The organism is Bacillus mobilis, from assembly GCF_001884045.1.
GTDB classification, from domain to species: Bacteria; Bacillota; Bacilli; order Bacillales; family Bacillaceae_G; genus Bacillus_A; species Bacillus_A mobilis.
This window is the reverse complement of record NZ_MACF01000024.1, coordinates 1-56,156: the sequence shown is the minus strand read 5'-3', so window position 1 is coordinate 56,156 and position 56,156 is coordinate 1. Positions and strand designations below refer to the sequence as shown.

The following is a 56,156-nucleotide window of genomic DNA, read 5'->3' as shown; positions in this document are numbered from 1 at the left end:
TATTAAAAAGAGAGAACTGTGCTGAAAGGAGTTCCAACTTATGAAACGGATGCTGCTCGTTTTGACTTCTTCTTTTCTATTCCTCGCACTTGTAGCATGTGCACAAGGAAAAGAAGCAAAGTCCGAACTTGATTACGATCAAACGAAGAAAATGATTGTTGATATTTTAAAAACCGATCAAGGTAAAAAAGCCATTCAAGATGTGTTAACTGATGAAAAAATGAAACAAGCACTCATACTAGATGAAACAGTAGTAAAGAAAACGATTGAAGATGCGATGGTATCAGACAAAGGGCAACAATTCTGGGAAAAGCTCTTTAAAGACCCTGAGTTCTCATCGAAATTCGCTAAAAGTATGGGGAAAGAACAAACAACCTTAATGAAAACATTACTAAAAGACCCTGAATACCAAGCAGGCGTTATAGAAATTATGAAAAACCCTGAAGTAGAAAAAATGATGTTACAAACGATGAAGAGCAAAGAATACCGTCAATATTTACAACAAGTACTAACCGAAACTGCTGAAAGCCCACTCTTCCAAGCTAAGATGATTGATATTATTAGTAAAGGTGTACAAAAGGCTGAAAAAAGTGGATCTGATAAAAAAGAAGCAGGCGGTGAAGGTGGTTCCCAAGACGGTAAAAAGGAACAGCAGTAAAATGATAACGATAATAATGAGTGGACAATATATGTATCGTCCACTCATTATTATTTTATTTTTGCGCGACAGCTATTTTATCAATTACTGTCTCAGCTATCGTGCGATAAATAAGACCTGTCGTATGTGTATCTTCATATACTGACGGCGCAAAGTCTTCTTTATTCCAATCAGGTTGTTGAAGTGGGATTCGGCCAAGTACTTCTGTTTGAAGTTCTGTAGCTAATTTATCTCCTCCACCTCTTCCGAACACATATTCTTTTTCACCAGTTGTTTTACTTTCAAAATACGCCATATTTTCAACAACACCAAGAATACTATGTTCTGTACGTAAAGCCATGGCTCCAGCACGCGCTGCTACAAATGCCGCTGTTGGATGTGGCGTTGTTACAATAATCTCTTTACAAGCCGGCAACATCGAATGTAAGTCTAGCGCAACATCACCTGTACCCGGTGGTAAATCTAAAACTAAATAGTCTAAATCGCCCCATTCTACTTCTGTGAAGAAGTGATTTAACATTTTCCCAAGCATAGGCCCTCTCCAAATAACCGGTGCATTATCTTCTACAAAGAATCCCATTGAGATTACCTTTACACCTAGACGCTCCACTGGAATAATTTTATCCCCTCTTACAACAGGACGTTTTTCTATCCCCATCATATCCGGTACGCTAAAACCATAAATATCGGCATCAATGATACCAACCTTTTTCCCTAGACGAGCTAGAGCAATAGCAAGGTTAACAGAAACTGTTGATTTCCCTACCCCACCTTTTCCACTCGCAACTGCTAAAAATGTTGTTTTTGAATTTGGTGACAATAAAGATTCAGTTTGCTCTTCTTCTTGTTCTGGTGCAAACTGAGCTAATTCCTCTTCTGTAAATTCTGCAAAGCGAAGCCCTACTGTTGCCGCTCCTAATTCTTTTACTAACTTTACAATTCCAGATTGCAATTGCATTTGTTCCGCTGTACCGGTTTTTACGATTGCAATTTTAACACTTACATGTTCCTTCTCAGGCTTAACTGTTACCTCTTTAATTGCCCCTGTTTCTTTTAACGTTTTATGTAAAAATGGATCTACAACCCCTTCTAACGTTTCCACTACTTGCTCTTTCGTTACCATGATTAGCCCAGCCCCCTGTATGAAAAATAACGTAATGTTAATTAAATTTATCTCTCTTTATTTTTTAAATAAATGCGTTTACATTTCCAGTATAACATATTTTCGGAAAACTTCGTTAACGAGAGAAACTCAAAAAATCCTCCTTATTCTGGAGGATTTCCTTTTTCCGTGAAATAGCGTAATATACCACGATATACTGCAGCCGCTACCTTTTGCTGATATTTCTCCGAATTTAACATATACCTTTCGTTTACATTCGATAAAAAGCCAGCTTCAATTAAAGCACCTGGTGTTTTCGCATACTTTAATAAATACACATGAGAAATTGTTTTAGCAGAACGATTCGTATTCTCTAAACTCGTCCTCAATTCAGCTTGTATAAATTTCGCAGCACGTTCATTTTCAATCGAAGAACGGTAATAGAACGTTTGTGCGCCTTTCGATCCACTACTAGTTAAAGCATTTAAATGAATACTTGCAAAAAAGTCTACATCAGGTTTATTAATAATCTCTACACGCTTTTTTAAATCCTCTGCTTTACGTCTACTATATGATTTTGTATCTTTCTGAGCTAAATCATAATCTCCCTCACGTGTTAAAATAACTAGCGCACCTTGTTCCTGTAAATAATCTTGTACCTTCTTTGTAATCTCAAGCGTAATATCTTTTTCTATAATATCTTTTCCACCAACAGCCCCTCCGTCTGGCCCACCATGCCCAGCATCTAATACAATCACTTTCCCTGATAAGGGTAAATTCCACGCTCGCCACGATTTTGTAATTTGAAATTCTTGTTTGACTAAAAAAAACAAAACAACCGCAGCGAGTGCAAAAGAGATAATTCGAATTCTCTTCATACCTTTCCTCCTCCAGCTAGTCCCTCTAATTACTTATATGGGACAAGAGGAAAGTTTATGCTTGTCTTAATGAAGCTTTAATCGATATCTTCTTTCACCTTTTTCATATCCTTCCTGCCACCATAAGCCAATAAACTGCTGACAAGATTCAAAAAGTAATTCCTCATCTTGTAACTTAATTTCCCTCATAGTCATGCTCGTTAAAAATTGAAATAATGTTTCCGTTAATTGTTGTTCTTCTTCTAAGGCTCTATATTTCACATCAAAGAATGATTCACCATAATAACCAAACTTACTGTATCTCGCTCCTAATAAATACGATTCTATCCCTAATTCAATACAGTAATCTTCATACTGACGATGAAGTTCCTGCATCTGAAAGGCATCTCTAATATTTGAACGTAATGTTTTTAATGATAATTCTCGCAGCATCTTCCGTTCATATTTCAGCTGCTTTTCTTTTTGTTTTTCTTGTAAGCTGACAATGACATTCATAGTACTTATAAACCTCCCTAATACGTATTAGTCTAAACTTCTAAAGAAGAAGCATACGCGAGAGGATAGCACTAAAATATTCCAAACTACAAAAATCCCAAAAGAGGAATGAAACATAAAAAAACCCCAACCAAAATGGTTGGGGTTTGTAGTTCGCAAAAATTAACGTTTTGAGAACTGAGGTGCACGACGTGCGCCTTTAAGACCGTATTTTTTACGCTCTTTCATACGTGCGTCACGAGTTAATAGACCTGCACGTTTTAGTGTTAGACGGTATTCTGGATCAGCTTTTAATAAAGCGCGAGAAATACCGTGACGAATAGCACCAGCTTGACCAGTGTATCCACCACCATTTACGTTTACAAGTACATCGTAGTTACCTAAAGTTTCTGTTGCAACTAGAGGTTGTTTCACTACTTCACGTAATGCAGCAAATGGGATATAGTTTTCAAAATCACGACCGTTAATGATAACGCGTCCTTCGCCTGGAACTAGGCGTACGCGCGCTACTGAACTCTTACGACGTCCAGTGCCATAGTATTGAACCTGTGCCAAAGTAAGCCCTCCTTTAATTAATTATCCGCGAAGTTCGTAAACTTCTGGTTTTTGTGCTTGGTGTGGATGCTCTGCTCCAGCATACACGTTTAGTTTCTTAGAAACTTGACGGCCTAAGCGTCCTTTTGGAAGCATGCCTTTAATTGCAAGCTCTAACATTTGTACAGGGTAGTTTGTACGCATTTCTAGAGCTGTTCTTTGTTTAAGTCCACCTGGGTGGTTAGTGTGACGGTAGTAAATTTTATCGTTTAATTTATTACCTGTTAAATGAATTTTCTCAGCGTTAATAATAATTACATGATCACCCGTGTCAACGTGTGGTGTAAATGTAGGTTTGTTTTTACCGCGTAAAATAGATGCTACTTCTGTAGATAGGCGACCTAAAGTTTGACCTTCAGCATCAACCACATACCATTTACGCTCAACTTCGTTAGCTTTTGCCATAAAAGTCGTACGCATGTGTTTCCCTCCTCGTTATCTTTTCCATAGAAAAAATCTATTGTTTATCTTAAACACGATTTCCTTCCGGGGCTAATCGTGGTTTTAGAAACAATACCATATGTTATGATATACTTTTGAGTTTCTAATGTCAAGCAAATGTTACACCAGGATTAGTTGTTATAGTTTACCTGCCATAAGTAAAGCCCATGACCAGGAGCCATCTTTCCAGCAAACTGACGATTTTGTTTCGCTAGAATCTCTGGAATGCTATCTGGATCAAGCTTTCCTTGCCCTACGTTCAGTAACGTACCAACAATAATTCTGACCATATTATATAAAAATCCATTACCTACAAAACGAAAAATTAATTCATCGTCTTGCTCGATTAGCTCAATTTCATAAATTGTTCTCACTTTATCTTTTTTGTCAGTTTTTGCCGAACAAAAAGAAGTGAAGTCATGCGTTCCAATAAAATAAGGAATCGCTTTTCTTATAGAGTTTATTTCGAGCGGATATGGATATTGATATACGTAATTTCTACGGAATACATCCGCAGTCTTTGATAATAACACACGATAACGATATTCTTTTCTCTCAACACCGTAACGCGCATGAAATTCTTCTGTTTTTTTCTCTACCTGTCTGATAACAATATCATCTGGCAACATTGTGTTTAATGCATTACTCCATTGCCACTCTTCAAGAGACAAAGGTGTATCAAAGTGTATGACTTGTCCTTTGGCGTGAACGGTAGAATCCGTTCTGCCCGATGCCTGAACACGAACAAGTTCTCCTTTATGCAATTTCTGCAAAGCTTTTTCAATCTCTTGTTGAACAGTACGATGCTGCGGCTGAATTTGATAACCACAAAAATGCATGCCATCATATGCAACCGTACATTTTATTCTATCCATTTCTCCATTCTCCATTACGATCGCACCCATGCCAAAATACAAGCTAAGCAAAGTAAGCTTATAATCGTTACTGTATCGCTTGTTTTCCAGCGTAGTTGCCTAAATTTAGTACGTCCTTCGCCACTTTGATATCCACGAGCCTCCATAGCAATTGCTAAGTCCTCAGCACGCTTAAAAGCACTGATAAATAGAGGAACCAGTAGTGAGATAATAGCTTTCATCCTATCTTTTATCGGTCCTCCTGCGAAATCAATACCACGTGACGATTGTGCTTTCATTATTTTACTCGTTTCATCCATTAATGTCGGAATAAAACGAAGAGAAATTGACATCATTAATGCGATTTCATGAACAGGAACTTTTATACGCTTCAACGGCTTTAATAACGTCTCCAAACCATCTGTAATCTCAATAGGTGTCGTCGTTAACGTTAATAATGTCGTCATTAAAATAATAACGAAGAATCGTATAGAAATGTATATTCCTTGCTCTAATCCTTTTTCATGTATTGAAAACCAACCAAGCTGGAATAGTACTTCCCCTTCTTTATTTGTAAAAATATGCAGGAAAAATGTAAAAAGAAAAATCCATAGAATTGGTTTTAAGCCCGAAAGTACATAACGAATCGGCACTTTTGCAAAAAATAAAGCAATGAGTGCATATAAAAATAAAAATCCATATGAAATCGCATTATTTGCTAAGAAAACAACAAATACATATAAAAAGACAATCAGCAGCTTCGTACGTGGATCAAGTTGATGAATAAGAGAATCCCCTGGAATATACCTTCCAATAATCAACTGCTGCATGATTCATGACCACCTTTTCGTAACACCTGCACAACTTCATGAGTAAGATCCTCTAAAGATAAGGTAGCCTTTGGGATTGAAATGCCAAACTTCTCTTCAATTGCACGTTTATACTTTAAAGACATAGGAAGATCCACGCCAATTTTCTCTAGCTCATCAGCATGTGAAAATACTTCCTCTGCACTTCCTTGCAAAAAGACCGTTCCTTTATGCATGACTACAATCTGCTCCGCATACTTAGCAGCATCCTCCATATTATGTGTTACTAGGATAACTGTAAGACCTTTTTCCTTATGTAGCTTATAAAACATCTCCATAAGTTCATTCTGCCCTTTTGGATCTAGTCCTGCTGTAGGTTCATCTAATACAAGCACTTCGGGTTCCATCGCCAATACGCCCGCTATCGCAACACGCCTCATTTGTCCACCACTTAACTCAAACGGTGAACGTGTTAACAGTTCTGGCTCTAACCCTACAAGTTCAATTGCCTCTCTTGCCTTTTGCTTCGCTTCTTCTACAGATACCCCAAAATTAGTAGGGCCGAAACAAATATCTTTCTCCACAGTCTCTTCAAACAACTGATGTTCTGGGAATTGAAAGACAACCCCTACTTTTTTACGTAGTGGCTTTAGCTTTTTTTCTTTCTTTCCTGCCGAAATGAAATGTTCACCAATTTGAACTGTGCCATTTGTCGGCTGCAATAAACCATTTAAATGTTGAATCATCGTCGACTTACCTGAACCAGTATGACCGATAATGGCATAATAGCCCCCACTTGGAAACGACACGTCTACATCATAAAGTGCGCGTCTTTCAAATGGAGTTTTATATTGATAACGATGTTCTACTTTTTGGAATGTAATCTCCAAAGTTCGTTCACCAAGCTTTCCATTGTAAGATGCGTATTTTGCAAGAGAATTTCATTTCTTTTTAATAATTCTGCTATTTTCACTGAAAATGGTACATCTAATCCAATTTCTTGGAGCATATGAGAGGACTTGAAAATTTGCTCTGGAGTCCCTTCCTCTAATATTTCTCCCTTATTTAAAATAATGACACGGTCTGATTGTGCCGCTTCTTCTAAATCGTGCGTAATTGATAACACGGTAATACCTTTTTGATTAACAAGTTGTCTAACCGTTTCTACTACTTCACGTCTTCCTTGAGGATCTAACATTGACGTTGCTTCATCTAATATCAAAATAGATGGCTGAAGTGCTAAAACGCCTGCTATTGCCACTCGCTGCTTTTGCCCACCAGATAACGAATGAGGTTCATCATTAAGAAAATCTTCCATACGGACAAGTTTGAGAGCCTGATCTAATCTTTCTACCATCTCTTCTCTTGGCATTCCGATATTCTCTAAGCCAAATACAACGTCGTCTTGCACTGTCGTTCCAACAAATTGATTATCTGGATTTTGAAATACCATACCAATTTGCTTTCGAACATCCCACACCGTTTCCTCTGATAAAACCATTGTATCATTTACTGTAATAGTCCCTGCTTCCGGCAAAAACAAACCATTCAATAATTTTGCAAGTGTAGACTTCCCTGAACCGTTTTGTCCAATAACAGATACCCATTCTCCCTCATACAAAGAAAATGAAACATCTTTTAATGCATAAGTGGCTGCCCCAGGATATTGAAATGATATATTTTCTGTCCGAAGTTTCTCTTTTTTCAATACAAGGCACCCTTTCCTTCGCCAAGTTAGCCTATTTTTATATTTAAAAAAAAGGGCCATGACCAGTTTCTTGAAAAGAACTGTCCTGCCCTTTTAATTATCATTATACTAACTCGATAATTACCATTGGTGCTGCGTCTCCGCGACGTGGACCAATTTTTGCAATACGAGTGTATCCGCCTTGGCGCTCAGCATAGCGTGGAGCTACATCAGCGAATAATTTTTGAAGTGCATCTTGACCAGTCTCAGCGTTAGCTACTTCATTGCGAATGAAAGCTGCTGCTTGACGACGAGCGTGAAGATCTCCGCGTTTACCTAAAGTGATCATTTTTTCCACTACAGAACGAAGTTCTTTTGCACGAGTTTCTGTCGTTTGGATGCGCTCGTTGATAATTAAATCAGTAGCTAAATCACGTAACATAGCTTTACGTTGCGCACTTGTACGGCCTAATTTTCTGTATGCCATTCGTAGTTCCCTCCTTTGTTGATGGGTTTAAATCCTCAGTCGTCTTTACGTAAACCTAAACCTAATTCCTCAAGTTTATGTTTAACTTCTTCTAAGGATTTACGTCCTAAGTTACGAACTTTCATCATATCTTCTTCTGTTTTGTTCGCAAGCTCTTGTACAGTATTAATTCCTGCACGTTTAAGGCAATTATAAGAACGAACAGAAAGATCTAGTTCCTCGATAGTCATCTCAAGAACTTTCTCTTTTTGATCTTCTTCCTTCTCGACCATAATCTCAGCATTTTGTGCTTCATCAGTTAAACCAACAAAGATATTTAAATGCTCAGTTAAGATTTTGGCACCTAAAGAGATAGCTTCTTTTGGCCCGATGCTTCCATCCGTCCATACATCAAGCGTAAGCTTATCATAATTAGCCACTTGTCCGACACGTGTCTTTTCCACTTGGTAAGTCACACGTGATACTGGAGTATAAATAGAATCAATAGGAATTACTCCTATTGGTTGATCTTCGCTTTTATTTGCATCAGCTGGCGTATACCCACGGCCACGCTTTGCAGTTAAACGCATGCGGAAATGCGCATTTTTTGCTAACGTTGCAATGTGTAAATCTGGATTTAAGATTTCTACATCACTATCGTGAGTAATATCAGCAGCTGTGACAATACCTTCGCCCTGCACATCAATTTCCAACGTCTTCTCTTCTTCAGAGTAGATTTTAAGAGCTAACTTTTTCAAGTTTAAGATGATCGTCGTAACGTCTTCTACTACGCCCTCAACTGTTGAAAATTCATGTAATACGCCATCGATTTGGATAGCAGTAACAGCGGCACCAGGGAGTGAGGATAAAAGAATACGACGTAAGGAGTTACCCAAAGTAGTACCATATCCACGCTCAAGCGGTTCAATTACGAATTTACCATATTTAGCATCTTCGTTAAGTTCAACCGTTTCGATTTTCGGCTTTTCGATTTCAATCATTAACTAAACCCTCCTTCAAAACGTCGAAACCCCGGTTAAACAAAGGGATACCCCCTGTCTAACCGAAAGTCCCCCTTAGGCAGTTCCCGATTGTGCACAACAAGCGATGTTTCTGTACGAAATTTCTCGATAATGCATCATATCCATTATAGACAAAAGGGAAAATTCTATACAGAAAAATTACACACGACGACGTTTTGGTGGACGACATCCATTATGAGGAACTGGAGTAACATCTCTAATTGCTGTTACTTCTAGACCTGCAGCTTGAAGAGCACGAATTGCAGCTTCACGACCAGCACCAGGACCTTTAACAGTAACCTCTAAAGTTTTTAAACCGTGTTCCATTGCAACTTTAGCAGCAGCTTCAGCAGCCATTTGCGCAGCGAATGGAGTAGACTTACGAGATCCACGGAAACCAAGTGCACCAGCACTAGACCAAGAAAGTGCGTTACCATGAGTATCTGTAAGTGTTACGATTGTGTTGTTGAAAGTAGAACGAATATGAGCTATACCAGCTTCAATATTCTTTTTCACACGTTTTTTACGAGTGTTTGTTTTACGTGCCATTGTTAGTTCAACCTCCTTTACTTATTATTTCTTTTTATTTGCTACTGTACGACGTGGACCTTTACGTGTACGAGCATTGTTTTTAGAGTTTTGACCACGAACTGGTAAACCACGACGGTGACGAAGACCACGGTAAGAACCGATCTCCATTAGACGTTTAATGTTAAGAGATACTTCACGACGAAGGTCTCCCTCAACTTTAATACGATCGATGATATCACGGATACGTCCTAGTTCGTCTTCCGTTAAATCACGAACTCGTGTTTCTGAAGAAATACCAGCTTCAGTAAGAATTTTTTCAGCAGTTGTGCGACCAATGCCGAATACGTAAGTTAAAGAAATAACAACGCGTTTGTCTCGAGGAATATCTACACCTGCGATACGTGCCATTCTGAATGCACCTCCTTCTGATTAACCTTGTTTTTGTTTATGTTTAGGGTTTTCACAAATAACCATTACTTTTCCACGTCTACGAATAACTTTACATTTTTCGCAGATTGGTTTAACTGACGGTCTTACTTTCATGTCTCGAACCTCCTTAAAGATTACGGAGTGCTATATTATTTAAAACGGTACGTAATACGACCACGATTTAAATCGTACGGAGATAATTCTACCGTAACTTTGTCTCCTGGTAAAATACGAATGAAATTCATACGGATTTTACCAGAAACGTGAGCCAATACGACATGCCCATTCTCTAATTCTACTTTGAACATAGCATTTGGCAACGTTTCAAGAACGGTACCTTCGACTTCAATTACATCATCTTTAGCCATTCAATAGTTCTCCCTTCTTCAAATCAGTAACATTTTACACTGCTCTGAAATCCCGGAGAGCCAGCTACTTATAAAGTGGTAAGGATTTCGTATCCTGCTTCTGTAAGAGCAATCGTGTGCTCAAAATGGGCACACCATTTACCATCTACCGTTACCACTGTCCAGTCATCAGATAGTGTTTTTACATATCGTCTTCCTTGATTCACCATCGGCTCAACACAGATGACCATTCCCGGCTTTAATCTAGGGCCTCTATTTGGTGGACCATAGTGCGGGATTTGAGGGTCCTCATGTAAGTCTTGCCCGATTCCGTGACCAACATACTCCCTAACGATCGAGAACCCATTCTCTTCAGCATGGGTTTGAACCGCATGTGAGATATTTGATAATCTTTCGCCTGGTTTTACTTGTTCTAGACCAAGATACAACGATTTTTCTGTGACATCAAGTAGCTTTTGAACAGATTCAGAAATGCTTCCAACTGGATACGTCCATGCAGAATCGCCATGGTACCCATTGTATTTCGCACCAATATCGATACTGATGATATCGCCCTCTTTGAGCTTGCGCTTCCCTGGAATTCCGTGTACAAGCTCTTCATTTACAGAAGCACAAATGCTCCCCGGAAATCCGTTGTATCCTTTAAAAGATGGCGTAGCACCATATTTTTGAATCGTCTTTTCCGCTATTTGATCGAGCTCTTTCGTTGTAATTCCTGGAGTAATGTGCTGTTTCAACTCTTGATGAGTTAAAGCAACGATCCTGCCAGCTTCTCGCATGATTTCTATCTCGCGAGGAGTTTTGCAGATTATCATTACGCTAAGCCTCCGATGAGAACATCGATATCAGCAAATACTTTATTGATATCTTGCTCACCATTAATGCTTTGTAGGTAACCAAGCTCCTCGTAGAAATCAAGCAAAGGTTTTGTTTGCTTAATATTTACATCTAAACGATTTGCTACAGTTTCTTCATTGTCATCAGAGCGTTGATATAATTCGCCACCACATTTATCACACACGTCAGCTTTTGCTGGCGCATTGAATTCTAAGTGGTAAGTCGCACCGCACTCTTTACAAATGCGACGGCCTGTAAGGCGTTTTAATAACAACCCTGAATCCACATTAATGTTTAAAACATAGTCGATTTTTTTGCCAAGATCTTTCATAATCTCTTCAAGAGCTGATGCTTGTGCAACAGTTCGTGGGAAACCGTCTAGTAAGAAACCTCTTACGCAGTCTTCTTGACTTAAACGTTCACGAACGATTCCGATTGTAACTTCATCTGGAACAAGTGCACCTTTATCAATAAAAGATTTTGCTTGCAAACCCATTTCAGTTTCAGCCTTCATAGCTGCACGGAACATATCTCCTGTTGAAATGTGAGGGATGTTATACTTGGCAACAATCTGTTCGGCTTGTGTACCTTTACCAGCACCAGGAAGCCCCATTAAAATTAAGTTCATCCTTGTTCCCCCTCAGAGTACATGAGCATGTAGGGAAGACAATTCTTCCCACTTACTCACTGCTTGATAAACCCTTTGTAATGGCGTTTTACCAGTTGGCTTTCTAGCTGCTTCATTGTTTCTAAAGCAACGCCGACAACGATTAACATACTCGTTCCACCAATCTGTGCAGATGGAGGAAGATTTCCCAGTTTCGTAAAGATAACTGGTAAGATTGCAATCGCTGCTAGGAAAATTGATCCTACAAAGGTCAAACGATACAAGATTTTTGTTAGATATTGTTCCGTATTCTTACCCGGACGAATACCTGGAACATATCCACCTTGTTTGTTTAGATTCTCTGACATTTGCTCTGGATTAACCTGAACAAACGCATAGAAATATGTGAAGGCTACAATGAGCGCAACATATATAATCATTCCCACTGGGTGAGAATAGTTAAAGTTTGCAATGATCCACTGCGATACATCATGATTCGGGAAGAACTGTGCAATAGTTGGAGGCGTAATTAAGAATGAAACAGCAAAAATGACTGGAATAACACCCGCACTATTTACCTTAAGCGGTAAATGTGTGTTTTGTGCTCCAGCATGATTCCCATTCCCTCCTGTTACACGCTTCGCATATTGAATTGGGATCTTTCTAACAGCCTGTTGAATGAAAATAACACCAACAATAACCGCTAGCACAGCTAGTAAGATCAATGCAACTTTAACGATACTCATGAACAATTGATCTCCGATATTTTGAAACTGTTGTTGATACACTTGAGATATAACACTTGGGATCGCTGCGGCAATACCTCCAAAGATAAGGATGGAAATACCATTACCTACACCTTTAGATGTAATCTGTTCGCCTAACCACATTAAAAATGCAGTACCAGCAGTCAGTACCGTAGCAATGTATAAATAAGTGCTCCAACCAGGATTCAAAATTAATTGCCCACCTACCATACCGTTAAAACCGATTGACATACCAAACCCCTGAATAAACGCAAGAACAATTGTAAAGTAACGCGTAAATTGCGTTAGTTTACGACGGCCCATTTCACCTTGCTTCGACCATTCCGAAAATTTAGGAACAACATCCATCTGCAATAATTGCACGATGATGGATGCTGTAATATACGGCATGATTCCCATCGCGAAGATGGAGAAGTTTTTCAAGGCGCCACCGCCAAATGTATTTAGAATACCTAAGGCATTTAATTGATCTTGTGCTTTCAGTACGTCTCCATTTGTAAATGGCACTGGGATAAACGTGCCAATCCTGAATACGATTAACATCGCTAAAGTGAATAATATTTTACGTCTTATCTCAGCAACGCGCATAAAGTTGGAGATTGTACGAAACATTAGATCACCTCAACTGATCCGCCAGCTGCTTCAATTGCTTCTTTAGCACTTGAAGAGAACTTGTGCGCTTTAACAGTTAGTTTTTTCTCTACTGCGCCGCTTGCAAGAATTTTAACACCGTCGTTTAACTTGCTGATAACGCCAGTTTCCAGCAATAATTCAGGTGTTACTTCTGTACCATCTTCAAAACGATTTAACGTTGTTAAGTTTACAATAGCAAACTCTTTACGGTTAATGTTTGTGAAGCCGCGTTTTGGTAAACGACGGAATAATGGAGTTTGACCACCTTCGAAGCCAAGACGAACACCGCCACCAGAACGTGCGTTTTGTCCTTTATGACCTTTACCAGCAGTTTTACCGTTACCAGAACCGATACCACGACCGACACGGTTACGTACTTTACGAGAACCTTCTGCAGGTTTTAATTCATGAAGTTTCATTCCCAGGCACCTCCTTATATTAATGAGTTATCCTTAAGCTTCTTTTACAGTTATAAGGTGAGAAACTTTGTTGATCATACCAAGAATAGCAGGAGTTTCTTCCTTAACTACAGTTGAATTCAACTTTTTAAGACCTAAAGCTTCTACCGTCGCACGTTGATCTTGTGGACGACCAATTACACTACGAGTGAGGGTAATTTCTAACTTTTTCGCCATTTGTTTTCCCTCCTTAACCTAGTAGCTCTTCTACAGATTTACCGCGTAATTTTGCAACATCTTCAGCGCGCTTAAGTTCGCTTAATCCGTTCACAGTAGCGCGAATCATGTTGATTGGTGTGTTAGAACCAAGAGATTTCGAAAGAATATCTTGTACACCAGCTAATTCAAGTACCGCACGAACAGGTCCACCAGCAATAACACCAGTACCTTCAGCAGCAGGTTTTAAGAATACTTCACCAGCTCCAAAGTGACCGTTGATTGTGTGTGGAATTGTTGTACCAACTAATGGTACAGCGATTAAGTTTTTCTTAGCGTCTTCGATAGCTTTGCGGATTGCGTCTGGTACCTCTTGTGCTTTACCAGTACCGAATCCAACATGACCGTTTTTATCGCCAACTACAACTAGTGCAGCAAAGCGGAAACGACGACCACCCTTAACAACTTTCGCGACACGATTTATCGTAACTACACGTTCTTCAAGTTCTAATTTACTTGGGTCAATGCGATGCATCAATTTTCCCTCCTTTGACCATTAAAATTGTAATCCAGCCTCACGAGCAGCTTCAGCTAGAGCTTTAACACGGCCATGGTATAAGTAACCACCGCGATCGAATACTACTTCTTTAACGCCTTTCTCTACAGCACGCTTAGCAACTGATTCTCCTACTTTCGTAGCAGCTTCAGTATTGCTAGTACCGTTAAGAGCAAGGTCTTTATCAAGAGTAGATGCACTTACTAACGTTACACCATTCACATCATCAATAACTTGAGCGTAAATATGTTGGTTAGAACGGAACACGTTTAAACGTGGACGCTCTGCAGTACCAGTAAGTTTAGCACGTACACGTGCATGTCTTTTCTTACGAGTCGCATTTTTATCAGCTTTAGTGATCATTTTCTTGTCACTCCTTTCTCTCACCTAACGGGTTTACTTAGCAGTTTTACCTTCTTTACGACGAACAACTTCGCCTTCGTAACGAATACCTTTACCTTTATATGGCTCAGGAGCACGTACAGCACGGATGTTAGCAGCAAATTCGCCAACACGTTGCTTGTCGATACCTTTGATTACGATTTTAGTTGGTGCAGGTACTTCAACTTCAATACCTGCTTCCGGAGTCATTTCTACTGGATGAGAATAACCTACGCTTAATACAAGTTTATCACCTTGTTTTTGAGCACGGTAACCTACACCGACTAATTCAAGTCCGCGTGCGAAACCTGCAGTTACACCTTCAACCATGTTTCCGATTAAAGCACGAGTTGTACCGTGTAATGCACGGTGGTCCTTCTGTTCAGATGGACGCTCAACTGTTAATGTATTCTCTTCAATTTTGATAAGCATATCAGCATTGAAAGTACGAGTTAATTCACCTTTAGGGCCTTTTACTGTTACAGTATTGTCTTCTGCAACTGTGATAGTAACACCTGCAGGGATTTCAAGAATCTTTTTACCAATACGAGACATGTGGTCACACCTCCGTTCGTTTTAAATATATATTACCAAACGTATGCTACTACTTCTCCACCAGTTTGTAATTGACGAGCGTCTTTGTCTGTCATTACTCCCTTAGATGTAGAAACAAGAGCGATACCTAATCCGTTAAGTACACGTGGTACTTCATCAGCTTTAGCGTAAACGCGTAAGCCAGGTTTACTGATACGTTTTAATCCAGTGATTACACGTTCATTGTTTGCACCATATTTCAGGAAAATACGAAGGATACCTTGTTTGTTATCCTCGATGTATTCTACATCACGAATGAAACCTTCACGTTTTAAAAGTTCAGCGATCTCTTTTTTGATTTTAGAAGCAGGAACCTCTAATTTCTCATGACGTACCATGTTCGCATTACGGATGCGAGTAAGCATGTCTGCAATTGGATCTGTCATCACCATGTGTTTTACCTCCTTCCCATTTGTGGGTTTTACCAACTAGCTTTTTTAACACCAGGAATTTGACCTTTATATGCAAGTTCACGGAAACAAATACGGCAAAGTTTAAATTTGCGGTATACAGAATGCGGACGACCGCAGCGTTCGCAACGTGTATACTCTTGTACTTTAAACTTAGGAGTACGCTTTTGTTTCGCTATCATAGATTTTTTAGCCACGTTTTCGCCTCCTCTACTTAGCGTTGGCTTCCATTATTTTTGGAATGGCATACCGAATTGTGTTAAAAGTTCACGAGCTTCTTCATCAGTTTTCGCTGTAGTAACGATTACGATGTCCATACCGCGGACTTTGCTTACTTTATCATAATCGATCTCAGGGAAGATAAGTTGCTCTTTAACACCTAATGTGTAGTTCCCACGACCATCGAATGATTTCTTAGAAACACCACGGAAATCACGTACACGTGGTAAAGAAACTGATACTAATTTGTCGAAGAACTCATACATTTGCTCGCCGCGTAAAGTTACTTTCGCACCGATTGGCATACCTTCACGAAGACGGAAACCAGCGATTGATTTTTTAGCACGAGTTACAACAGGCTTTTGACCTGCGATTTGTGTTAATTCTTCTACTGCATTGTCTAAAGCTTTTGAGTTAGATACCGCGTCACCAACACCAGTGTTGATTACGATCTTTTCGATTTTCGGTACTTCCATCACAGATTTATAGTTAAACTTGCTCACTAGAGCAGGAGTAATTTCCTTTTGGAACTTCTCTTTAAGGCGATTCAATGAAGTGACCTCCTTTCTTAAGAAAATTATTTATCTAATAATTCACCAGATTTTTTTGCAATACGAACTTTTTTACCATCTTCTACTTTGAAGCCTACGCGAGTAGGTTCACCTGTTTTAGGATCTAAAACCATAACGTTAGAAACGTGAATAGGTGCTTCTTTAGTAATAATTCCACCTTGTGGATTTAATTGAGATGGCTTAGAGTGTTTTTTAACGATGTTAACACCCTCAACGATAACACGGTTTTGCTTTGGGAAAGCCACAAGGATAACGCCTTGTTTTCCTTTGTCTTTACCAGTGATTACCTGTACTTTATCACCTTTTTTTACATGCATCTTAATTCTGCACCTCCTTAGCAAGGCAATACCTTAAATTATAGAACTTCTGGAGCTAAAGAAACGATCTTCATGAAGTTGCTATCACGTAATTCACGAGCTACTGGTCCGAAGATACGAGTACCACGTGGGCTCTTATCGTCTTTAATGATAACCGCTGCGTTTTCATCAAATTTGATGTAAGAACCGTCCGGACGACGAGCTCCGCTCTTCGTACGTACTACTACTGCTTTAACAACGTCACCTTTTTTAACAACGCCACCTGGTGTTGCTTGTTTTACCGTAGCAACGATAATATCACCGATGTTAGCATATTTACGACCAGAGCCGCCTAATACTTTAATTGTTAAAAGTTCACGTGCACCAGAGTTGTCAGCAACTTTCAAACGAGATTCTTGTTGGATCATCTTATGAAACCTCCCTTCGGACTAAAAATTCCGATTCATCTATTTAGATAATAACCGCTTCTTCAACGATTTCAACTAAACGGAAACGCTTAGTAGCAGAAAGCGGGCGAGTTTCCATGATTTTAACGATATCGCCAAGTTTCGCTTGGTTTTGCTCATCATGGGCTTTGTACTTCTTAGAATACTTAACACGCTTTCCGTACAAGGAATGAGTTTTGTAAGTTTCAACTAAAACTGTAATCGTTTTGTCCATTTTGTCAGACACAACACGACCAGTATAAACTTTGCGTTGGTTACGTTCGCTCACTATGCAAACCTCCCCTCAATTTATCGATTAATTCCGATCTCTCTTTCACGAACTACAGTTTTCATACGAGCAATTGCTTTACGCACTTCACGAATGCGAGTTGGATTCTCTAATTGTCCTGTAGCAAGTTGGAAGCGAAGATTGAACAATTCTTCCTTTAAAGCTTTAACTTTTGTTTCGATTTCGGCAGTGGTTAATTCACGAATATCATTAGTTTTCATTAGATTCACCACCATTTTCTTCACGTTTTACGAATTTACATTTCACAGGTAACTTGTGAGCTGCAAGACGTAATGCTTCGCGTGCTACCTCTTCAGATACACCCGCGATTTCGAACATAATTTTCCCAGGTTTTACTACTGCTACCCAGCCTTCTGGTGCCCCTTTACCGGAACCCATACGTACTTCTAGAGGTTTTGCAGTGTAAGGTTTAGAAGGGAAAATTTTAATCCATACTTTACCGCCACGTTTCATGTAACGAGTCATTGCACGACGAGCAGCTTCGATTTGACGGTTTGTAATCCATGAAGCAGCTTGTGCTTGTAGACCGAATTCACCGAAAGCAATTTCAGTTCCACCTTTTGCACGACCACGCATTTTACCACGATGCTCTCTACGATATTTTACGCGTTTTGGCATTAACATATTATTTTCCTCCTTCCTCAGAAGCTTTCTTTTTTGTAGGAAGGACTTCTCCACGGTAGATCCATACTTTTACGCCTAATTTACCGTATGTTGTATCAGCTTCAACTGCTGCATAGTCAATATCAGCGCGAAGTGTATGAAGTGGAACAGTTCCTTCACTGTAAGATTCTGCACGAGCGATATCAGCTCCGCCAAGACGACCAGAAACCTGTGTTTTAATACCTTTAGCACCTGCACGCATAGCACGTTGAATAACTTGCTTTTGTGCACGACGGAATGATACACGGTTTTCTAATTGACGAGCAATGTTTTCGCCTACTAATTTAGCGTTAAGATCAGCTCTCTTAACTTCTAAAATGTTGATGTGTACACGCTTGCCTGTTAATTGGTTAAGAGCTTTACGAAGTGCTTCAACTTCAGTACCACCTTTACCAATTACCATACCAGGTTTTGCAGTGTGAATTGTAACATTTACACGATTTGCTGCACGTTCGATTTCTACTTTAGCAACAGCAGAATCTTTTAAGCGTACAGTAATGTACTCACGGATTTTGATGTCTTCATGTAATAATGTAGCATAATCTTTCTCTGCGAACCAACGAGATTCCCAGTCACGGATAACGCCGACACGAAGACCAATTGGATTAACCTTTTGACCCATCGATTATCCCTCCTTCTTTTCTGATACCACAACTGTGATGTGGCTTGTGCGTTTGTTAATTTGGCTTGCACGACCCATTGCACGTGGACGGAAACGTTTCAACGTTGGACCTTCGTCAACGAAAACTTTTTCAACAACTAGGTTGTTAATATCCATCTCATAATTGTGCTCTGCATTTGCGATTGCAGATTTTAAAACTTTCTCTACAACTGGAGAAGCAGTTTTTGGTGTGTGGTTAAGGATAGCAATCGCTTCACCCACTTGCTTACCTCGGATTAAGTCTACTACTAAACGAACTTTACGAGGAGCAATACGAACTGTTCTCGCTACTGCTTTAGCTTGCATTGAAGTGCCTCCTCTCATTATCTTCTAGTTTTCTTATCGTCAGCAAGGTGACCTTTATACGTACGAGTTGGTGCGAATTCACCTAACTTATGGCCAACCATATCCTCAGTGATGTACACAGGTACGTGTTTACGACCATCATATACAGCGATTGTGTGTCCGATGAACTGAGGGAAGATTGTTGAACGGCGAGACCAAGTTTTAACAACTTGTTTTTGCTCAGATGCAACTAATTTTTCCATTTTGCTCATTAAGTGATCATCGACAAATGGTCCTTTTTTTAAGCTACGAGCCATTTTGGTGCCTCCCTTCGTGATTGGCGTACGGTTCTAGAAATGAACCGTACTACAATCCCATTATTTTTTACGACGACGAACGATGAATTTGTCAGACGCTTTGTTTTTCTTACGAGTCTTGAATCCAAGAGTTGGTTTACCCCATGGAGACATTGGAGACTTACGTCCGATTGGAGAACGTCCTTCACCACCACCGTGTGGGTGATCAACTGGGTTCATTACAGAACCACGAACTGTTGGGCGTTTACCTAACCAGCGAGAGCGACCTGCTTTACCGATCTTGATAAGTTCGTGTTGTTCGTTACCTACTTGACCGATTGAAGCGCGACAAGCAGATAATACAAGACGTACTTCACCAGAAGTTAAACGTACAAGTACGTATTTACCTTCTTTACCAAGTACTTGAGCAGATGTACCAGCAGAACGAACTAATTGTCCGCCACGACCAGGCTTAAGCTCGATGTTATGAACAACAGTACCTACTGGAATGTTGATTAATGGTAATGCGTTACCGATTTTGATGTCAGCTTCTGGGCCAGACATAACTTCCATACCTACTTCTAAGTTCTTAGGAGCAAGAATGTAACGTTTTTCACCGTCAACGTAGTTAATTAATGCGATATTCGCAGAGCGGTTTGGATCGTATTCGATCGTAGCAACGCGTCCTGGAATTCCATCTTTGTTACGCTTAAAGTCGATGATACGGTATTGACGCTTATGTCCGCCACCTTGATGACGTACAGTAATTTTACCTTGGTTATTACGACCAGCCTTCTTGCTTAAAGGAGCAAGTAATGACTTTTCTGGTCTGTCAGTCGTGATTTCAGCGAAATCATTCGTAGTCATATTACGACGACCGTTAGTAGTTGGATTATACTTTTTAATTCCCATCTCAATTTCCCTCCTTCTTTAGTAAGAATTAAACGCCTTGGAAGATTTCGATTTCTTTGCTGTCAGCAGTTAGCTTAACGATTGCTTTACGACGACGGCTAGTAAAACCAGCGTGACGACCAACGCGTTTTGCTTTCGGCTTGTAGTTCATGATGTTCACTTTTTCTACTTTAACACCAAAGATCGCTTCAAGAGCATCTTTAACTTCTGTTTTATTAGATTTAACGTCCACATCGAACGTGTATTTTTTTTCAGCCATCATTTCCATAGAACGTTCAGTGATAACTGGGCGCTTAATGATATCACGAGGATCTCTCATTATGCAAGCACCTCCTCTACTTTTTCCACTGCCGCTTTTGTCATGATTAGCTTATCATGATGAAGCACGTCTAAAACGTTTACGCCATCAGCAGTGATTACTGTTACTCCAGGGATATTGCGAGCAGATAACTCTACAGATTCGTTTGCATCAGCAGTTACGATAAGAGCTTTCTTCTCAACAGTTAATCCTTTAAGTACTGCTAGCATGTCTTTTGTTTTTGGTGCATTTAACACTAGGTCTTCAAGAACTACAATGTTGTTCTCAACTACTTTAGTAGCTAATGCAGATTTGATTGCTAAACGACGAACCTTCTTAGGAAGTTTGTACGCATAGCTTCTTGGTGTAGGTCCGAATACCGTACCACCACCACGCCATTGAGGAGAGCGGATAGACCCTTGACGAGCACGTCCAGTTCCTTTTTGACGCCATGGTTTACGACCACCACCACGAACTTCAGAACGAGTTTTTACTTTGTGTGTACCTTGACGTAAAGATGCACGTTGCATCATTACAGCTTCGAAAAGTACAGCTTCATTTGGTTCGATACCGAAAATAGCTTCAGCTAATTCGATTTCACCAACCTGTGAACCAGTTTGGTTATATACAGTAACTTTTGGCATTGGAATTCCTCCTTCCTATGTGAATTATTTGCTAACCTTCACAGCGCCTTGAACAACTACAAGAGATTTCTTAGCACCTGGAACGTTACCTTTTACTAGTAATAAGTTGCGCTCAGTGTCAACTTGAACGATTTCTAAGTTTTGGATAGTAACTTGGTCTCCACCCATACGTCCAGCAAGTTTTTTACCTTTGAATACACGGTTCGGAGCAACTGGGCCCATTGAACCTGGACGACGGTGATAGCGAGAACCATGAGACATAGGTCCGCGAGATTGTCCGTGGCGTTTGATAACACCTTGGAAACCTTTACCTTTAGAAATTCCTGTTACGTCAACGATTTCACCTGCAGCGAAAACTTCAACTTTTACCTCTTGACCAACCTCTAATCCGTCCACGTCTGCATCGCGGATTTCGCGAATGAAGCGCTTAGGAGTTGTAGATGCTTTAGCAGTGTGGCCTTGTTCAGGTTTGTTAGTTAACTTTTCACGTTTATCTTCAAATCCTAACTGGATTGCATTGTAGCCATCAGTTTCAGTTGTTTTCTTTTGAAGAACAACGTTTGGATTAGCAGCGATAACTGTTACTGGGATTAACTCACCGTTCTCAGCAAATACTTGAGTCATACCGATCTTTCTTCCTAAGATTCCTTTGGTCATGAGTTACACCTCCTACATTTTTAAGTTATATGAATTATAGTTTGATTTCGATATCTACACCAGACGGTAAGTCTAAACGCATTAATGAATCTACTGTTTGTGGAGTAGGACTCACGATATCGATTAAACGTTTGTGTGTGCGCATTTCGAATTGCTCACGAGAATCTTTGTACTTATGAACAGCACGAAGAATTGTGTAAATAGTCTTCTCAGTTGGTAATGGGATCGGACCAGAAACTGTTGCCCCAGAACGCTTAGCTGTTTCTACAATTTTCTCAGCTGATTGATCAAGAATACGGTGATCATAAGCTTTTAAACGGATACGAATTTTTTCTTTTGCCATTATTTTCCCTCCTTCGTTCGCCTATTTCTAAAATAGACCTTCTCCATGGAAATTTCCCCACACCATGCCATGGCAAAGCGGCCGGGTGTGTCAGCAACCTTCCACTTCATCGCAGTCAAAGACCAACATTGTCTATTATACAATGTTATTCGTCTAGATGCAAGCATCTTTTTGTTTGCATCTGCTTTTCTCTACTTTTGCTATTATACATGGCACTTTAAAGAATTTCAAGTTTTCATCTAACAGAATTCATTTTACAGTTTCTGGATTTTAGTTTTATTGATTTCATATTACTATAGAAGAAACTCGTCAAAACATAAAAATAAAATTTCATTCATTATATAACTACAAACAAAAAACCCAAGGGAAGATCCCTTGGGTTTTTTTATATCAGTTAAGATTACTCAACGATAGTTGCAACTACACCGTAACCTACTGTACGTCCACCTTCACGAATAGAGAATTTAGTTCCCTCTTCGATAGCGATTGGAGCGATAAGTTCGATAGTCATTTCGATGTTGTCACCAGGCATTACCATTTCAGTACCTTCTGGTAATTGGATGATACCAGTTACGTCAGTTGTACGGAAGTAGAACTGAGGACGGTAGTTAGCGAAGAATGGAGTGTGACGTCCACCTTCTTCTTTAGATAATACGAAAACTTCAGCTTTGAATTTAGCGTGAGCTTTTACAGAGCCAGTTTTAGCAAGAACTTGTCCACGTTGGATGTCTTCACGAGCAACCCCACGAAGTAAAGCACCGATGTTGTCTCCAGCTTGAGCTTGGTCAAGAAGTTTACGGAACATCTCTACACCAGTTACAGTTGTAGAAGCATTTTCTTCAGCAAGACCGATGATTTCTACTACGTCACCAACTTTAACGATTCCGCGCTCTACACGACCAGTTGCAACTGTACCACGACCTGTGATAGAGAATACATCCTCGATAGGCATTAAGAATGGTTTGTCAGTTTCACGTTCTGGAGTTGGGATGTAAGCATCAACTTCAGTCATTAATTCAATGATTTTTGCTTCCCAATCAGCTTCTCCTTGAAGAGCTTTAAGAGCAGAACCTTTGATTACAGGAATGTCGTCGCCTGGGAATCCGTATTCAGATAATAGGTCGCGAACTTCCATTTCTACTAATTCTAATAATTCTTCGTCGTCTACCATGTCGCATTTGTTTAAGAATACAACGATGTAAGGAACACCTACTTGACGAGAAAGAAGGATGTGCTCACGTGTTTGAGGCATTGGGCCATCAGCAGCAGATACTACTAAGATACCGCCGTCCATTTGAGCAGCACCAGTGATCATGTTTTTAACATAGTCAGCGTGACCTGGGCAGTCAACGTGTGCATAGTGACGAGTTTCAGTTTCGTACTCAACGTGTGCAGTTGAGATTGTGATTCCGCGCTCTCTTTCTTCTGGAGCAGCGTCGATTTGATCGTATCCGCGTGCTTCAGCACCACCAGCTTTTGCAAGAACTGTAGTGATCGCAGCAGTTAATGTAGTTTTACCATGGTCAACGTGGCCGATTGTACCGATGTTAACATGGGGTTTAGAACGTTCGAATTTAGCTTTAGCCATTCTAAATTCCTCCTTAGTTTATATAGGTTATTTTATATTTAGGCTAGAAAGTGAAACTTGCGTCCCACTTTCTAAGCTTACATAAGTAGTTATACGTGAAGAATCGATAAAAATCAATTATTCACCTTTATTTTTTTTGATAATTTCTTCAGAAACAGACTTCGGTACTTCTTCATAATGATCAAATGTCATTGAGAATGTTCCGCGTCCTTGAGTGTTAGAACGTAATGCTGTCGCATAACCGAACATTTCAGAAAGTGGAACCATAGCGCGAACAACTTGTGCGTTACCGCGAGCTTCCATACCTTCTACACGTCCACGACGAGACGTTACGTCACCCATGATGTCTCCCATGTATTCTTCAGGAATTACAACTTCAACTTTCATCATTGGCTCAAGAATTACTGGGTTACATTTAGAAACCGCAGCTTTAAGTGCCATAGATGCAGCGATTTTGAACGCCATCTCAGATGAATCGACATCATGGTAAGAACCGTCAACTAATGCTGCTTTAATGTCAACTAGTGGGTAACCAGCTAGTACACCATTTTTAAGTGAGTCTTCAAGACCCGCTCCAACAGCTGGGATGTATTCACGTGGAACTACACCGCCGACGATTTTGTTTTCGAATTCAAATCCTTTACCTTCTTCGTTAGGCGCAAACTCAATCCAAACGTGACCGAATTGTCCACGTCCACCAGATTGACGAGCGAACTTACCTTCAACTTTCGCAGCAGCGCGGAAAGTTTCACGGTATGCTACCTGAGGAGCACCAACGTTTGCTTCGACTTTGAATTCACGACGCATACGGTCAACGATGATATCAAGGTGAAGTTCACCCATACCAGCGATGATAGTTTGGCCAGTTTCTTGGTCAGTGTGAGCACGGAATGTTGGATCTTCTTCAGAAAGCTTAGATAATGCTGTACCCATTTTATCTTGGTCAGCTTTAGATTTTGGTTCGATAGCTACAGAGATAACTGGCTCTGGGAATTCCATAGACTCAAGGATAACAAGGCTCTTCTCGTCACAAAGAGTATCACCAGTAGTAGTATCTTTTAAACCTACAGCAGCAGCGATATCACCAGCGTAAACTGTTGAAATCTCTTCACGGCTGTTAGCGTGCATTTGTAGGATACGACCTACACGCTCACGCTTACCTTTAGTTGAGTTTTTCACGTATGATCCAGAGTTTAACACACCAGAGTACACACGGAAGAACGTTAACTTACCAACATAAGGGTCAGTCATGATTTTGAATGCTAAAGCTGCGAATGGTTCTTCATCGCTAGACTTACGTTCGATTTCTTCATCTGTATCCGGAAGAGTACCTTTAATAGCAGGTACATCTAATGGAGATGGTAGGTAGTCGATAACTGCGTCTAACAGAATTTGAACACCTTTGTTTTTGAATGCAGAACCACAGATTACTGGGAAGAATTCTACAGAAGTTGTAGCCTTACGGATACCAGCTTTAAGCTCTTCTACAGTGATTTCTTCACCTTCTAGGTACTTCATCATCATTTCTTCATCAAGCTCAGCTACCGCTTCAATAAGTTTTCCACGGTATTCTTCAGCTAATTCTTTGTGCTCTTCAGGAATTTCAACACGTTGAATGTCTGTTCCTAAATCGTTACCGTACATGTAAGCACATTCTTCAACAAGGTCAATGATACCATTGAACTCATCTTCAGCACCGATTGGTAACTGAATTGGGTGTGCGTTTGCTTGTAAACGATCGTGGATTGTTCCTACAGAGTATAAGAAATCCGCACCGATTTTATCCATTTTGTTAACGAATACGATACGAGGTACGCCGTAAGTAGTAGCCTGACGCCAAACAGTTTCTGTTTGTGGTTCTACACCAGATTGTGCATCAAGTACTGCTACCGCACCATCAAGTACGCGTAAAGAACGTTCTACTTCTACTGTGAAGTCTACGTGTCCTGGAGTGTCAATGATGTTTACACGGTGACCTTTCCATTGAGCTGTAGTTGCAGCAGAAGTAATTGTGATACCACGCTCTTGCTCTTGCTCCATCCAGTCCATCTGAGATGCACCTTCATGAGTTTCACCGATTTTATGAATACGTCCTGTGTAATACAGAATACGCTCAGTTGCTGTTGTTTTACCAGCATCGATGTGAGCCATGATACCAATATTACGAGTGTTTTCTAAAGAGAACTCTCTTGTCATTTGGTGTCTTGCTCCTTCCATATATGGATTGGATTTTTTTATTTTAAGTAGCAAAAAAGCCACTTTATATTGTTACACATGTCAGTATGTCCAGTACCCTCATTATGTAAAACGAGCGCCCAACGAAAGGGAGAGGCATTCTCCCTCTCCACACTTCCATAAGCGACAAATAAAGCGGTTTATGCTTACATTTATTTTACGTTGAATCCTACCAACGGTAATGAGCAAATGCTTTGTTAGCTTCTGCCATTTTATGAGTGTCTTCACGTTTCTTAACAGATGCACCAGCGTTGTTAGCTGCATCTAAGATTTCGTAAGCTAGACGCTCTTCCATAGTTTTTTCACCACGAAGACGAGCATAGTTTACTAACCAGCGAAGACCTAAAGTTGTACGGCGTTCTGGACGAACCTCAACTGGAACTTGGTAGTTAGCACCACCAACACGACGAGCACGTACTTCAAGAACAGGCATGATGTTCTTAAGAGCTTGCTCGAATACTTCCATAGGGTCTTTCTCTGAACGTTCACGAACGATATCGAAAGCGTTATAAAGAATTGTTTGAGATTTACCTTTTTTACCGTCAACCATCATTTTGTTGATAAGGCGTGTTACTAGCTTAGATTTGTACATTGGATCTGGTAACACGTCACGTTTCGCAACAGGTCCTTTACGAGGCATATTGAGTTCCTCCTTTCATTTTAAAGTTATTATTTTTTAGCAGGTTTTGGTCGCTTAGTACCATATTTAGAACGTCCTTGCATACGTTTGTCAACACCAGCAGTATCAAGCGCACCACGAACGATGTGGTAACGTACCCCTGGTAAATCCTTTACTCGACCACCGCGAATTAATACTACGCTATGCTCTTGTAGGTTATGACCGATACCTGGGATGTAAGCTGTAACTTCAATACCATTTGTTAAACGTACACGAGCGTATTTACGTAACGCTGAGTTCGGTTTCTTCGGAGTCATTGTACCAACACGAGTACATACACCACGTTTTTGAGGTGCAGAGATATCAGTTGATTTTTTCTTTAAAGAGTTAAAACCTTTGTTTAACGCAGGTGATTTAGACTTCCATACTTTATCAGTACGACCATTTCTCACTAATTGGTTAATAGTAGGCATTTGATTATCCTCCCTTCGCATGTTTGTATGACCACATATCCAGGTGGTTCATTATTAGTTGAAAACAAAGTTTTTGCAAGGGAGAGCAAATGCTCTCTCCTCACAAAAACAGTTTTAACTTATTATTCCTATTGCTGAAGCTCCCACTTGAATCCCCGAAACTTTTCCAAGCTTACGAACTGATTCAACTTTGTTTATGGGTATGTTATGTTGCAAGGCAGTACGAATGATCATATGGGTTAACCGCATATCAGCATCTTCCGCAATAACAACTTCTTTAACTATACCATTTTTGATTGCCTCCAATGTGCGTTTATGACCAACGACTACATTTTCAGCATTTGACACTTTTTGATAAGACATATAAATATCCTCCAAAGCATCGTTCAGGAGCAACCTTGATTATAGTAACATTTTGCTTCATACAATGTCAACTAGGATTAGCTGTTTTTATACAAAATTTACGACGGAAAATTTTACTGTTCCACATAAACTTCATCGTTTTCTACATTCATGTCACCTTGAGTTGTTTTTACAAGGTCCACTTTGCGATAACGATTCATACCTGTTCCAGCAGGAACAAGTTTACCGATAATAACATTTTCTTTCAACCCTAGAAGTTCATCGCGTTTACCCTTAATTGCTGCATCAGTTAAGACACGTGTCGTTTCTTGGAACGATGCTGCAGATAAGAATGAATCAGTTTCAAGCGAAGCTTTTGTAATACCAAGTAGAACAGGTCTAGCTGTTGCTGGTTGTTTACCTTTCAGTAACACCTTCGCATTCGCATCAGTAAACTGATGGATATCTAGTAATGTTCCTGGTAATACATCTGTTTCACCCGCATCACTTACACGAACTTTACGTAACATTTGACGTACCATTACTTCTACGTGTTTGTCGCCAATTTCTACCCCTTGCATACGGTATACTTTTTGAACTTCACGTAATAAGTATTCTTGAACCGCCGTAATGTCCGTTACTTTTAGTAATTCTTTCGGATCAATAGAACCTTCTGTTAACTCTTTACCGTGGCTAATTGGCTGTCCTGGAGTTACTTTCAGACGCGCACCGTAAGGAATAGCATACGTACGAGCTTCAACTTCACCCTGTACAACTACTTCTTGGCGATCTTTAACATCGTTGATCGCTGCGATAACACCATCGATTTCACTGATAACTGCCTGACCTTTCGGATTACGAGCTTCGAAGATCTCTTGGATACGAGGTAAACCTTGAGTGATATCATCTCCGGCAACCCCACCTGTATGGAACGTACGCATCGTTAACTGTGTACCTGGCTCACCGATAGATTGAGCTGCGATAATACCTACCGCTTCTCCTACTTCTACGTCTGTACCAGTTGCTAAGTTACGACCGTAACACTTCTTACATACACCGTGGCGAGTGTTACACGTGAACGCTGAACGAATGTTTACAGTTTCAACACCCGAATTTTCAACGATATGAGCGATATCTTCAGTGATTAGTTGGTTTTCACTAACTAATACTTCACCTGTTTCAGGATGTTTTACAGTTTTTCTTGCAAAACGTCCAACAAGACGATCATATAATGACTCAATTACTTCATTACCCTCTTTAATCGCACCAATTAATAGACCACGATCTGTTCCACAATCATCTTCACGGACAATTACATCTTGTGCAACGTCTACAAGACGACGTGTTAAGTAACCAGAATCGGCAGTTTTAAGTGCTGTATCGGCAAGACCTTTACGCGCACCATGCGTAGAGATGAAGTACTCAAGTACTGTTAAACCTTCACGGAAACTTGATTTAATTGGAAGTTCGATAATACGACCAGATGGATTGGCCATCAGACCACGCATACCAGCAAGCTGAGTAAAGTTCGATGCGTTACCACGGGCACCGGAATCACTCATCATGAAGATTGGATTGCGTTTATTCAAGGATTTCATCAGTTTTCCTTGGATAACATCTTTTGCATTACTCCAAATAGAGATAACGCGATCGTAACGTTCTTCTTCTGTGATCAAACCGCGACGGAATTGTTTAATTACATTATCTACTTTTGCTTGTGCTTCATGGAGAATTTCATCTTTTTCGCCTAATACAAGAATGTCAGATACCCCAACTGTAATACCAGCTTTTGTAGAGTACTTAAATCCTAAGTTTTTCATGCGGTCAAGCATACGAGATGTTTCCGTAATTTGGAAACGTTTGAATACTTCCGCAATGATGTTACCAAGGATCTTCTTGCTAAATGGCGCCACTTCTTCGCGACTAGCAATAATTTCTTTAATGTTCGCACCTTTTTCGACGAAATACTCCGCTGGTGTTTCTTTTTCAAGGTTTGAGTTTGTCGGTTCATTAATATAAGGGAACGACTCTGGTAAGATTTCGTTAAATATTAATTTACCAACTGTTGTTAATAGAAGCTTACCTTTTTGCTCTTCAGTAAATGTTACGTTATTTACTGAACTTGCAGCAACTGCAACACGTGTGTGCAGATGTACATATCCATTTTGGTATGCAAGTATTGCTTCGTTTGCATCTTTGAAGACCATACCTTCACCGATTGCGCCTTCACGCTCAAGAGTTAAGTAGTAGTTACCTAATACCATATCCTGAGATGGAGTAACAACTGGTTTTCCGTCTTTTGGATTCAAGATGTTTTGCGCCGCTAACATAAGAATACGAGCTTCTGCTTGTGCCTCTGATGATAACGGAACGTGAACCGCCATTTGGTCACCGTCAAAGTCCGCGTTGTATGCAGTACATACAAGTGGGTGAAGACGAATTGCACGACCTTCTACTAATGTAGGTTCAAACGCCTGGATACCAAGACGGTGAAGTGTTGGTGCGCGGTTTAGAAGTACTGGATGCTCTTTGATCACAGATTCTAAAACGTCCCAAACTTCAGGTTGTACACGCTCGATTTTACGTTTAGCACTCTTAATGTTGTGTGCTAAACCTTTTCCAACTAACTCTTTCATAACGAAAGGCTTAAACAATTCAAGCGCCATTTCTTTCGGTAATCCACATTGGTACATCTTTAAGTTCGGTCCTACAACGATTACAGAACGGCCAGAGTAGTCAACACGTTTACCTAATAAGTTTTGACGGAAACGTCCTTGTTTACCTTTAAGCATGTGAGATAGTGATTTTAATGGACGGTTACCCGGTCCAGTAACTGGACGGCCACGGCGACCATTATCGATTAATGCGTCTACAGCTTCTTGTAACATACGTTTTTCGTTTTGAACGATGATGCTTGGTGCACCTAAGTCCAATAGACGTTTTAAACGATTGTTACGGTTAATTACACGACGGTATAAGTCGTTTAAGTCAGAAGTAGCAAAACGTCCACCATCCAACTGTACCATTGGGCGTAGTTCTGGTGGGATAACTGGAAGAACATCTAGGATCATCCAAGATGGGTGATTTCCAGAGTTACGGAATGCTTCTAATACTTCTAGACGTTTAATAGCACGAGTACGGCGTTGTCCTTGTGCTGTTTTTAATTCTTCTTTTAAGAAGTCTACTTCTTTATCTAAATCGATGTCTTGTAGTAGCTTTTTAATCGCTTCTGCACCCATAGCAGCTTGGAATGTGCTACCATATCGATCACGATATGCACGGTATTCTTTTTCAGAAAGTAATTGCTTCTTATCAAGTGGTGTATCTCCACTTTCTGTTACAACATAAGAAGCGAAATAAATTACTTCTTCAAGCGCGCGAGGGGACATGTCTAAGACAAGTCCCATGCGGCTCGGGATACCTTTGAAATACCAAATATGAGATACAGGAGCAGCTAATTCGATATGACCCATACGTTCACGACGAACTTTTGCACGCGTTACTTCAACGCCACATCGATCACAAACTACACCTTTATAACGTACACGTTTGTATTTTCCGCAATGACATTCCCAGTCCTTTTGTGGTCCGAAAATACGCTCACAGAACAAGCCATCTTTTTCAGGCTTTAACGTACGATAGTTAATTGTTTCTGGTTTCTTAACTTCACCGTATGACCAAGAACGAATCTTGTCAGGTGAAGCAAGTCCAATCTTCATATATTCAAAGTTATTTACATCTATCAAGGGGCCTACCTCCCTTTTAGTCTACAGGTTATCCCAATTATTCCTTAGTTGTCTCAACTTCGACATTCAATTTATCTGCTGATTGATGATCATCGTCATCTTCTGTATCACGCATTTCAATTTCTTTATCGTCGCTAGACATCATTTTAACGTCCATACCTAAACTTTGCAGCTCTTTAATCAATACTTTGAATGATTCAGGAACGCCTGGTTCTGGAACATTTTCGCCTTTAACAATTGCTTCATACGTCTTAACACGTCCAACAACATCATCAGACTTCACTGTTAAGATTTCTTGAAGAGTATAAGCAGCACCATAAGCTTCAAGTGCCCAAACCTCCATCTCACCGAAACGCTGTCCACCGAACTGAGCTTTACCTCCAAGAGGCTGCTGCGTTACAAGTGAGTATGGTCCAGTAGAACGAGCATGAAGTTTATCGTCAACCATGTGCGCAAGTTTGATCATATACATGACACCAACAGATACGCGGTTATCGAATGGTTCACCAGTACGTCCGTCATACAGGATTGTTTTCGCGTCATTTGCCATACCAGCTTCTTCAATCGTGCCCCAAACATCTTCCTCACGAGCACCATCGAATACTGGTGTTGCAATGTGAATGCCAAGGTATCTTGCTGCCATACCAAGATGAAGCTCTAATACCTGACCGATATTCATACGAGATGGTACCCCTAATGGGTTTAACATGATATCGATTGGCGTACCGTCTGGTAAGTAAGGCATATCTTCTTCTGGTAAAATACGAGAGATAACACCTTTGTTACCGTGACGTCCGGCCATCTTGTCACCTTCAGAAATTTTACGTTTTTGAACGATATATGCACGTACAAGTTGATTCACGCCTGGTGGCAACTCATCGCCATCTTCACGGTTGAATACTTTTACGTCTAAGATAATACCGCCACCACCGTGTGGTACACGTAGTGATGTATCACGTACTTCACGTGCTTTTTCTCCAAAGATAGCATGTAATAGACGTTCTTCAGCTGTTAATTCTGTTACACCTTTAGGTGTTACTTTACCAACAAGTAAATCTCCATCTTTTACTTCCGCACCAACGCGAATGATACCGCGCTCGTCAAGGTTGCGTAATGCATCTTCCCCAACGTTTGGAATGTCACGTGTAATTTCTTCTGGTCCAAGCTTCGTATCACGAGCTTCTGACTCATATTCTTCAATATGAATAGAAGTGTACACATCATCTTTTACAAGGCGCTCACTCATAATGATCGCATCCTCGTAGTTATAACCGTCCCAAGTCATGAAGCCAACAAGCACGTTACGTCCAAGTGCTAGTTCACCTAATTCCATAGAAGGACCATCCGCAAGGATTTCACCTTTTACAACTTCATTTCCAACACTTACGATTGGGCGTTGGTTGTAGCAAGTTCCTTGGTTAGAACGAATGAATTTTTGCATTTTGTAGCGATCTAAGTCGCCTTTTACTGTTTGACCGTCAACTTCTACAAAGCGACGTACCCAAACTTCACGTGCTTCTACGCGTTCAACAACACCAGGGTGTTTACAGATTACTGCAGCACCTGAGTCTTTTGCTGATACGTACTCCATACCTGTACCTACAATCGGAGATTCCGGATTCATTAATGGAACCGCCTGACGTTGCATGTTCGCTCCCATAAGTGCGCGGTTAGAGTCATCGTTTTCTAAGAACGGAATACAAGCTGTCGCTGCCGACACTACTTGTTTTGGAGATACATCCATGTAGTCGATGCGTTCTTTATTTGTGACAATGTTTTCACCACGGAAACGAGCTACGATATCTTCACTAAGGAATTCTCCTTCTTCAGATAATTTCATATTCGCTTGGGCTACAACATAATTATCTTCTTCATCTGCAGTTAAGTAATCAACCTGCCCTGTTACAAGACCAGTTTCTGGATCAACACGACGGTATGGTGTTTCAATGAAACCAAACTCATTTACTTTCGCGAACGATGATAATGAGTTAATCAAACCGATGTTTGGTCCCTCTGGTGTTTCAATCGGGCACATACGACCATAGTGAGAGTAGTGAACGTCACGCACTTCAAAGCCTGCGCGCTCACGCGTTAAACCACCGGGTCCTAATGCAGATAGTCTTCGTTTGTGAGTTAACTCTGCTAATGGGTTTGTTTGGTCCATGAACTGAGATAACTGAGAACTTCCGAAGAACTCTTTAATAGATGCAATAACAGGACGAATATTAATTAGCGCCTGTGGTGTAATTGCATTTGTATCCTGAATCGACATTCTCTCACGAACAACACGTTCCATACGAGAAAGACCGATACGGAATTGATTTTGTAATAGTTCTCCAACTGAACGCAGACGACGGTTTCCTAAATGGTCGATATCATCTGTATCCCCTACTTTGTATAGTAGATTGAAGAAGTAACTGATAGAAGCAAGGATATCACCTGGTGTAATGTGTTTTACATCACGAGTAATATTCGCATTACCAATTACATTAATTACGCGTTCGCCTTCTGACTCAGGAGCATAAATCTTAATAGATTGCAGCTCAACATCGCCTTCTACCACTCCACCCATTGGTTTCGCTGTTTTGAATCCAATGTTTTTCTCTAAGTAAGGTAAAATGCGATCAAGTGTACGACGATCTAAGATTGTTCCTTCTGCCGCTAAAATTTCACCAGTTTCTGGATCCACTAATGTTTCAGCTAAGCGTTGGTTAAACAATCTGTTTTTAATGTGTAACTTCTTGTTGATCTTATAGCGACCTACATTTGCTAAATCGTAGCGCTTTGGATCGAAGAAACGAGACACAAGTAAGCTCTTAGCATTTTCTACTGTTGGTGGTTCACCAGGACGTAGACGCTCATAAATTTCAAGCAATGCTTTTTCTGTGCTATCTGTGTTGTCTTTTTCTAATGTGTTGCTTAAGTATTCGTTATCACCTAAAAGCTCGGTGATTTCTTGATCAGAGCCAAACCCTAATGCGCGTAACAAAACAGTTACAGGAAGTTTACGCGTACGGTCAATACGCACATATACAACATCCTTAGCATCTGTCTCATACTCTAACCAAGCTCCGCGGTTTGGAATTACAGTAGCAGTAAAACCACGTTTTCCGTTTTTATCCACTTTGCCACTATAGTATACGCTTGGAGAGCGAACTAACTGGGAAACGATAACACGTTCTGCACCGTTAATTACGAATGTTCCAGTCTCTGTCATGAGTGGGAAATCTCCCATGAACACATCTTGTTCTTTTACTTCACCAGTTTCCTTGTTGATTAGACGCACTTTTACACGAAGTGGTGCTGCATACGTCACATCACGCTCTTTGCATTCGTCTACAGAGTATTTAGGTTCACCTAAGCTGTAGTCGATAAATTCAAGCGATAGATTTCCCGTAAAGTCTTCAATCGGAGAAATGTCTTGGAACATTTCTCGCAAACCCTCATCAAGAAACCACTGATAAGAAGAGGTTTGAATTTCGATAAGATTTGGTAACTCTAATACTTCACTAATACGGGCATAACTTCTTCGTTGGCGGTGGCGTCCGTATTGAACTAGTTGACCTGTCAACTGCTTCACCCCTCAAATCATGAGTATTATAAATGCACAAAAAAAATTGCGCAAAATCACAAATAAATACAACTACTGCTATTAGCGTAGTCTTTTTCTCTTAAAGATAAATACGTTGAGTCTTTCTACCTGCTCAAAAAAGAAAAATGGCTTCTATAAGAAAACCATCATTCTGTTTCATAATCTGCTGATTTTACTATCTTTTCCAAGAGAAACAAAAATATACATCTTTCTCAACGCAGAAAATCATATATTGGCATTGTATAATGTTAACATAGCCAAAAATAACCGTCAACGTTTTTTTGATTTTATGATATAATATCCCTTTTTCTTTTCTACAACTTCGACTTCAGAAAATACTTCCTCTAGTTTCTTCAGTGCAGATGGTGCACCTTGCTTCTTTTGAATAACAATCCACAACTCTCCACCTGAAACTAAATGATCTACAGCCTTTTCTAAAATCTCATGCACGATATCTTTACCTGCACGAATTGGAGGATTAGATAGAATAGCAGCATACATACCATCTACATTTTCATAGACGCTACTTTGAAAAATGTGTACATTTCCAACTCTATTGTTAGCGGCATTTTCTTTTGCAAGCTCAAGCGCCCTTTCATTCACATCCACCATGTGAACTTTACGGTCTTGAAACTCTTTCGCCAACGATAAACCAATTGGTCCATATCCACAACCTACGTCTAATATATCACCTTTAATATCTGGCACTTGAAACGCTTCAATTAAAAGACGAGAACCAAAGTCCACTTCGTTTTTCGAGAACACCCCACGGTCAGATAAGAAAGTAAATTGAGATCCACGAAGTGCAAATTCCCATCGCTTACGATCACTTTTACTAGAAGGGTCGTTAGAAAAATAATGGTCTGCCATATGGCCACCTCTTTTCTTTACAGTTAAAAAAAAAGCTCGCATGAGAGCGAGCTTTTTTTAAAGCATCAAAAGTTAATTACTTAACTTCTACAGCAGCGCCAACTTCTTCAAGTTTAGCTTTCATTTCTTCAGCTTCCTCTTTAGAAACGCCTTCTTTGATTGCTTTTGGAGTGTTGTCAACTAATTCTTTAGCTTCTTTTAAGCCAAGACCAGTGATTTCACGTACAGCTTTGATAACTTTGATTTTTTGAGCGCCAGCACTTGCAAGTACTACGTCAAATTCAGTTTTTTCAGCAGCAGCTTCACCAGCGCCACCAGCTACAGCTACAGGAGCAGCAGCAGTTACGCCGAATTCTTCCTCGATAGCTTTTACTAAGTCGTTAAGTTCTAATACAGTCATAGATTTAACTGCTTCAATGATTTGTTCTTTAGTCATTGTAAATATCCTCCCTTAAATAGGTTTGTATTGTTTTATAGATAACAAGTAATTATCTTTTAAAAAATTAAGCGCCTTGCTCTTCCTTTTGTTCTGCAACTGCTTTAGTAGCAAGTGCAAGGTTACGGATTGGAGCTTGAAGAACGCTAAGAAGCATAGAAAGTAAGCCTTCACGTGATGGAAGAGTAGCGATAGCTTTAACCTCATCAAGTGTTACAAGTTTACCTTCGATTACACCAGCTTTAATTTCTAAAGCTTCGTGTTTTGTAGCGAAGTCGTTTAATACTTTCGCAGGAGCAACTACATCCTCGTTACTGAACGCGATTGCGTTTGGTCCTGTTAAGAATTCGTTTAACTCAGCCATTTCAGCAGACTCTGCAGCACGACGAGTTAAAGAGTTTTTGTAAACTTTGAACTCAACGCCAGCCTCACGTAAGTTTTTACGTAATTCTGTTACTTCAGAAACTGTTAAACCACGGTAGTCAACAACGATCGTAGATTTACTTTCGCGAAGTTTTTCAGCGATTTCAGTTACAACTTGTTGTTTAGTTTCGATTACTTTGCTCATGTTATTACACCTCCTGTAGATTATATAGAAGATGTACCGAAAGTGCACTAAAAACCTCCATGCCCAACTTGTAGACATGGAGGCATATAGTCACAGAAAAAAATTCCGTTTCGTATATTAACACCTAGGTAGGAAATTAAGTCTATTGACACCTACTGTCTACGGTACACTAATTAAATTCACAACATAAATGATTATATAAAAACTTCTTTATGAAGTCAACTTCCAAAATTTACGCTAATGTAGAAACGTCTACACGTACGCCAGGTCCCATTGTAGAAGCAACTGTTACGTTCTTCATGTAAGTACCTTTTGCAGCAGCTGGCTTAACTTTTTGTAAAGTGTCAGCGATTGTGCTGAAGTTTTCTACTAATTTAGCATCTTCGAAAGATACTTTACCGATTGGAACGTGGATGTTACCAGCTTTATCAACGCGGTATTCAACTTTACCAGCTTTGATTTCGTTAACAGCTTTAGTTACATCGAAAGTAACTGTTCCAGTTTTAGGGTTTGGCATTAAACCTTTAGGTCCTAATACGCGACCAAGTTTACCAACTTCACCCATCATGTCAGGAGTTGCTACTACTACATCGAAATCGAACCAACCTTGTTGGATTTTACCGATGTAATCAGCATCGCCTACGAAGTCAGCTCCAGCAGCTTCAGCTTCTTTAGCTTTTTCGCCTTTAGCGAATACTAATACACGTTGTACTTTACCAGTACCGTGTGGAAGAACAACTGCACCACGGATTTGTTGGTCAGCTTTCTTAGGGTCAACACCTAAACGGAATGCAACTTCTACAGTCGCATCAAATTTAGCTGTGTTTGTTTTCTTTACTAATTCTACTGCTTCTGTTGCAGAGTAAGCAGTTGCACGATCAACAAGCTTTGCAGCTTCTACGTACTTTTTACCTCTTTTAGCCATTTTTATTTCCTCCTCGAATGTGGTTTTAGCGGAATAACCTCCCACGTTTACGCTTATTTTCAGGTATAACCTGAGGACGCGCGCCATCCATTTATTTAAAAACGATAATCATTTACGATAATAAAGGTTGCGAATTGGAATTCCAGACCCGCAACCTTTTTAAAAAAACAAATCGAATTAGTCTTCGATAACGATGCCCATACTGCGTGCAGTACCTTCAACCATACGCATTGCAGCTTCTACGCTAGCAGCGTTTAGGTCAGGCATTTTAGTTTCAGCGATTTCGCGTACTTTATCACGCTTAACAGTTGCCACTTTATTACGGTTTGGTTCACCAGAACCAGACTCAATACCAGCTACTTTCTTAAGAAGAACAGCAGCAGGAGGAGTTTTAGTAATGAAAGTGAATGAACGGTCCTCAAATACCGTAATTTCAACAGGGATGATAAGACCAGCTTGATCAGCTGTACGAGCGTTAAACTCTTTACAGAAGCCCATGATGTTAACACCTGCTTGTCCTAATGCTGGACCAACTGGTGGAGCTGGGTTAGCTTTACCTGCAGGAATTTGAAGCTTTACCATTTTAATTACCTTTTTAGCCACGAGACACACCTCCTTAAGTCCGTGATGTGGTCAATTGGACAGTGATTTGCCCTCCCACGTCATATTTTATCTGTAAGGATAAAATCTTTCAAAAAACGTCTCCGATAACGAAGACGTACTGACTTAAAAGATATTATCACTTTTTACAATTCATTTCAAGTTTCATTTTATAATTTTTCAATTTGATGGAAGTCAAGTTCAACTGGAGTCTCGCGACCGAACATGTCCACAAGCACGCTAACCTTTTTCTTCTCCACATCAATTTCTTCAATAGCACCTGTATAATCTGCGAATGGTCCTTCATTTACACGCACTGTTTCATGAAGTTCAAAGTCGAAATCAACCACTTCGTTGTCCATTCCCATATGCTTCATAATGGTAACAACTTCCTCTTCTAATAGAGGTGATGGTTTAGATCCAGAACCAGAAGAACCAACGAACCCAGTTACACCTGGTGTATTACGTACAACATACCAAGAGTCATCAGTCATGATTAATTCTACTAATACATAACCTGGGAACACTTTTCTTTTCATTAATTTTTCTTTACCGTTTTTCATTTCTACTTCTACTTCTTCCGGGACAACAACACGGAAAATTTTATCTTGCATACCCATTGATTCTACACGTTTCTCCAGGTTTGCTTTTACTTTATTTTCATATCCAGAATAAGTATGGACAACATACCAACTTTTTTCCATTCATTTAGGACGAGCGTCCTTCCCTCCCTGACGTACATTTTTTTGCGCAAATGAAAAAACCCGTTCACCGGGCTTTTACACAGTTCTTATAAATAACATTATATCATGGATAAGTGCTTCTTATTCAAGAATTAACCAAGAATTAACCGAATTAAAGAAGAAATGCCCATATCAACTACTGCGAAGAAAATCGCAAAGAAGACAACTGTAGCGATAACAGTCGCTGTTGAACGGAGTAATTCATCTTTTTTAGGCCAACTTACTTTTTTCATTTCGCGACCTACATCGCCGAAAAAGTTCGTTAAACGCATCTACGGGACCTCCAGTGTATTATTTCAATTATTTATTTTGTTTCCTTGTGAACTGTATGCTGATTGCATGTTTTACAAAACTTCTTTATTTCAAGTCGCTCTACTGAGCTCGTATCTTTCATCGTAGAGTAGTTTCGATTTTTACACTCTTCACATGAGAGTACAACTTTTTTCCTCATTAGTTACACCAACCTTGTAACATTATGTCCCTAAAAATGTATCATACAACAAAAGACAATGTCAATGACATGCCTTTTGTACTCTCTACAAAAAGAAAACAGGTGATTTTTTACACCTGTAGTATTTATTATGAATTTAACGTAGTACTCTCTCTCATTTCCATATATCGTTCCAATTTCCGCTTTACCCTCTGTAAAGCGTTATCAATAGATTTCACATGTCTATTTAACTGTTCCGAAATCTCTTGATAAGAACGACCATCTAGATATAAAGAAAGAACTTTTCTTTCTAAATCGCTTAATAATTCAGATATTTTAGATTCTATGTCTGTATATTCTTCCTGACTTATAATCATTTCTTCAGGATCCGTTACCTTCGCTTCCGAAATAACATCTAATAATGTCCGATCAGATTCTTCATCATAAATCGGCTTATCTAAAGAAACATATGAATTTAACGGGATATGTTTTTGCCTTGTTGCTGTTTTAATAGCGGTAATAATTTGTCGAGTGATACACAGTTCAGCAAATGCTTTGAATGAAGACAGCTTGTCCTCTTTATAATCACGAATCGCTTTAAACAATCCAATCATACCTTCTTGAACAATATCTTCTCGATCGGCACCCACTAAGAAATAAGATCTTGATTTCGCGCGAACAAAGTTCTTATATTTGTGAATCAAATATTCTAGAGCGTCAGTATTACCTTTTCGAACTAACTCAACGATTGCCTCATCCTCTAAATCACGAAATGTAACGTCGCCTACACTTACGAAGCCTGCTTCCACCTTGATCCCTCCGACCGCTATTTATTTAGCAATATTATACAGTAAAAAGATAAAGAGCGTCAATGCTTCAACGCTCTCCTCTTCTTAATTTTTCTAATTTTTCTGTAATATCTTTACTAAATATCTTTCGCATGGCGGGTTGCTTTTCTTTTGTGTCTTGCGTACGCCTTCTTACTTGTTGCTCCATCGCTTGTACTTCCAGCTCTAATTCACGTGCAGATTTCCGAAGAGCACCTTGCGCAAATATAACCCATTGTTCCGTATAATCAGAAGTCGCAACATATATTTGCGTATTTATATTCCTAAGCTCAATCGCTAGTTGCTCTATCTTTTCATCTGCAGTTTGATTCTTTCTCGTGAATATGACTTCCACACGCGATTGTTTCATCTTTTTTTCAATGCCTTGTACTGTATAAGCATCAAAGACTATCATTACCTTTGTACCAGTGTATCCTTGGTAATCCGCCATCTTATCAATCAGTGCATCCCTTGATGATTGCAAATCTACATCCCGTAGTTTCTTCAAGTCTCCCCAAGCTCCGATAATGTTGTAACCGTCAACGATTAAAATATCGTTCATTTTTTATTTACCAATTTCGTGACGCTTACGATATACCTCATACATTAACAAACTTGCGGCTACTGAAGCATTTAAGGATGTAACTTTACCCACCATCGGTAAAGTAATTAGGAAATCACATTTTTCACCAATAATACGACTCATACCTTTTCCTTCACTTCCAATTACTAATCCAATTGGCATTTTACCATCTAAATTACGGTAATCCGTTTTCCCTTTTGCATCTGTACCAGCAATCCAAAGTCCACGTTCTTTTAACTCATCAATGGTACGAGATAAATTCGTTACACGTGCAACAGGAATATATTCAATTGCTCCAGTCGATGCTTTCGCAACTGATGCTGTAAGTCCCACAGCTCTTCTCTTCGGAATAATAATTCCATGAGCTCCTGTTGCATCCGCAGTACGCATAATAGAACCTAGGTTATGTGGGTCTTCAATTTCATCTAAAATTAAGAAGAACGGATCTTCATTACGCTTCTCTGCTACTTTAAATAGATCTTCTAGCTCAGCATATTGATACGCAGCCACTTGAGCAATTACACCTTGATGGTTCCCCTCAACTAATTGATCTAACTTCTTCTTTGGTGCATGTTGTAAAATAACCTTATTTTCTTTCGCTAGTGCTAGTACAATTTGTACTTGTCCTTTGGCAGCACCTTCTGCGATCCAAATTTTATTAATATCTCTTCCTGATCGTAACGCTTCAATTACAGGGTTACGTCCGATAATATATTCACTACTCATGATGATGTGCCCCCTTCCTTTTCTTCTAAAACAGCAATTGCTTTATATACAATTTCGTCTAATCTTTCGCGATTATTTAATAAGTGATGATAGCCAATTAGCGCTTCAAAAGCTGTACTATGTCGATATGTTTGTACATCCGTGTTTTTCGGAACAGTACCTGAATTTGCATTACGCCCTCTTCTTAGTACTGCTTCTTCTTCCTCAGTTAAAAATGCTGTCTCTAATAAATGATAAACAACTTTCGCCTGTGCTTTTGCCGAAACAAAGTTTGTCCCTAATCGATGTAATTGGTTAGGACGAACTTTCCCTTTTTGGAGTAGGTGATAGCGGATATATTGTTCATATACCGCATCACCCATGTATGCTAACGCTAAGCTGTTTAATTGCTTTGCATCAATCATTCTTATCCTCTTTTCCATCTTGTACCTTGAGCGGTATCTTCTAAAATAATATTACGGTCTTTTAAATCATCGCGAATTTGATCTGACAATGCAAAATCACGATTTTTACGAGCTTCAATACGTTTTTGAATAAGTGCCTCGATTTCTTCATCAAGCAACTCGTCTTGCGCTAATTCTAACCCCAAAATATCAAATAATGTTTCAAGTTGTTTTACGTATGCCTCAATTACCACTTTAGACGTATGTTCTTCCAGTAAATATTGATTCGCATGATTTGCTACATTATATAACTCAGTGATTGCATTAGCAGTGTTGAAGTCATCATTCATTGCTTCTTCAAATGCAGTCTGGAATTTTTCCAGTTCCGCTAACCAATTCTCATTATGGTCTGTTAAATCGGTACTACTTTCCATACGGTGTTTTAAGTTACCGTAAGCCGTTTTAATTCTTTCCAGTCCGTTATTTGTACTTTGTAATAACTCTTCACTGAAATTAATTGGGTGACGGTAATGCACCGATAGCATAAAGAATCTGATTAACTGTGGATCATATTGCTTAATGATATCGTGAACTAAAATGAAGTTCCCCAGCGACTTAGACATCTTCTCATTATTAATATTAATATATCCATTGTGCATCCAATAACGTGCAAATGTTTTTCCAGTTAACGCCTCAGACTGTGCAATTTCATTCTCATGATGAGGAAATGCTAAGTCTTGACCACCAGCATGAATATCGATTGTATCTCCTAAGTATTTACGCGCCATTGCCGAGCATTCAATATGCCAGCCTGGACGACCTTTCCCCCAAGGGCTTTCCCAGAAGATTTCTCCTTCTTTCGCAGCTTTCCATAGAGCAAAATCAAGAGGGTCTTGTTTCTTTTCTCCTACTTCAATACGCGCGCCGTGACGTAAGTCTGCAATTGGTTGATGCGATAATTTACCGTACCCTTCGAATTCCTTCGTTCTAAAGTACACATCACCTTCTGATTCATATGCATATCCTTTATTCACAAGTTCTTGAATAAATTCAATAATGATATCCATATTTTCCGTTACACGCGGATGAACCGTTGCATGTTTGCAACCTAGTGCTGTTACATCCTCAAAGTACGCCTCAACGAAACGGTCAGCAATTGTCGGCACATCTTCACCTAATTCATTTGCTGCTTTAATTAGTTTATCATCTACGTCAGTAAAGTTAGATACATACTGCACATCATACCCTTTATATTCTAAATAACGGCGTACCGTATCAAATACCATAGGTGGTCTTGCATTCCCAATGTGAATATAGTTATACACTGTAGGTCCGCACACATACATCTTTACCTTATTTTCTTCTAATGGAGTAAACTCTTCCTTTTGACGCGTTAACGTATTATAAATGTGAATAGTCATTTTTATCCTTCCTTTCTACCTTTACTTCAAGTTGTTTTTTCAATTTATCAAGTTCTACTTCCATGACCTTTAACTTATCAAAAATTGGGTCTGGAAGGTCAGAATGATTTAATTCTTGACCGATCTTTACTCCATTTTGAATAACGACTCGGCCAGGTATACCTACAACTGTAGAATGTGCAGGGACTTCTTTTAATACGACAGACCCCGCTCCAATTTTAGAATTCTCTCCAACTGTAATAGAACCTAGTACTTTAGCACCTGTTGCAATTAATACATTATCCTGAATTGTAGGGTGCCTCTTTCCCTTTTCTTTACCCGTACCACCTAATGTAACCCCTTGATAGATCGTTACATTATCACCAATTTCGCACGTTTCTCCAATTACAACCCCCATTCCATGGTCTATGAAAAAACGACGACCAATTGTTGCTCCTGGATGAATTTCAATGCCAGTAAAGAAACGACTAACTTGTGAGATCCAACGTGCAATAAAGAAGAAATTCTTTTTATAAAAAGCATGTGCAATTCGATGTGCCCAAACTGCATGTAATCCAGAGTAAGTCAAAATGACTTCGAAATAACTTCTTGCCGCTGGATCCTGTTCAAAAACGACTTCAATATCTTCCCGAAGCCTCTTAAACATCGATGTTCCCTCCCCTTTATGGGCTGCTTTTTCGAGCGAACTAACTCCCTACTTATCTCCCTAAACCTTTATACACGTAGATAAAACTTATACTCATATCCTGTTTTACGGTATAAAAAAAGACGCCTCTGTCATATTGACAGAGACGCCTTATAAGCGCGGTTCCACTCTGTTTAGGCTAAAAAAAGCCTCAAACTCATCTCTGATAACGGTGTACACCGCTTCTGCTTACTTTACGCCCTAAGACGTTTCGCAAAACAATTTGCTGTTCAGCAGAAGACTCGAAGGGGCATTTCAAAAATCCGCTTATAAACCACTTCCAGCCTAAAGGTGGTTCTCTCTGTAAAAAGCCTGATTTTCTACTTCTCCTTCTCGTCGCTTTTCCTTATTAGGTTTTAAGTATACTTATTATATTTCTAAACCTAGAAAATGTTAACCAATTACTTTTTGAAGACGATTTAAAACTTTTTCTTTTCCAAGAAGTGCAATAGCATTAGGAAGCTCTGGACCATGTGTTTGACCAGTAGTTGCAACACGGATTGGCATAAATAAGTTTTTACCTTTATGACCTGTTTCCTTTTGAACTGCTTTAATAGCAGCCTTAATTGCTGCTGGTTCCATCGCTTCTAGTGCTTCTACTTGACCAGCAAATGCGCGAAGTACTTCTGGTACTTGTTCACCTTTTAATACTTCTTGTCCTTCTTCTTCATGATCAACATGATCTTTGAAGAACATTTCAGAAAGCTCTACAATTTCAGCTCCAAAACTCATTTGTTCATGATATAACGCAATTACATCACGAATCCAAGCTTGTTCTTGTTCACTTAAAGTCTCACCTATACGTCCAGCTTTCACTAAATGCGGTAAGCTTAATTCTACCACCGTATCTAAATCTTGCTTTTTCATATATTGGTTGTTCATCCATTTTAATTTTTGAGAATCAAACAATGCAGGTGATTTTGATAAACGAGCTGCATCGAACATTTTGATAAACTCTTCTTGAGAGAAGATTTCTTCTTCTCCTACTGGCGACCAGCCTAGTAGTGCAATAAAGTTAAAGATTGCTTCTGGAAGATATCCAAGCTCTTTATATTGCTCAATAAATTGAATAATAGATTCATCACGCTTACTTAATTTTTTACGGCTTTCATTTACAATTAAAGTCATATGACCAAATTGCGGGATATCCCAACCGAAAGCTTCATAAATCATCATTTGTTTTGGCGTATTTGAAATATGATCATCACCACGAAGTACGTGTGTAATTTCCATTAAGTGATCATCTACTGCTACCGCAAAGTTATAAGTTGGAATTCCATCTTTTTTCACGATAACGAAATCACCGAAATCATTTGAATGGAATGCAACTTCATCTTTTACGATATCTTTAAATGTGTAATCATGGTCAGCTGGTACACGGAAACGAATACTTGGAATACGTCCCTCAGCTTCAAATTCTTTCTCTTGTGCTTCAGTTAAATCACGGTGGTTACCTGCGTAACGAGGTGTTTCACCACGAGAGATTTGTCCTTCACGTTCTGCTTCTAGCTCTTCTTCTGTCATATAACATTTGTAAGCTAAACCACGCTCTAGTAAATCTTCATATAATTTTTTATAAATATCTAAACGCTCTGTTTGACGATATGGTCCAAATTCACCACCAACATCAACACCTTCATCCCAGTCCATACCGAGCCATTTCAAGTATTTTAATTGGCTTTCTTCTCCACCAGCAACATTACGTTTTACATCAGTATCTTCAATACGAATAATAAACTTACCATCTTGATGACGAGCAAATAAATAATTAAATAATGCCGTACGCGCATTTCCGATATGTAAGTGTCCTGTTGGACTTGGCGCATAGCGCACTCTCACTTGCTTTTCCATAATTGGTACACCTTCCATTCTTAATGTCAACACATTCTATAATTGTACACCAAACAAATGTGATTATCCATCTTACGAATTAAAAACCCTTATTTTTTCTGTAATAAAACAACTGCTTGAGAAGCAATTCCTTCTTCTCTACCTGTAAATCCTAATTTTTCTGTTGTTGTTGCCTTTACATTGATATTATCAATAGACGTTTCTAATAGCTCACTAATGCGTTTACGCATACTTTCAATATGTGGTGCCATCTTCGGCTTTTGAGCAATAATTGTACAATCTAGATTTCCTAACTCGTAACCTTGTTCACGTACAAATTCCCAAACCTTTTGCAGCAATACAGCTGAATCAGCATCTTTAAAGGCAGGATCTGTATCAGGGAAATGCTTTCCAATATCTCCTGCTGCAATTGCACCTAAACATGCGTCCGCAATCGTATGTAACAATACGTCTGCGTCTGAATGACCAATTAATCCTTTCTCATGGGGAATTGTAATTCCACCAATAATTAACGGTCTACCTTCCGCGAATTCATGCACATCAAAACCTTGTCCAATTCGAAACATTTTTTATATCCTCCTCAAGCTAAACTACAGAGTTTTATGATTCTATATTATATCGCTATCCTTATAAAGAAAAGCCCGGCTGTTGCCGAGCTTTTCTTCGCTATGCTCATTGCTATCATTTCGTTTGAACGTGAAGAAAGCTTTCAGCAATTAGTAAATCTTCTGGAGTCGTCACTTTAATATTATAGTAACTTCCTTCTACTACACCTACTTGCTTCCCAATACGTTCTACGAGACTTGCATCATCTGTACCAAGGAAACAACTCTGTTTCGCACTTCTATGAGCTTCTAACAAAAGAGAAACAGCGAACCCTTGCGGTGTTTGTACAGCTTTAAGCTGAGATCTTTCTACCGTTTCGATAACAACACCCTGCTCTACCTTCTTAACGGTATCTTTCACTGGCACCGCACAAATAGAAGCCCCATATTTTTCTGCTGCAGTTAATACATCTTGAATCACTTTATTCGTTACGAATGGACGCGCACCGTCATGTACAAGAACATACTCAACATCACTAGTATGCTGAATCGCATTGTACACACTATCTTGTCTTTCAGCTCCACCCTGAATAAATTGTACTGGCTTTTCAATCGGATACTCCTGCATTAATTCTTCAAAATACGGACGTTCTTCTTCGTTAATTGCCATAATAATACTTTTGCACGCTTTATCTGTTTCAAAAGCACGTAACGTATGCACAATAATCGGTACTTCATTAATAAGTAAGAACAACTTATTTTTGCCAGCACCCATCCGCTTACCTTGACCAGCTGCTGGAATAATTAATGTATACATATTAATAATCCTCTACTTATAATGCTTTTTCTAATAATTTACGTTTGGCGAAAATCATACGACCAGCCGATGTTTGTAACACACTCGTAACAAGCACATCGAGTTGTGAACCTACATATTCTCTACCATCTTCTACTACAATCATCGTGCCGTCATCTAAATATGCAACACCTTGATTTTGTTCTTTTCCATCTTTTACAACATAAACACTTAGTTCTTCCCCTGGGAGTACAACAGGTTTAATTGCATTAGCTAAATCGTTAATGTTTAACACCGTTACCCCTTGTAGTTCAGAAACTTTATTTAAGTTGAAATCATTCGTTACTACCGTTCCACCAGTGATCTTCGCCAACTTTACAAGCTTGCTATCCACTTCTTGAATATCATCGAAATCGCCTTCATAAATTTCTACCGGAATCGGCATCTCTTTTTGAATACGATTTAAAATATCTAATCCTCTGCGACCACGATTACGTTTTAAAGCATCCGAAGAATCGGCAATGTGCTGAAGTTCTTCTAACACGAATTGTGGAATCACAATTGTTCCTTCTAAAAACTTTGTTTGGCAAATATCAGCAATACGTCCGTCGATAATTACACTCGTATCGAGAATTTTCCAATGAGTTGTAGATTCTTCTACCTCTGCTTCAGTTTCTTCATTATCACTATTATTATTTTTCTTCTTCCCACGTTGTGGTAGTGTAAATAATCCTAGCAATTCATTCCTCTTTTTAAACCCTACTTGGAATCCTAAGTATCCAAGTAAAAGAGTAAAGAACACTTGCAACACTGTACTAATAACTGGAATTGTAAATTCACGAATTGGTATTAAAATTAAATACGCAACAATAAGCCCAGAGATTAAACCTAATGTACCAAATAAAACATCCGCTACAGGCGCCTTTACAAGAGCCTCTTCAATATGCTTAATAAGTTGAACAATATAATCTACAAGCCAAAATGTTGTTAAAAATAAAATAATTGCACCAATAATTGCACGAGCATACGATCCTTCCAATAAAGGAACGGCACCGATGTCTAATACATTAATAACTTTTGGGATTAAGTAAATCCCTAACGCTCCCCCAATTACTAGAAAGAAGAGCTGTACAATCCGTTTTAACATCCAACCACCTCCTACTCATTATTAACCATTGTTTCGCTAATCAAAACGCCGAATGCAAAAGCGGACGTGTTTTTTTATAAATAGTTTTATTTACCAATATATCATATCATATACCAAAAGTGTTCTAGTGTCGTTATATTATGGAATCAATGTAATATTCTTAATTGTGTCTACTCATATAGAGATGCTCTTGGATTCTTTTTAGGCCTTCTCGTATTTTCTTCGCCCTAACTTCTCCAATTCCTTCCACATCATCCAATTCATTAATAGTTGCTCGACAAACACCTTGCAAAGTCTTAAACCGATTAATTAAATTTTCAATGATAAGTGGCGGAACGCGCGAAATTTTGCTTGTGATTCGGTATCCTCTCGGCGTCACACTTTCTTCTAAACTCGTTTGTCCTGGGTAGCCAAGCAATTTAACTAAATCGCTATCCTCTAGAAGTTGTGTGTTCGCAAGATCTTGTAACTTTTTCAAAATTTGATGATGGTCTTGTGTTTTTTCTTGGTAATAATCTTTAATTAATAACGCTGCCTCTGCCTCTAAATCAGCTAGTAGCTCTGTAAGTTGTAAACGAATTAACCTACCTTCTGTTCCTAGCTCATGAATATAGCTCAATATTTCATTTTTAATACGCAGTACCATTTCAACACTATGTAGCACATGAACCACCTCGGACATTGTAACGACTTCTTCAAATTCTAGAATGCCCAAATTGGTAATACCATCATTCCATACAGCCTTATATTTTTCTAACGTCTGAATAGCTTGGTTTGCCTTTGTTAAAATAACACCTATATCCTTTAGTGTATAACGTAAATTCCCTTGATATAGTGTAATTACGTTACGTCTTTGTGAAATAGCCACAACGAGACTACCTGTCTGCTTTGCTACACGCTCTGCTGTCCGGTGGCGCATACCTGTTTCAATAGAATCAATAGATGCCTCTGGAACTAACTGTGCATTTGCAATTAAAATTTTACTTCCAGTTTCATTTAAAATAAGTGCCCCATCCATTTTTGCTAATTCGTATAAACTAGCAGGAGAGAATGCGCAATTAATATGAAATCCTCCATCTACAATACTTTTAATTTGTTCGTTATATCCAAGAACAATTAGTCCCCCTGTTTGTGCGCGAAGCACATTATCTATCCCTTCGCGCAGTGGTGTTCCTGGGGCCACGAGTTGTAAAATATTAATCATACTTTTGACACGTTGCTTGTTTTCTTCCATAGCCTAGCCTCCTAATGTCAAACGAAGCGCTTCCCCTAAATTAGATACACCTACTACCTCAATCCCATCCGGAATTGTCCATCCTCCCAAATTTTTTCTAGGAATAATAGCACGTTGAAATCCTAATTTAGCTGCTTCTTGTACACGTTGTTCAATTCTTGATACTCTTCTTATTTCTCCAGTTAATCCTACTTCTCCTATTACTGCATCGGTTGGTGCCGTAGATTTATCTCTAAAACTTGAAGCGATACTTAAAGCCACAGCTAAATCAATTGCTGGTTCATCTAATTTCAAACCACCTGCTACTTTTAAATATGCATCTTGGTTTTGCAATAATAAACCTGTTCTTTTTTCTAACACTGCCATAATAAGCGATACACGGTTATGATCAATTCCCGTCGCCATTCTTCGAGGGTTTCCAAAACTAGTAGGGGAGATTAATGCTTGTATTTCTACTAAAACCGGTCTTGTTCCTTCCATTGAGGCAACTACTGTTGATCCTGCGACTCCAACGGGTCTTTCCTCAAGAAAGATTTCAGAAGGGTTTAAGACTTCCGCAAGACCAAGCTCTTTCATTTCAAAAATACCCATTTCATTCGTGGAACCGAAACGATTCTTCACAGCTCGCAAAATACGGTATGTATGATGACGATCTCCTTCAAAGTAAAGAACTGCATCGACCATATGTTCTAACATACGTGGCCCTGCAATTGCCCCCTCTTTTGTTACATGTCCGACGATAAAAATAGGGATTCCTTTCGTTTTTGCAAGTTTCATTAATTCTGCTGTACATTCACGTACTTGTGCCACACTTCCCGGCGCTGACGTTACCTCAGGTAAATGTATCGTTTGAATGGAGTCAATAACAACAAAAGCTGGATTCATCTCTTCAATGTGTGCTGCAATTCGCTGCAAGTCTGTCTCTGATACAACAAATAGATTACTACCATTTACATGCAAACGATCTGCACGAAGTTTAATCTGTTTTGCCGATTCTTCACCGGATATATATAGTACATCATATGAAGAATCTGCTAATTGCGATGAAATCTGTAATAGTAATGTTGATTTTCCAATCCCAGGGTCTCCACCAATAAGTACTAATGATCCATCTACAATCCCACCACCAAGTACACGGTTAAACTCTTGGAATTTCGTTTCAATACGTGCCTCAGATTTTGTTTCTACTTCTGTTAGGCGTCTTGGTTTTGTTACTTCCGATTGAATTGCATTGGCATAATTAAGGCGTCTTGATGATACAACCGGTTCCATCTCTTCAATAAGTGTATTCCATTGACCACAACCAGGGCATTTCCCCATATATTTTGGTGACTGATAACCACACTCTTGACATGTAAATTTTGTTTTCTTTTTAGCCATATCGTTTTATATTTCACTTCACTTTCATCTATACACAGTTTATCCTTCTCGTACAAGAAAGAGGGCTATCTCGTAGCCCTCTTAGTTTGTCTATACTTATTTTACCTTTTCAGCACTATGAATGACAAATGTTTCCCCTTCAACATCAAAGATAACTTTTTGTCCTTTCTCAATAGCACCTTTTAAAAGTTCTTCCGATAGTCTATCTTCTACATGTTTCTGAATTGCTCTACGAAGCGGACGAGCACCGTATTCTCGGTCAAATCCTTTATCAGCAATGGCTGAAATTGCTCCTTCTGTTAAATGCAATTCAATTTCTTGCTCTTTTAAGCGATTCACTAACTGATTTACCATAAGTGTTACAATCTCTTGAATATGTTTTTTCTCAAGCATATGGAACACGATAATTTCATCAATACGGTTTAAGAATTCTGGACGAAATGCCTTTTTCAGTTCATCCATTACTTTACCTTTCATATCTGAATAATCGCGGCTCTCATCTTGTACGTTAAATCCAAGATGTTTATTACGTTTTAATGCGTCTGCACCAACGTTAGATGTCATAATAACAATTGTATTACGGAAATCAACTGTACGCCCTTTAGAATCCGTTAAACGACCATCTTCTAATACTTGTAGTAAAATGTTAAACACATCAGGGTGAGCTTTCTCTACTTCATCTAATAGGACAACTGAATATGGCTTACGGCGAACCTTTTCTGTTAATTGTCCACCTTCTTCATATCCAACATATCCTGGAGGAGATCCAACTAAACGAGAAGTAGAATGCTTCTCCATGTACTCAGACATATCGATGCGAATCATTGCATCCTCATCACCGAACATAGATTCTGCTAACGCTCTTGCTAGCTCTGTTTTACCTACACCTGTTGGTCCTAAGAAAATAAATGAACCAATCGGACGTTTTGGATCTTTCAATCCCGCTCTAGCACGACGAACAGCTTTCGCTACAGCTACTACCGCTTCATCTTGACCAATAACACGATCGTGAAGGATGGATTCTAAGTTTAATAATTTATCAGTCTCTGTTTGTGCAAGTTTAGAAACCGGGATACGAGTCCACGTAGAAACGACATTTGCAATATCTTCTACTGTCACCTCTGAGTTTTCTTTTCCTTGTTGTTCTTTCCATTGACGCTTCGTATCTTCTAACTTCTCACGTAAGCGTTGTTCCATATCACGTAAGGAAGCAGCTTTTTCAAATTCTTGACTTTGCACAGCTGCATCTTTTTCTTTTCTAATTTCCTCAAGCTTCACTTCAAGCTCTTTTAGATTTGGTGGTGTTGTATAAGAACGTAAGCGAACCTTTGAAGCAGCTTCATCAATTAAGTCAATTGCCTTATCTGGTAAGAAACGATCTGTAATATAACGGTCTGAAAGCTTTACAGCTGCATCAATTGCATCATCTGTAATAGATACACGGTGATGTGCCTCGTAACGATCACGTAAACCTTTCAAGATTTGAGTTGATTCATCTAAACTTGGCTCATCAACGTGAATCGGTTGGAATCGTCTCTCTAAAGCCGCATCTTTTTCAATATATTTACGATATTCATCTAAAGTTGTCGCCCCAATACATTGTAACTCTCCGCGTGCTAAAGATGGTTTTAAGATGTTCGATGCATCAATAGCACCTTCTGCTCCACCTGCACCAATTAATGTATGAAGTTCATCAATAAATAGAATAATGTTGCCAGCTTGACGGATTTCATCCATAACTTTCTTTAAACGATCTTCAAATTCACCACGATATTTCGTTCCAGCTACAACTGTACCCATATCTAGTGTCATAACACGCTTATCTCTTAATGTTTCAGGAACTTCATTATTTACAATTTGTTGTGCTAATCCTTCTGCAATTGCCGTTTTACCTACACCAGGCTCTCCAATTAATACAGGATTATTTTTTGTTCTACGGCTTAAAACTTCAATTACACGTTGAATTTCTTTACCACGCCCGATAACAGGATCTAGACGATTTTCACGTGCAACAACTGTTAAATCACGTGCTAAGCTATCCAGTGTCGGTGTATTTGCATTTGTTGAAGAACCACCTTGGTGACCTGAACTTGCTTCATTACTTCCAAGAAGTTGTAATACTTGTTGCCTTGCCTTATTTAGGCTAACACCTAAGTTATTTAAAACACGTGCTGCTACGCCTTCACCCTCACGGATTAAACCAAGTAAGATATGTTCTGTTCCGACGTAAGAATGACCTAATTTACGAGCTTCATCCATTGACAACTCAATAACTTTTTTAGCACGCGGTGTATAATGTACAGTTTGAGAAGCTTCTGTTCCGCGTCCAATTAATGCTTCTACCTCTTTTTGAACTTTCTCTGGACTTAATCCAAGAGCAATTAACGCTTTTGCTGCAATTCCTTCACCTTCACGTACAAGCCCAAGTAAAATATGTTCTGTTCCAATATTATTATGCCCAATACGAATTGCTTCCTCTTGAGATAAAGCTAATACTTTCTGTGCTCTTTCTGTAAATCTTCCAAACATCATAGAAATCGCCTCCTACTTGCGCTTAGTTTTTTTCAATACGTAATCGCTCACGGATTAAGGTTGCTCTTCGATAATCTCTTTCTTCTGGTCCTAAAGGTCCACCTGCATATTGTTGTAAAATACCTGGTTGTGTAAGAACCATTAGCTCAGTCAAAATATTTCTCGATACACCTTTTATATATCCTAAATCAATACCAAGTCGTACATCTGATAAGCAAGTGGCCGCTTCCGCAGATTGAATTAACCGACTGTTTGCTAGTATGCCATAAGAGCGATAAACTTTATCTTCAAGCTCAATACTTGAATTTTGTACAATTAATTCTCTAGCCATTTTCTCTTGCTGTATGATTTGTTGAATGACACTCTTTAAATCTGCAATAATATCTGCTTCAGATTTTCCTAGCGTCATTTGATTTGACACTTGAAATATATTACCTAACGCTTCGCTACCTTCACCGTATATTCCTCTTACTACTAACCCTAATTTTTGAATTACTTGTATAATACGGCTAATTCTTTTCGTTAAAACGAGTCCCGGTAAGTGAATCATTACGGAAGCCCTCAATCCTGTACCAACGTTAGTAGGGCAGCTCGTTATATATCCAAGTGATTCATCAAAAGCATATTCAACCTCTTCCTCTATCCAATTATCTATTTGATTGGCACTTTGAAGGGCCTCTGATAACTGCAACCCTGAAAATAAGCACTGAATCCTAATATGGTCTTCTTCATTCAGCATAACACTAATATGTTCGCTTCCTGACAATAGACATGCTCCATATTCTGTTCCTGCAAGGTTAGGACTAATTAAATGCTTTTCAACTAATACTCTCCTTTGAAGAGGCGTTAATTCATTCATTTTTAATAGTTCAAACTCTCCAAAGGGTTCTACCGTTTTATTTATAAATTCCTTTTTAAATAATTCATGAATCTGTTTAGCTTCTTCTTCGTTTTGCATAGTAGAGAATTGATATTTTTTAAAATTACGAGCCAAACGTATTCGACTACTTAAAACAATATCAGAATCAGGGCCATCCCCCTTCATCCATGGACTAATCGCTTCATTCATGATTTTGTCCAGTGACATAGAACTATTCCCCCTCTCTATGCTCACTAAGCTGATTTTCAAGACCTCGAATTTTATCCCTTACTTCAGCAGCTTTCTCAAACTCCTCTTTCTGTACGTATTGTTTCAGAATGAGTTTTAGTTCATCTAATTCTTTCTTTAAGTGAATATTTCCTTCTATACGTTCCGGAATTTTTCCACAATGATCTGTATGTCCGCCGTGAAGACGTTTTAATAATGGCTTTAAATGTTCCTTAAATGTATCGTAACAAGAAGCACATCCAAAACGTCCCACCTTTGTAAATTGCTCATATGTCATCTTACAATCTGGACACCTTAATATACTTGTATTCGAAAGCCCGTTTTGTCCTTCTTCAAACATTGTTGATTCACCATGTAATAACCCAGCAAATAAATCATGGAATGAAAAGTTAGACTGTGGCGATTGAAAGAAAGACGTATAGCCACTTTGTTCTGCACATTGCTCACAAAGATGAACTTCCGTCTTCTGTTCGTTGATTACTTTTGTATAATGTAAAGTTGCTGGTCTTATATTACAGTTTTGACAAGTCATCACTATCCCCACCTTTACAACAGGAACGATCTATCTCATAATACTTTTTCATACATTACTAGATTGTTCGCTTTCCCTTATTCGTTTAAATAAAAGTGCGTGTTCTTTTTTCAAAACCTCTACAATATTTAACTGCCTGATATCTTAGTTATTACTCTTTTACAAAAGCTGTATTTATTTATATTTCAGTGTTCTTAACATTGCGCATAATATTCGAGCCCTAAGTTCATCTCGAGAAGGAACATCCATTGATAATACAGAACGATCTAGTACACTTAACATAAGTTTAGCTTCACGATTTGTTATGATTCCCTCTTCTATTAAACGTATAATCATACTCTCTGCATTCCCTTGCGCAACGCTATGATCAATCATATGAAGCATTTGATCGATAATGTCTATATCGTCATGCAGTTTGACTTTTATAATGCGAATGTAACCTCCTCCACCACGTTTACTTTCTACTACAAATCCTCTTTCTATCGTAAAACGGGTATTGATTACATAATTGATTTGAGATGGTACGCACTCGAATCGATCCGCAATCTCATTTCTTTTGATTTCAATCACATTATTATTACTTAAGTCAATAACTTGCTTTAGATATTGCTCAATGATATCAGATATATTTCTCATTTATCCGCCACCTTTATTGACTTTGACTATCTTTGACTTTAATTATATACGTATTAATAAAATTTGCAACTCTTTTGCTTATTCACTATCCTAGCCACATTCCCCTGTATTTAATCAAAATAATAATTATTTAAACACATTTTTTAATTACTATGGATTATAAAAGAAAACACGAAAAAACACGAGTCATTTGACTCGTGTTTAGTTGCTTGGCGACGTCCTACTCTCACAGGGACAAGGTCCCAACTACCATCGGCGCTAGAGAGCT

At 39.1% G+C, this 56,156-nt stretch carries 72 protein-coding genes and 2 other annotated features; of the genes, 2 read left to right on the top strand and 70 right to left on the bottom strand.

Features of this window, described 5'->3' with window-relative positions:
- Positions 1–40: 40 nt before the first annotated feature.
- Positions 41–658 (top strand): spore germination protein GerD, encoded by a 618-nt coding sequence (gene gerD, locus BAQ44_RS01915; RefSeq protein WP_063260924.1) that lies wholly within the window; start codon positions 41–43, stop codon positions 656–658.
- 55 nt (positions 659–713) lie between these two features.
- On the opposite strand, the gene BAQ44_RS01910 is transcribed toward gerD, so the two are convergent.
- The 39 genes from BAQ44_RS01910 to rpsJ form a co-directional block, all read right to left on the bottom strand.
- Positions 714–1,781, bottom strand: coding sequence for an iron-sulfur carrier protein/transcriptional regulator SalA (locus tag BAQ44_RS01910; RefSeq protein ID WP_063260923.1), 1,068 nt, complete (start codon positions 1,779–1,781; stop codon positions 714–716).
- 143 nt (positions 1,782–1,924) lie between these two features.
- Positions 1,925–2,638, bottom strand: coding sequence for an N-acetylmuramoyl-L-alanine amidase CwlD (gene cwlD / locus BAQ44_RS01905; protein WP_000822445.1), 714 nt, complete (start codon positions 2,636–2,638; stop codon positions 1,925–1,927).
- A gap of 66 nt (positions 2,639–2,704) precedes the next feature.
- Positions 2,705–3,133, bottom strand: coding sequence for a YbaK family protein (locus BAQ44_RS01900; protein ID WP_001101006.1), 429 nt, complete (start codon positions 3,131–3,133; stop codon positions 2,705–2,707).
- 162 nt (positions 3,134–3,295) lie between these two features.
- On the bottom strand, positions 3,296–3,688 hold the full coding sequence (gene rpsI / locus BAQ44_RS01895) for a 30S ribosomal protein S9 (RefSeq protein ID WP_000079986.1): 393 nt from the start codon (positions 3,686–3,688) through the stop codon (positions 3,296–3,298).
- 21 nt (positions 3,689–3,709) lie between these two features.
- Positions 3,710–4,147, bottom strand: coding sequence for a 50S ribosomal protein L13 (gene rplM, locus BAQ44_RS01890; protein WP_001260795.1), 438 nt, complete (start codon positions 4,145–4,147; stop codon positions 3,710–3,712).
- A gap of 152 nt (positions 4,148–4,299) precedes the next feature.
- Positions 4,300–5,043 carry a tRNA pseudouridine(38-40) synthase TruA gene (gene truA / locus BAQ44_RS01885; RefSeq protein WP_033656275.1) on the bottom strand — a complete coding sequence of 248 codons (744 nt, stop codon included), beginning with the start codon at positions 5,041–5,043 and terminating at the stop codon, positions 4,300–4,302.
- Positions 5,044–5,057: 14 nt separating this feature from the next.
- Positions 5,058–5,852 (bottom strand): energy-coupling factor transporter transmembrane component T family protein, encoded by a 795-nt coding sequence (locus BAQ44_RS01880; protein ID WP_061678369.1) that lies wholly within the window; start codon positions 5,850–5,852, stop codon positions 5,058–5,060.
- Positions 5,840–6,721, bottom strand: a complete 882-nt coding sequence (locus BAQ44_RS01875) for an energy-coupling factor ABC transporter ATP-binding protein (RefSeq protein WP_000406519.1) — start codon at positions 6,719–6,721, stop codon at positions 5,840–5,842. The genes BAQ44_RS01880 and BAQ44_RS01875 overlap by 13 nt, the downstream gene beginning before the upstream one ends.
- Positions 6,697–7,539, bottom strand: coding sequence for an energy-coupling factor ABC transporter ATP-binding protein (locus tag BAQ44_RS01870; RefSeq protein WP_061678370.1), 843 nt, complete (start codon positions 7,537–7,539; stop codon positions 6,697–6,699). Before BAQ44_RS01870 ends, BAQ44_RS01875 begins: the two co-directional genes overlap by 25 nt.
- Before the next feature lie 103 nt (positions 7,540–7,642).
- Positions 7,643–8,005: a 50S ribosomal protein L17 gene (rplQ, locus tag BAQ44_RS01865; RefSeq protein ID WP_000331490.1), complete on the bottom strand. Its 363-nt coding sequence runs from the start codon at positions 8,003–8,005 to the stop codon at positions 7,643–7,645.
- Between the two features lie 35 nt (positions 8,006–8,040).
- Positions 8,041–8,985, bottom strand: coding sequence for a DNA-directed RNA polymerase subunit alpha (locus tag BAQ44_RS01860; protein WP_000569644.1), 945 nt, complete (start codon positions 8,983–8,985; stop codon positions 8,041–8,043).
- 180 nt (positions 8,986–9,165) lie between these two features.
- Positions 9,166–9,555 carry a 30S ribosomal protein S11 gene (gene rpsK / locus BAQ44_RS01855; protein ID WP_000101797.1) on the bottom strand — a complete coding sequence of 130 codons (390 nt, stop codon included), beginning with the start codon at positions 9,553–9,555 and terminating at the stop codon, positions 9,166–9,168.
- 24 nt (positions 9,556–9,579) lie between these two features.
- Entirely contained in the window at positions 9,580–9,945 is a 366-nt protein-coding gene (rpsM, locus tag BAQ44_RS01850) for a 30S ribosomal protein S13 (protein ID WP_000090790.1), read from the bottom strand.
- Between the two features lie 21 nt (positions 9,946–9,966).
- Entirely contained in the window at positions 9,967–10,080 is a 114-nt protein-coding gene (rpmJ, locus tag BAQ44_RS01845) for a 50S ribosomal protein L36 (protein ID WP_000868344.1), read from the bottom strand.
- Between the two features lie 35 nt (positions 10,081–10,115).
- The gene (gene infA, locus BAQ44_RS01840) at positions 10,116–10,334 is read right to left on the bottom strand and encodes a translation initiation factor IF-1 (RefSeq protein WP_001029884.1); all 219 of its coding nucleotides are present in this window, start codon (positions 10,332–10,334) and stop codon (positions 10,116–10,118) included.
- A 68-nt stretch (positions 10,335–10,402) separates the two neighbouring features.
- Positions 10,403–11,149, bottom strand: a complete 747-nt coding sequence (gene map, locus BAQ44_RS01835) for a type I methionyl aminopeptidase (protein ID WP_000582541.1) — start codon at positions 11,147–11,149, stop codon at positions 10,403–10,405.
- Positions 11,149–11,799 (bottom strand): adenylate kinase, encoded by a 651-nt coding sequence (locus BAQ44_RS01830; RefSeq protein ID WP_001048992.1) that lies wholly within the window; start codon positions 11,797–11,799, stop codon positions 11,149–11,151. Before BAQ44_RS01830 ends, map begins: the two co-directional genes overlap by 1 nt.
- Positions 11,800–11,855: 56 nt before the next feature.
- On the bottom strand, positions 11,856–13,157 hold the full coding sequence (secY, locus tag BAQ44_RS01825) for a preprotein translocase subunit SecY (protein WP_000490122.1): 1,302 nt from the start codon (positions 13,155–13,157) through the stop codon (positions 11,856–11,858).
- On the bottom strand, positions 13,157–13,597 hold the full coding sequence (gene rplO, locus BAQ44_RS01820; protein ID WP_000766082.1) for a 50S ribosomal protein L15: 441 nt from the start codon (positions 13,595–13,597) through the stop codon (positions 13,157–13,159). Before rplO ends, secY begins: the two co-directional genes overlap by 1 nt.
- A 33-nt stretch (positions 13,598–13,630) precedes the next feature.
- Entirely contained in the window at positions 13,631–13,813 is a 183-nt protein-coding gene (gene rpmD / locus BAQ44_RS01815; RefSeq protein WP_001085231.1) for a 50S ribosomal protein L30, read from the bottom strand.
- Between the two features lie 13 nt (positions 13,814–13,826).
- Positions 13,827–14,327, bottom strand: coding sequence for a 30S ribosomal protein S5 (rpsE, locus tag BAQ44_RS01810; RefSeq protein WP_000554646.1), 501 nt, complete (start codon positions 14,325–14,327; stop codon positions 13,827–13,829).
- Between the two features lie 21 nt (positions 14,328–14,348).
- A complete protein-coding gene (gene rplR / locus BAQ44_RS01805; protein WP_000628818.1) occupies positions 14,349–14,711 on the bottom strand; it encodes a 50S ribosomal protein L18 in 363 nt (120 codons plus the stop codon).
- 33 nt (positions 14,712–14,744) lie between these two features.
- Positions 14,745–15,284, bottom strand: a complete 540-nt coding sequence (rplF, locus tag BAQ44_RS01800; protein ID WP_061678371.1) for a 50S ribosomal protein L6 — start codon at positions 15,282–15,284, stop codon at positions 14,745–14,747.
- A 32-nt stretch (positions 15,285–15,316) separates the two neighbouring features.
- Positions 15,317–15,715, bottom strand: a complete 399-nt coding sequence (gene rpsH / locus BAQ44_RS01795; protein WP_000245511.1) for a 30S ribosomal protein S8 — start codon at positions 15,713–15,715, stop codon at positions 15,317–15,319.
- Positions 15,716–15,744: 29 nt separating this feature from the next.
- Positions 15,745–15,930, bottom strand: coding sequence for a 30S ribosomal protein S14 (gene rpsN / locus BAQ44_RS01790; protein WP_001085700.1), 186 nt, complete (start codon positions 15,928–15,930; stop codon positions 15,745–15,747).
- Positions 15,931–15,963: 33 nt separating this feature from the next.
- Positions 15,964–16,503, bottom strand: a complete 540-nt coding sequence (gene rplE, locus BAQ44_RS01785) for a 50S ribosomal protein L5 (RefSeq protein ID WP_001080829.1) — start codon at positions 16,501–16,503, stop codon at positions 15,964–15,966.
- Positions 16,504–16,529: 26 nt separating this feature from the next.
- Complete coding sequence (gene rplX / locus BAQ44_RS01780; protein ID WP_000558201.1) at positions 16,530–16,841, bottom strand: 50S ribosomal protein L24; 312 nt, start codon at positions 16,839–16,841, stop codon at positions 16,530–16,532.
- Positions 16,842–16,879: 38 nt separating this feature from the next.
- Positions 16,880–17,248, bottom strand: coding sequence for a 50S ribosomal protein L14 (gene rplN, locus BAQ44_RS01775; RefSeq protein WP_000615912.1), 369 nt, complete (start codon positions 17,246–17,248; stop codon positions 16,880–16,882).
- Between the two features lie 43 nt (positions 17,249–17,291).
- Positions 17,292–17,555, bottom strand: coding sequence for a 30S ribosomal protein S17 (gene rpsQ, locus BAQ44_RS01770; protein ID WP_000004106.1), 264 nt, complete (start codon positions 17,553–17,555; stop codon positions 17,292–17,294).
- Positions 17,556–17,575: 20 nt separating this feature from the next.
- Positions 17,576–17,776, bottom strand: coding sequence for a 50S ribosomal protein L29 (gene rpmC, locus BAQ44_RS01765; RefSeq protein ID WP_000855718.1), 201 nt, complete (start codon positions 17,774–17,776; stop codon positions 17,576–17,578).
- Positions 17,766–18,200 (bottom strand): 50S ribosomal protein L16, encoded by a 435-nt coding sequence (gene rplP / locus BAQ44_RS01760; RefSeq protein ID WP_000928969.1) that lies wholly within the window; start codon positions 18,198–18,200, stop codon positions 17,766–17,768. The genes rpmC and rplP overlap by 11 nt, the downstream gene beginning before the upstream one ends.
- Position 18,201: 1 nt before the next feature.
- On the bottom strand, positions 18,202–18,861 hold the full coding sequence (gene rpsC, locus BAQ44_RS01755) for a 30S ribosomal protein S3 (protein ID WP_000529958.1): 660 nt from the start codon (positions 18,859–18,861) through the stop codon (positions 18,202–18,204).
- Positions 18,862–18,864: 3 nt separating this feature from the next.
- Positions 18,865–19,206: a 50S ribosomal protein L22 gene (gene rplV / locus BAQ44_RS01750; RefSeq protein ID WP_001148024.1), complete on the bottom strand. Its 342-nt coding sequence runs from the start codon at positions 19,204–19,206 to the stop codon at positions 18,865–18,867.
- 17 nt (positions 19,207–19,223) lie between these two features.
- Positions 19,224–19,502 carry a 30S ribosomal protein S19 gene (gene rpsS, locus BAQ44_RS01745; protein WP_000124454.1) on the bottom strand — a complete coding sequence of 93 codons (279 nt, stop codon included), beginning with the start codon at positions 19,500–19,502 and terminating at the stop codon, positions 19,224–19,226.
- A gap of 60 nt (positions 19,503–19,562) precedes the next feature.
- Entirely contained in the window at positions 19,563–20,393 is an 831-nt protein-coding gene (gene rplB, locus BAQ44_RS01740) for a 50S ribosomal protein L2 (protein ID WP_000511582.1), read from the bottom strand.
- Positions 20,394–20,421: 28 nt separating this feature from the next.
- The gene (gene rplW / locus BAQ44_RS01735) at positions 20,422–20,712 is read right to left on the bottom strand and encodes a 50S ribosomal protein L23 (RefSeq protein ID WP_001205558.1); all 291 of its coding nucleotides are present in this window, start codon (positions 20,710–20,712) and stop codon (positions 20,422–20,424) included.
- On the bottom strand, positions 20,712–21,335 hold the full coding sequence (gene rplD, locus BAQ44_RS01730) for a 50S ribosomal protein L4 (protein WP_001127258.1): 624 nt from the start codon (positions 21,333–21,335) through the stop codon (positions 20,712–20,714). Before rplD ends, rplW begins: the two co-directional genes overlap by 1 nt.
- 24 nt (positions 21,336–21,359) lie before the next feature.
- Positions 21,360–21,992, bottom strand: coding sequence for a 50S ribosomal protein L3 (rplC, locus tag BAQ44_RS01725; protein WP_000160209.1), 633 nt, complete (start codon positions 21,990–21,992; stop codon positions 21,360–21,362).
- 34 nt (positions 21,993–22,026) lie between these two features.
- Positions 22,027–22,335, bottom strand: coding sequence for a 30S ribosomal protein S10 (gene rpsJ / locus BAQ44_RS01720; protein WP_001040595.1), 309 nt, complete (start codon positions 22,333–22,335; stop codon positions 22,027–22,029).
- A gap of 69 nt (positions 22,336–22,404) precedes the next feature.
- Here rpsJ and BAQ44_RS30745 point away from each other — a divergent pair, with 69 nt between their 5' ends.
- Complete coding sequence (locus tag BAQ44_RS30745; protein WP_153603574.1) at positions 22,405–22,578, top strand: hypothetical protein; 174 nt, start codon at positions 22,405–22,407, stop codon at positions 22,576–22,578.
- Positions 22,579–22,735: 157 nt separating this feature from the next.
- Here BAQ44_RS30745 and tuf read toward each other — a convergent pair whose 3' ends face one another.
- The 31 genes from tuf to ctsR form a co-directional block, all read right to left on the bottom strand.
- The gene (gene tuf, locus BAQ44_RS01710) at positions 22,736–23,923 is read right to left on the bottom strand and encodes an elongation factor Tu (RefSeq protein ID WP_001029617.1); all 1,188 of its coding nucleotides are present in this window, start codon (positions 23,921–23,923) and stop codon (positions 22,736–22,738) included.
- 117 nt (positions 23,924–24,040) lie between these two features.
- The gene (gene fusA / locus BAQ44_RS01705; protein ID WP_061678372.1) at positions 24,041–26,119 is read right to left on the bottom strand and encodes an elongation factor G; all 2,079 of its coding nucleotides are present in this window, start codon (positions 26,117–26,119) and stop codon (positions 24,041–24,043) included.
- 208 nt (positions 26,120–26,327) lie between these two features.
- The gene (gene rpsG / locus BAQ44_RS01700) at positions 26,328–26,798 is read right to left on the bottom strand and encodes a 30S ribosomal protein S7 (RefSeq protein WP_001137490.1); all 471 of its coding nucleotides are present in this window, start codon (positions 26,796–26,798) and stop codon (positions 26,328–26,330) included.
- A 29-nt stretch (positions 26,799–26,827) separates the two neighbouring features.
- Positions 26,828–27,250 carry a 30S ribosomal protein S12 gene (rpsL, locus tag BAQ44_RS01695; protein ID WP_001142341.1) on the bottom strand — a complete coding sequence of 141 codons (423 nt, stop codon included), beginning with the start codon at positions 27,248–27,250 and terminating at the stop codon, positions 26,828–26,830.
- 114 nt (positions 27,251–27,364) lie between these two features.
- Positions 27,365–27,613: a ribosomal L7Ae/L30e/S12e/Gadd45 family protein gene (locus BAQ44_RS01690; protein ID WP_061678373.1), complete on the bottom strand. Its 249-nt coding sequence runs from the start codon at positions 27,611–27,613 to the stop codon at positions 27,365–27,367.
- Positions 27,614–27,726: 113 nt separating this feature from the next.
- Positions 27,727–31,338, bottom strand: coding sequence for a DNA-directed RNA polymerase subunit beta' (rpoC, locus tag BAQ44_RS01685; RefSeq protein ID WP_000567949.1), 3,612 nt, complete (start codon positions 31,336–31,338; stop codon positions 27,727–27,729).
- Positions 31,339–31,375: 37 nt separating this feature from the next.
- Positions 31,376–34,909, bottom strand: coding sequence for a DNA-directed RNA polymerase subunit beta (gene rpoB / locus BAQ44_RS01680; protein WP_061678374.1), 3,534 nt, complete (start codon positions 34,907–34,909; stop codon positions 31,376–31,378).
- Positions 34,910–35,200: 291 nt separating this feature from the next.
- A complete protein-coding gene (locus BAQ44_RS01675; protein WP_063260921.1) occupies positions 35,201–35,800 on the bottom strand; it encodes a class I SAM-dependent methyltransferase in 600 nt (199 codons plus the stop codon).
- A 76-nt stretch (positions 35,801–35,876) separates the two neighbouring features.
- Entirely contained in the window at positions 35,877–36,236 is a 360-nt protein-coding gene (rplL, locus tag BAQ44_RS01670) for a 50S ribosomal protein L7/L12 (RefSeq protein WP_000159737.1), read from the bottom strand.
- 67 nt (positions 36,237–36,303) lie between these two features.
- Complete coding sequence (rplJ, locus tag BAQ44_RS01665) at positions 36,304–36,804, bottom strand: 50S ribosomal protein L10 (protein ID WP_000048724.1); 501 nt, start codon at positions 36,802–36,804, stop codon at positions 36,304–36,306.
- Positions 36,805–36,843: 39 nt separating this feature from the next.
- Positions 36,844–36,987, bottom strand: a sequence feature (ribosomal protein L10 leader region).
- Between the two features lie 49 nt (positions 36,988–37,036).
- Positions 37,037–37,729 (bottom strand): 50S ribosomal protein L1, encoded by a 693-nt coding sequence (gene rplA / locus BAQ44_RS01660; RefSeq protein ID WP_002070162.1) that lies wholly within the window; start codon positions 37,727–37,729, stop codon positions 37,037–37,039.
- Positions 37,730–37,906: 177 nt separating this feature from the next.
- On the bottom strand, positions 37,907–38,332 hold the full coding sequence (gene rplK, locus BAQ44_RS01655; RefSeq protein WP_001085872.1) for a 50S ribosomal protein L11: 426 nt from the start codon (positions 38,330–38,332) through the stop codon (positions 37,907–37,909).
- Positions 38,333–38,499: 167 nt separating this feature from the next.
- Positions 38,500–39,033 (bottom strand): transcription termination/antitermination protein NusG, encoded by a 534-nt coding sequence (gene nusG, locus BAQ44_RS01650; protein ID WP_000415794.1) that lies wholly within the window; start codon positions 39,031–39,033, stop codon positions 38,500–38,502.
- A 131-nt stretch (positions 39,034–39,164) separates the two neighbouring features.
- On the bottom strand, positions 39,165–39,344 hold the full coding sequence (gene secE / locus BAQ44_RS01645; RefSeq protein ID WP_001241321.1) for a preprotein translocase subunit SecE: 180 nt from the start codon (positions 39,342–39,344) through the stop codon (positions 39,165–39,167).
- Positions 39,345–39,376: 32 nt separating this feature from the next.
- The gene (rpmG, locus tag BAQ44_RS01640) at positions 39,377–39,523 is read right to left on the bottom strand and encodes a 50S ribosomal protein L33 (protein ID WP_002070160.1); all 147 of its coding nucleotides are present in this window, start codon (positions 39,521–39,523) and stop codon (positions 39,377–39,379) included.
- Between the two features lie 128 nt (positions 39,524–39,651).
- Positions 39,652–40,311 carry an RNA polymerase factor sigma-70 gene (locus BAQ44_RS01635; RefSeq protein ID WP_000387198.1) on the bottom strand — a complete coding sequence of 220 codons (660 nt, stop codon included), beginning with the start codon at positions 40,309–40,311 and terminating at the stop codon, positions 39,652–39,654.
- 67 nt (positions 40,312–40,378) lie between these two features.
- Complete coding sequence (locus tag BAQ44_RS01630) at positions 40,379–40,891, bottom strand: NYN domain-containing protein (RefSeq protein WP_000997888.1); 513 nt, start codon at positions 40,889–40,891, stop codon at positions 40,379–40,381.
- A 3-nt stretch (positions 40,892–40,894) separates the two neighbouring features.
- A complete protein-coding gene (rlmB, locus tag BAQ44_RS01625) occupies positions 40,895–41,638 on the bottom strand; it encodes a 23S rRNA (guanosine(2251)-2'-O)-methyltransferase RlmB (protein WP_000093762.1) in 744 nt (247 codons plus the stop codon).
- Positions 41,635–42,042 (bottom strand): Mini-ribonuclease 3, encoded by a 408-nt coding sequence (locus BAQ44_RS01620; RefSeq protein WP_063260920.1) that lies wholly within the window; start codon positions 42,040–42,042, stop codon positions 41,635–41,637. Before BAQ44_RS01620 ends, rlmB begins: the two co-directional genes overlap by 4 nt.
- Positions 42,043–42,044: 2 nt before the next feature.
- Entirely contained in the window at positions 42,045–43,442 is a 1,398-nt protein-coding gene (cysS, locus tag BAQ44_RS01615; RefSeq protein ID WP_061678375.1) for a cysteine--tRNA ligase, read from the bottom strand.
- Positions 43,423–44,088 carry a serine O-acetyltransferase gene (cysE, locus tag BAQ44_RS01610; RefSeq protein ID WP_000476500.1) on the bottom strand — a complete coding sequence of 222 codons (666 nt, stop codon included), beginning with the start codon at positions 44,086–44,088 and terminating at the stop codon, positions 43,423–43,425. Before cysE ends, cysS begins: the two co-directional genes overlap by 20 nt.
- A gap of 138 nt (positions 44,089–44,226) precedes the next feature.
- Positions 44,227–44,473 (bottom strand) — a binding site (T-box leader).
- Positions 44,474–44,520: 47 nt separating this feature from the next.
- Entirely contained in the window at positions 44,521–45,978 is a 1,458-nt protein-coding gene (gltX, locus tag BAQ44_RS01605) for a glutamate--tRNA ligase (protein ID WP_071720462.1), read from the bottom strand.
- A gap of 89 nt (positions 45,979–46,067) precedes the next feature.
- Positions 46,068–46,544 (bottom strand): 2-C-methyl-D-erythritol 2,4-cyclodiphosphate synthase, encoded by a 477-nt coding sequence (gene ispF / locus BAQ44_RS01600; protein ID WP_000488386.1) that lies wholly within the window; start codon positions 46,542–46,544, stop codon positions 46,068–46,070.
- 115 nt (positions 46,545–46,659) lie between these two features.
- A complete protein-coding gene (gene ispD / locus BAQ44_RS01595; RefSeq protein WP_063260919.1) occupies positions 46,660–47,340 on the bottom strand; it encodes a 2-C-methyl-D-erythritol 4-phosphate cytidylyltransferase in 681 nt (226 codons plus the stop codon).
- A gap of 16 nt (positions 47,341–47,356) precedes the next feature.
- Complete coding sequence (locus BAQ44_RS01590; RefSeq protein ID WP_061678379.1) at positions 47,357–48,466, bottom strand: PIN/TRAM domain-containing protein; 1,110 nt, start codon at positions 48,464–48,466, stop codon at positions 47,357–47,359.
- A gap of 160 nt (positions 48,467–48,626) precedes the next feature.
- Positions 48,627–49,700, bottom strand: coding sequence for a DNA integrity scanning diadenylate cyclase DisA (disA, locus tag BAQ44_RS01585; RefSeq protein ID WP_061678380.1), 1,074 nt, complete (start codon positions 49,698–49,700; stop codon positions 48,627–48,629).
- A gap of 3 nt (positions 49,701–49,703) precedes the next feature.
- Positions 49,704–51,080 carry a DNA repair protein RadA gene (radA, locus tag BAQ44_RS01580; RefSeq protein WP_071720460.1) on the bottom strand — a complete coding sequence of 459 codons (1,377 nt, stop codon included), beginning with the start codon at positions 51,078–51,080 and terminating at the stop codon, positions 49,704–49,706.
- A gap of 96 nt (positions 51,081–51,176) precedes the next feature.
- Positions 51,177–53,612 carry an ATP-dependent protease ATP-binding subunit ClpC gene (clpC, locus tag BAQ44_RS01575; protein ID WP_061678382.1) on the bottom strand — a complete coding sequence of 812 codons (2,436 nt, stop codon included), beginning with the start codon at positions 53,610–53,612 and terminating at the stop codon, positions 51,177–51,179.
- A 22-nt stretch (positions 53,613–53,634) separates the two neighbouring features.
- The gene (gene mcsB / locus BAQ44_RS01570; protein WP_063260918.1) at positions 53,635–54,699 is read right to left on the bottom strand and encodes a protein-arginine kinase McsB; all 1,065 of its coding nucleotides are present in this window, start codon (positions 54,697–54,699) and stop codon (positions 53,635–53,637) included.
- Positions 54,700–54,703: 4 nt separating this feature from the next.
- On the bottom strand, positions 54,704–55,252 hold the full coding sequence (mcsA, locus tag BAQ44_RS01565) for a protein-arginine kinase activator protein McsA (protein WP_071720458.1): 549 nt from the start codon (positions 55,250–55,252) through the stop codon (positions 54,704–54,706).
- A 174-nt stretch (positions 55,253–55,426) separates the two neighbouring features.
- Entirely contained in the window at positions 55,427–55,888 is a 462-nt protein-coding gene (ctsR, locus tag BAQ44_RS01560; protein WP_061678384.1) for a transcriptional regulator CtsR, read from the bottom strand.
- Positions 55,889–56,156 lie beyond the last annotated feature (268 nt).

What these genes read in the sequence shown, in the direction of transcription:
- clpC (WP_061678382.1), bottom strand. Translation starts at nt 53,612, where the DNA reads ATGATGTTTGGAAGATTTACAGAAAGAGCACAGAAAGTATTAGCTTTA.
- rplC (WP_000160209.1), bottom strand. Translation starts at nt 21,992, where the DNA reads ATGACCAAAGGAATCTTAGGAAGAAAGATCGGTATGACTCAAGTATTT.
- ctsR (WP_061678384.1), bottom strand. Translation starts at nt 55,888, where the DNA reads ATGAGAAATATATCTGATATCATTGAGCAATATCTAAAGCAAGTTATT.
- rplW (WP_001205558.1), bottom strand. Translation starts at nt 20,712, where the DNA reads ATGAGAGATCCTCGTGATATCATTAAGCGCCCAGTTATCACTGAACGT.
- rpsG (WP_001137490.1), bottom strand. Translation starts at nt 26,798, where the DNA reads ATGCCTCGTAAAGGACCTGTTGCGAAACGTGACGTGTTACCAGATCCA.
- rpmD (WP_001085231.1), bottom strand. Translation starts at nt 13,813, where the DNA reads ATGGCGAAAAAGTTAGAAATTACCCTCACTCGTAGTGTAATTGGTCGT.
- rplJ (WP_000048724.1), bottom strand. Translation starts at nt 36,804, where the DNA reads ATGAGCAAAGTAATCGAAACTAAACAACAAGTTGTAACTGAAATCGCT.
- ispD (WP_063260919.1), bottom strand. Translation starts at nt 47,340, where the DNA reads ATGTATACATTAATTATTCCAGCAGCTGGTCAAGGTAAGCGGATGGGT.
- nusG (WP_000415794.1), bottom strand. Translation starts at nt 39,033, where the DNA reads ATGGAAAAAAGTTGGTATGTTGTCCATACTTATTCTGGATATGAAAAT.
- fusA (WP_061678372.1), bottom strand. Translation starts at nt 26,119, where the DNA reads ATGACAAGAGAGTTCTCTTTAGAAAACACTCGTAATATTGGTATCATG.
- BAQ44_RS01830 (WP_001048992.1), bottom strand. Translation starts at nt 11,799, where the DNA reads ATGAACTTAATTTTAATGGGGCTTCCTGGTGCTGGTAAAGGTACACAA.
- rpmG (WP_002070160.1), bottom strand. Translation starts at nt 39,523, where the DNA reads ATGAGGAAAAAAGTTGTACTCTCATGTGAAGAGTGTAAAAATCGAAAC.
- gerD (WP_063260924.1), top strand. Translation starts at nt 41, where the DNA reads ATGAAACGGATGCTGCTCGTTTTGACTTCTTCTTTTCTATTCCTCGCA.
- rpmJ (WP_000868344.1), bottom strand. Translation starts at nt 10,080, where the DNA reads ATGAAAGTAAGACCGTCAGTTAAACCAATCTGCGAAAAATGTAAAGTT.
- BAQ44_RS01590 (WP_061678379.1), bottom strand. Translation starts at nt 48,466, where the DNA reads ATGTTAAAACGGATTGTACAGCTCTTCTTTCTAGTAATTGGGGGAGCG.
- BAQ44_RS01675 (WP_063260921.1), bottom strand. Translation starts at nt 35,800, where the DNA reads ATGGCAGACCATTATTTTTCTAACGACCCTTCTAGTAAAAGTGATCGT.
- disA (WP_061678380.1), bottom strand. Translation starts at nt 49,700, where the DNA reads ATGGAAGAAAACAAGCAACGTGTCAAAAGTATGATTAATATTTTACAA.
- infA (WP_001029884.1), bottom strand. Translation starts at nt 10,334, where the DNA reads ATGGCTAAAGATGATGTAATTGAAGTCGAAGGTACCGTTCTTGAAACG.
- rplL (WP_000159737.1), bottom strand. Translation starts at nt 36,236, where the DNA reads ATGACTAAAGAACAAATCATTGAAGCAGTTAAATCTATGACTGTATTA.
- rplD (WP_001127258.1), bottom strand. Translation starts at nt 21,335, where the DNA reads ATGCCAAAAGTTACTGTATATAACCAAACTGGTTCACAGGTTGGTGAA.
- rplR (WP_000628818.1), bottom strand. Translation starts at nt 14,711, where the DNA reads ATGATCACTAAAGCTGATAAAAATGCGACTCGTAAGAAAAGACATGCA.
- radA (WP_071720460.1), bottom strand. Translation starts at nt 51,080, where the DNA reads ATGGCTAAAAAGAAAACAAAATTTACATGTCAAGAGTGTGGTTATCAG.
- rpsK (WP_000101797.1), bottom strand. Translation starts at nt 9,555, where the DNA reads ATGGCACGTAAAACAAACACTCGTAAAAAACGTGTGAAAAAGAATATT.
- secE (WP_001241321.1), bottom strand. Translation starts at nt 39,344, where the DNA reads ATGCGTTTAACGAACTTTTTCGGCGATGTAGGTCGCGAAATGAAAAAA.
- mcsA (WP_071720458.1), bottom strand. Translation starts at nt 55,252, where the DNA reads ATGACTTGTCAAAACTGTAATATAAGACCAGCAACTTTACATTATACA.
- rplF (WP_061678371.1), bottom strand. Translation starts at nt 15,284, where the DNA reads ATGTCTCGTATTGGTAAAAAGATTCTTGAAATCCCTGCAGGTGTTACT.
- rlmB (WP_000093762.1), bottom strand. Translation starts at nt 41,638, where the DNA reads ATGAGTAGTGAATATATTATCGGACGTAACCCTGTAATTGAAGCGTTA.
- tuf (WP_001029617.1), bottom strand. Translation starts at nt 23,923, where the DNA reads ATGGCTAAAGCTAAATTCGAACGTTCTAAACCCCATGTTAACATCGGT.
- BAQ44_RS30745 (WP_153603574.1), top strand. Translation starts at nt 22,405, where the DNA reads ATGGCAAAGCGGCCGGGTGTGTCAGCAACCTTCCACTTCATCGCAGTC.
- rpsL (WP_001142341.1), bottom strand. Translation starts at nt 27,250, where the DNA reads ATGCCTACTATTAACCAATTAGTGAGAAATGGTCGTACTGATAAAGTA.
- BAQ44_RS01900 (WP_001101006.1), bottom strand. Translation starts at nt 3,133, where the DNA reads ATGAATGTCATTGTCAGCTTACAAGAAAAACAAAAAGAAAAGCAGCTG.
- rplP (WP_000928969.1), bottom strand. Translation starts at nt 18,200, where the DNA reads ATGTTAATGCCAAAACGCGTAAAATATCGTAGAGAGCATCGTGGTAAA.
- cwlD (WP_000822445.1), bottom strand. Translation starts at nt 2,638, where the DNA reads ATGAAGAGAATTCGAATTATCTCTTTTGCACTCGCTGCGGTTGTTTTG.
- rplO (WP_000766082.1), bottom strand. Translation starts at nt 13,597, where the DNA reads ATGAAACTTCATGAATTAAAACCTGCAGAAGGTTCTCGTAAAGTACGT.
- rpsJ (WP_001040595.1), bottom strand. Translation starts at nt 22,335, where the DNA reads ATGGCAAAAGAAAAAATTCGTATCCGTTTAAAAGCTTATGATCACCGT.
- rplV (WP_001148024.1), bottom strand. Translation starts at nt 19,206, where the DNA reads ATGCAAGCTAAAGCAGTAGCGAGAACAGTTCGTATTGCTCCTCGTAAA.
- rplA (WP_002070162.1), bottom strand. Translation starts at nt 37,729, where the DNA reads ATGGCTAAAAGAGGTAAAAAGTACGTAGAAGCTGCAAAGCTTGTTGAT.
- rpsS (WP_000124454.1), bottom strand. Translation starts at nt 19,502, where the DNA reads ATGGCTCGTAGCTTAAAAAAAGGACCATTTGTCGATGATCACTTAATG.
- cysS (WP_061678375.1), bottom strand. Translation starts at nt 43,442, where the DNA reads ATGACTATTCACATTTATAATACGTTAACGCGTCAAAAGGAAGAGTTT.
- rpsM (WP_000090790.1), bottom strand. Translation starts at nt 9,945, where the DNA reads ATGGCACGTATCGCAGGTGTAGATATTCCTCGAGACAAACGCGTTGTT.
- BAQ44_RS01630 (WP_000997888.1), bottom strand. Translation starts at nt 40,891, where the DNA reads ATGAACGATATTTTAATCGTTGACGGTTACAACATTATCGGAGCTTGG.
- rplQ (WP_000331490.1), bottom strand. Translation starts at nt 8,005, where the DNA reads ATGGCATACAGAAAATTAGGCCGTACAAGTGCGCAACGTAAAGCTATG.
- rpsH (WP_000245511.1), bottom strand. Translation starts at nt 15,715, where the DNA reads ATGGTGATGACAGATCCAATTGCAGACATGCTTACTCGCATCCGTAAT.
- rplN (WP_000615912.1), bottom strand. Translation starts at nt 17,248, where the DNA reads ATGATCCAACAAGAATCTCGTTTGAAAGTTGCTGACAACTCTGGTGCA.
- gltX (WP_071720462.1), bottom strand. Translation starts at nt 45,978, where the DNA reads ATGGAAAAGCAAGTGAGAGTGCGCTATGCGCCAAGTCCAACAGGACAC.
- rplM (WP_001260795.1), bottom strand. Translation starts at nt 4,147, where the DNA reads ATGCGTACGACTTTTATGGCAAAAGCTAACGAAGTTGAGCGTAAATGG.
- cysE (WP_000476500.1), bottom strand. Translation starts at nt 44,088, where the DNA reads ATGTTTAAGAGGCTTCGGGAAGATATTGAAGTCGTTTTTGAACAGGAT.
- mcsB (WP_063260918.1), bottom strand. Translation starts at nt 54,699, where the DNA reads ATGTCACTGGACAAAATCATGAATGAAGCGATTAGTCCATGGATGAAG.
- rpsC (WP_000529958.1), bottom strand. Translation starts at nt 18,861, where the DNA reads ATGGGTCAAAAGGTTAATCCAATTGGTCTTCGTGTCGGCGTTATCCGT.
- truA (WP_033656275.1), bottom strand. Translation starts at nt 5,043, where the DNA reads ATGGATAGAATAAAATGTACGGTTGCATATGATGGCATGCATTTTTGT.
- ispF (WP_000488386.1), bottom strand. Translation starts at nt 46,544, where the DNA reads ATGTTTCGAATTGGACAAGGTTTTGATGTGCATGAATTCGCGGAAGGT.
- rpmC (WP_000855718.1), bottom strand. Translation starts at nt 17,776, where the DNA reads ATGAAAACTAATGATATTCGTGAATTAACCACTGCCGAAATCGAAACA.
- BAQ44_RS01910 (WP_063260923.1), bottom strand. Translation starts at nt 1,781, where the DNA reads ATGGTAACGAAAGAGCAAGTAGTGGAAACGTTAGAAGGGGTTGTAGAT.
- BAQ44_RS01880 (WP_061678369.1), bottom strand. Translation starts at nt 5,852, where the DNA reads ATGCAGCAGTTGATTATTGGAAGGTATATTCCAGGGGATTCTCTTATT.
- rplX (WP_000558201.1), bottom strand. Translation starts at nt 16,841, where the DNA reads ATGCATGTAAAAAAAGGTGATAAAGTACAGGTAATCACTGGTAAAGAC.
- BAQ44_RS01690 (WP_061678373.1), bottom strand. Translation starts at nt 27,613, where the DNA reads ATGTCTTATCAAAAAGTGTCAAATGCTGAAAATGTAGTCGTTGGTCAT.
- rplB (WP_000511582.1), bottom strand. Translation starts at nt 20,393, where the DNA reads ATGGGAATTAAAAAGTATAATCCAACTACTAACGGTCGTCGTAATATG.
- BAQ44_RS01860 (WP_000569644.1), bottom strand. Translation starts at nt 8,985, where the DNA reads ATGATTGAAATCGAAAAGCCGAAAATCGAAACGGTTGAACTTAACGAA.
- BAQ44_RS01620 (WP_063260920.1), bottom strand. Translation starts at nt 42,042, where the DNA reads ATGATTGATGCAAAGCAATTAAACAGCTTAGCGTTAGCATACATGGGT.
- map (WP_000582541.1), bottom strand. Translation starts at nt 11,149, where the DNA reads ATGATAATCTGCAAAACTCCTCGCGAGATAGAAATCATGCGAGAAGCT.
- secY (WP_000490122.1), bottom strand. Translation starts at nt 13,157, where the DNA reads ATGTTTCGTACAATCTCCAACTTTATGCGCGTTGCTGAGATAAGACGT.
- rpsE (WP_000554646.1), bottom strand. Translation starts at nt 14,327, where the DNA reads ATGCATCGCATTGACCCAAGTAAATTAGAACTTGAAGAACGTGTAGTT.